Annotated in this window: 48 protein-coding genes and 1 pseudogene (2 of these 49 cut by a window edge); 23 read left to right on the forward strand and 26 right to left on the reverse strand. The window is 71.0% G+C overall.

Translation table 11 applies throughout. From position 1 onward, the window contains the following. Nucleotides 1–522 carry the beginning of a glycosyltransferase gene (locus ACIHFE_RS28730; protein ID WP_400111079.1) on the reverse strand. It extends 648 nt beyond the left edge of the window, so the window shows 522 of its 1,170 coding nt (coding positions 1–522); the start codon lies at nt 520–522; the stop codon falls past the left edge of the window. Between the two features lie 89 nt (nt 523–611). Between ACIHFE_RS28730 and ACIHFE_RS28735 the strand changes: the two genes are divergently transcribed. The 4 genes from ACIHFE_RS28735 to ACIHFE_RS28750 all read left to right on the forward strand — a co-directional run bounded on the left by ACIHFE_RS28735 (nt 612) and on the right by ACIHFE_RS28750 (nt 5,574). Then, nucleotides 612–1,403, forward strand: a complete 792-nt coding sequence (locus ACIHFE_RS28735; protein ID WP_400111081.1) for a glutamate racemase — start codon at nt 612–614, stop codon at nt 1,401–1,403. Between the two features lie 95 nt (nt 1,404–1,498). After that, complete coding sequence (locus tag ACIHFE_RS28740; protein ID WP_400111083.1) at nt 1,499–2,092, forward strand: hypothetical protein; 594 nt, start codon at nt 1,499–1,501, stop codon at nt 2,090–2,092. 517 nt (nt 2,093–2,609) lie between these two features. Further along, the gene (locus tag ACIHFE_RS28745) at nt 2,610–3,995 is read left to right on the forward strand and encodes an MFS transporter (RefSeq protein ID WP_400111085.1); all 1,386 of its coding nucleotides are present in this window, start codon (nt 2,610–2,612) and stop codon (nt 3,993–3,995) included. 178 nt (nt 3,996–4,173) lie between these two features. Further along, nucleotides 4,174–5,574, forward strand: coding sequence for an NADP-dependent succinic semialdehyde dehydrogenase (locus ACIHFE_RS28750; RefSeq protein WP_400111087.1), 1,401 nt, complete (start codon nt 4,174–4,176; stop codon nt 5,572–5,574). A gap of 20 nt (nt 5,575–5,594) precedes the next feature. Here ACIHFE_RS28750 and dhaK read toward each other — a convergent pair whose 3' ends face one another. Next, nucleotides 5,595–6,587, reverse strand: a complete 993-nt coding sequence (gene dhaK / locus ACIHFE_RS28755; RefSeq protein WP_400111089.1) for a dihydroxyacetone kinase subunit DhaK — start codon at nt 6,585–6,587, stop codon at nt 5,595–5,597. A 461-nt stretch (nt 6,588–7,048) separates the two neighbouring features. Between dhaK and ACIHFE_RS28760 the strand changes: the two genes are divergently transcribed. Both ACIHFE_RS28760 and ACIHFE_RS28765 read left to right on the forward strand, forming a co-directional pair. Then, complete coding sequence (locus tag ACIHFE_RS28760; RefSeq protein WP_400111090.1) at nt 7,049–8,137, forward strand: globin domain-containing protein; 1,089 nt, start codon at nt 7,049–7,051, stop codon at nt 8,135–8,137. An 8-nt stretch (nt 8,138–8,145) separates the two neighbouring features. Further along, nucleotides 8,146–8,406 carry a hypothetical protein gene (locus ACIHFE_RS28765; RefSeq protein ID WP_400111091.1) on the forward strand — a complete coding sequence of 87 codons (261 nt, stop codon included), beginning with the start codon at nt 8,146–8,148 and terminating at the stop codon, nt 8,404–8,406. Nucleotides 8,407–8,467: 61 nt separating this feature from the next. Here ACIHFE_RS28765 and ACIHFE_RS28770 read toward each other — a convergent pair whose 3' ends face one another. The 5 genes from ACIHFE_RS28770 to ACIHFE_RS28790 are packed head-to-tail and all read right to left on the reverse strand — an operon-like array spanning nt 8,468 to nt 14,242. Beyond that, nucleotides 8,468–10,120 (reverse strand): alpha/beta hydrolase, encoded by a 1,653-nt coding sequence (locus ACIHFE_RS28770; protein WP_400111093.1) that lies wholly within the window; start codon nt 10,118–10,120, stop codon nt 8,468–8,470. A gap of 27 nt (nt 10,121–10,147) precedes the next feature. Then, nucleotides 10,148–12,133, reverse strand: coding sequence for an ABC transporter ATP-binding protein (locus tag ACIHFE_RS28775; protein WP_400111095.1), 1,986 nt, complete (start codon nt 12,131–12,133; stop codon nt 10,148–10,150). Between the two features lie 5 nt (nt 12,134–12,138). After that, a complete protein-coding gene (locus tag ACIHFE_RS28780) occupies nt 12,139–12,930 on the reverse strand; it encodes a hypothetical protein (protein WP_400111097.1) in 792 nt (263 codons plus the stop codon). Continuing rightward, the gene (locus ACIHFE_RS28785) at nt 12,924–13,487 is read right to left on the reverse strand and encodes a hypothetical protein (protein ID WP_400111098.1); all 564 of its coding nucleotides are present in this window, start codon (nt 13,485–13,487) and stop codon (nt 12,924–12,926) included. Before ACIHFE_RS28785 ends, ACIHFE_RS28780 begins: the two co-directional genes overlap by 7 nt. An 11-nt stretch (nt 13,488–13,498) precedes the next feature. Then, nucleotides 13,499–14,242 carry a hypothetical protein gene (locus tag ACIHFE_RS28790; protein ID WP_400111100.1) on the reverse strand — a complete coding sequence of 248 codons (744 nt, stop codon included), beginning with the start codon at nt 14,240–14,242 and terminating at the stop codon, nt 13,499–13,501. 161 nt (nt 14,243–14,403) lie between these two features. Between ACIHFE_RS28790 and ACIHFE_RS28795 the strand changes: the two genes are divergently transcribed. Then, nucleotides 14,404–14,781, forward strand: coding sequence for a hypothetical protein (locus ACIHFE_RS28795; protein WP_400111101.1), 378 nt, complete (start codon nt 14,404–14,406; stop codon nt 14,779–14,781). Continuing rightward, a complete protein-coding gene (locus ACIHFE_RS28800) occupies nt 14,778–15,992 on the forward strand; it encodes a radical SAM protein (RefSeq protein ID WP_400111103.1) in 1,215 nt (404 codons plus the stop codon). Before ACIHFE_RS28795 ends, ACIHFE_RS28800 begins: the two co-directional genes overlap by 4 nt. Nucleotides 15,993–16,055: 63 nt before the next feature. Here the strand turns inward: ACIHFE_RS28800 and ACIHFE_RS28805 are convergent, their stop codons facing one another. Further along, nucleotides 16,056–17,105, reverse strand: a complete 1,050-nt coding sequence (locus tag ACIHFE_RS28805; protein ID WP_400111105.1) for a helix-turn-helix transcriptional regulator — start codon at nt 17,103–17,105, stop codon at nt 16,056–16,058. 116 nt (nt 17,106–17,221) lie between these two features. Then, complete coding sequence (locus tag ACIHFE_RS28810; protein WP_400111107.1) at nt 17,222–18,457, reverse strand: MFS transporter; 1,236 nt, start codon at nt 18,455–18,457, stop codon at nt 17,222–17,224. Nucleotides 18,458–18,629: 172 nt separating this feature from the next. Here ACIHFE_RS28810 and ACIHFE_RS28815 point away from each other — a divergent pair, with 172 nt between their 5' ends. From ACIHFE_RS28815 to ACIHFE_RS28825, 3 genes are read left to right on the forward strand one after another with little or no spacing between them, the layout of a single operon-like run. Continuing rightward, nucleotides 18,630–19,415, forward strand: a complete 786-nt coding sequence (locus tag ACIHFE_RS28815) for a thioesterase II family protein (RefSeq protein ID WP_400111109.1) — start codon at nt 18,630–18,632, stop codon at nt 19,413–19,415. Further along, a complete protein-coding gene (locus ACIHFE_RS28820; protein ID WP_400111111.1) occupies nt 19,412–22,468 on the forward strand; it encodes an amino acid adenylation domain-containing protein in 3,057 nt (1,018 codons plus the stop codon). The genes ACIHFE_RS28815 and ACIHFE_RS28820 overlap by 4 nt, the downstream gene beginning before the upstream one ends. A 1-nt stretch (nt 22,469) precedes the next feature. Beyond that, the gene (locus ACIHFE_RS28825) at nt 22,470–24,293 is read left to right on the forward strand and encodes a RiPP maturation radical SAM C-methyltransferase (protein WP_400111113.1); all 1,824 of its coding nucleotides are present in this window, start codon (nt 22,470–22,472) and stop codon (nt 24,291–24,293) included. 2 nt (nt 24,294–24,295) lie between these two features. Here ACIHFE_RS28825 and ACIHFE_RS28830 read toward each other — a convergent pair whose 3' ends face one another. The 7 genes from ACIHFE_RS28830 to ACIHFE_RS28860 are packed head-to-tail and all read right to left on the reverse strand — an operon-like array spanning nt 24,296 to nt 30,239. Beyond that, on the reverse strand, nt 24,296–25,105 hold the full coding sequence (locus ACIHFE_RS28830) for an LLM class flavin-dependent oxidoreductase (RefSeq protein WP_400111115.1): 810 nt from the start codon (nt 25,103–25,105) through the stop codon (nt 24,296–24,298). After that, complete coding sequence (lysW, locus tag ACIHFE_RS28835; protein ID WP_400111117.1) at nt 25,102–25,269, reverse strand: lysine biosynthesis protein LysW; 168 nt, start codon at nt 25,267–25,269, stop codon at nt 25,102–25,104. The genes ACIHFE_RS28830 and lysW overlap by 4 nt, the downstream gene beginning before the upstream one ends. A gap of 18 nt (nt 25,270–25,287) precedes the next feature. After that, nucleotides 25,288–26,262 (reverse strand): transketolase family protein, encoded by a 975-nt coding sequence (locus ACIHFE_RS28840; protein ID WP_400111119.1) that lies wholly within the window; start codon nt 26,260–26,262, stop codon nt 25,288–25,290. Beyond that, nucleotides 26,259–27,092 (reverse strand): transketolase, encoded by an 834-nt coding sequence (locus tag ACIHFE_RS28845; protein WP_400111121.1) that lies wholly within the window; start codon nt 27,090–27,092, stop codon nt 26,259–26,261. Before ACIHFE_RS28845 ends, ACIHFE_RS28840 begins: the two co-directional genes overlap by 4 nt. Further along, nucleotides 27,089–28,354, reverse strand: a complete 1,266-nt coding sequence (locus tag ACIHFE_RS28850) for a DegT/DnrJ/EryC1/StrS family aminotransferase (protein WP_400111123.1) — start codon at nt 28,352–28,354, stop codon at nt 27,089–27,091. The genes ACIHFE_RS28845 and ACIHFE_RS28850 overlap by 4 nt, the downstream gene beginning before the upstream one ends. Then, nucleotides 28,351–29,208 carry a RimK family alpha-L-glutamate ligase gene (locus ACIHFE_RS28855; protein WP_400111125.1) on the reverse strand — a complete coding sequence of 286 codons (858 nt, stop codon included), beginning with the start codon at nt 29,206–29,208 and terminating at the stop codon, nt 28,351–28,353. The genes ACIHFE_RS28850 and ACIHFE_RS28855 overlap by 4 nt, the downstream gene beginning before the upstream one ends. Continuing rightward, nucleotides 29,202–30,239 (reverse strand): M20/M25/M40 family metallo-hydrolase, encoded by a 1,038-nt coding sequence (locus ACIHFE_RS28860; protein ID WP_400111126.1) that lies wholly within the window; start codon nt 30,237–30,239, stop codon nt 29,202–29,204. The genes ACIHFE_RS28855 and ACIHFE_RS28860 overlap by 7 nt, the downstream gene beginning before the upstream one ends. Before the next feature lie 252 nt (nt 30,240–30,491). On the opposite strand from ACIHFE_RS28860, the gene ACIHFE_RS28865 reads away from it, so the two are divergent. Continuing rightward, a complete protein-coding gene (locus tag ACIHFE_RS28865; protein ID WP_400111128.1) occupies nt 30,492–32,393 on the forward strand; it encodes a cobalamin-dependent protein in 1,902 nt (633 codons plus the stop codon). A gap of 59 nt (nt 32,394–32,452) precedes the next feature. On the opposite strand, the gene ACIHFE_RS28870 is transcribed toward ACIHFE_RS28865, so the two are convergent. Beyond that, nucleotides 32,453–33,199 carry an SDR family NAD(P)-dependent oxidoreductase gene (locus ACIHFE_RS28870; RefSeq protein WP_400111183.1) on the reverse strand — a complete coding sequence of 249 codons (747 nt, stop codon included), beginning with the start codon at nt 33,197–33,199 and terminating at the stop codon, nt 32,453–32,455. 37 nt (nt 33,200–33,236) lie between these two features. Beyond that, entirely contained in the window at nt 33,237–33,992 is a 756-nt protein-coding gene (locus tag ACIHFE_RS28875) for an SDR family oxidoreductase (protein ID WP_400111130.1), read from the reverse strand. Nucleotides 33,993–34,068: 76 nt separating this feature from the next. Here ACIHFE_RS28875 and ACIHFE_RS28880 point away from each other — a divergent pair, with 76 nt between their 5' ends. Continuing rightward, nucleotides 34,069–35,277, forward strand: coding sequence for a cytochrome P450 (locus tag ACIHFE_RS28880; protein ID WP_400111131.1), 1,209 nt, complete (start codon nt 34,069–34,071; stop codon nt 35,275–35,277). 134 nt (nt 35,278–35,411) lie between these two features. Here the strand turns inward: ACIHFE_RS28880 and ACIHFE_RS28885 are convergent, their stop codons facing one another. After that, nucleotides 35,412–36,248, reverse strand: coding sequence for an NAD(P)H-binding protein (locus ACIHFE_RS28885; RefSeq protein WP_400111133.1), 837 nt, complete (start codon nt 36,246–36,248; stop codon nt 35,412–35,414). Between the two features lie 87 nt (nt 36,249–36,335). On the opposite strand from ACIHFE_RS28885, the gene ACIHFE_RS28890 reads away from it, so the two are divergent. The 3 genes from ACIHFE_RS28890 to ACIHFE_RS28900 all read left to right on the forward strand — a co-directional run bounded on the left by ACIHFE_RS28890 (nt 36,336) and on the right by ACIHFE_RS28900 (nt 37,992). Continuing rightward, complete coding sequence (locus ACIHFE_RS28890; RefSeq protein WP_400111134.1) at nt 36,336–36,755, forward strand: winged helix-turn-helix transcriptional regulator; 420 nt, start codon at nt 36,336–36,338, stop codon at nt 36,753–36,755. 257 nt (nt 36,756–37,012) lie between these two features. Beyond that, complete coding sequence (locus tag ACIHFE_RS28895) at nt 37,013–37,522, forward strand: hypothetical protein (protein ID WP_400111136.1); 510 nt, start codon at nt 37,013–37,015, stop codon at nt 37,520–37,522. Between the two features lie 113 nt (nt 37,523–37,635). Beyond that, nucleotides 37,636–37,992: a hypothetical protein gene (locus tag ACIHFE_RS28900; protein ID WP_400111137.1), complete on the forward strand. Its 357-nt coding sequence runs from the start codon at nt 37,636–37,638 to the stop codon at nt 37,990–37,992. 636 nt (nt 37,993–38,628) lie between these two features. On the opposite strand, the gene ACIHFE_RS28905 is transcribed toward ACIHFE_RS28900, so the two are convergent. Next, complete coding sequence (locus ACIHFE_RS28905) at nt 38,629–39,069, reverse strand: VOC family protein (protein WP_400111138.1); 441 nt, start codon at nt 39,067–39,069, stop codon at nt 38,629–38,631. A 263-nt stretch (nt 39,070–39,332) separates the two neighbouring features. Here ACIHFE_RS28905 and ACIHFE_RS28910 point away from each other — a divergent pair, with 263 nt between their 5' ends. After that, on the forward strand, nt 39,333–39,944 hold the full coding sequence (locus ACIHFE_RS28910) for a restriction endonuclease (protein ID WP_400111185.1): 612 nt from the start codon (nt 39,333–39,335) through the stop codon (nt 39,942–39,944). Between the two features lie 93 nt (nt 39,945–40,037). Here the strand turns inward: ACIHFE_RS28910 and ACIHFE_RS28915 are convergent, their stop codons facing one another. From ACIHFE_RS28915 to ACIHFE_RS28925, 3 genes are read right to left on the reverse strand one after another with little or no spacing between them, the layout of a single operon-like run. After that, nucleotides 40,038–40,790, reverse strand: a complete 753-nt coding sequence (locus tag ACIHFE_RS28915) for an SDR family NAD(P)-dependent oxidoreductase (RefSeq protein ID WP_400111140.1) — start codon at nt 40,788–40,790, stop codon at nt 40,038–40,040. Beyond that, a complete protein-coding gene (locus ACIHFE_RS28920) occupies nt 40,787–41,476 on the reverse strand; it encodes an acyl-CoA dehydrogenase family protein (protein WP_400111143.1) in 690 nt (229 codons plus the stop codon). The genes ACIHFE_RS28915 and ACIHFE_RS28920 overlap by 4 nt, the downstream gene beginning before the upstream one ends. Before the next feature lie 2 nt (nt 41,477–41,478). After that, nucleotides 41,479–42,525 carry an acyl-CoA dehydrogenase family protein gene (locus ACIHFE_RS28925; RefSeq protein ID WP_400111144.1) on the reverse strand — a complete coding sequence of 349 codons (1,047 nt, stop codon included), beginning with the start codon at nt 42,523–42,525 and terminating at the stop codon, nt 41,479–41,481. A 393-nt stretch (nt 42,526–42,918) separates the two neighbouring features. Here ACIHFE_RS28925 and ACIHFE_RS28930 point away from each other — a divergent pair, with 393 nt between their 5' ends. The 3 genes from ACIHFE_RS28930 to ACIHFE_RS28940 are packed head-to-tail and all read left to right on the forward strand — an operon-like array spanning nt 42,919 to nt 51,298. After that, nucleotides 42,919–49,779 (forward strand): amino acid adenylation domain-containing protein, encoded by a 6,861-nt coding sequence (locus ACIHFE_RS28930; RefSeq protein ID WP_400111146.1) that lies wholly within the window; start codon nt 42,919–42,921, stop codon nt 49,777–49,779. Beyond that, nucleotides 49,776–50,021 carry a phosphopantetheine-binding protein gene (locus ACIHFE_RS28935; protein ID WP_400111148.1) on the forward strand — a complete coding sequence of 82 codons (246 nt, stop codon included), beginning with the start codon at nt 49,776–49,778 and terminating at the stop codon, nt 50,019–50,021. The genes ACIHFE_RS28930 and ACIHFE_RS28935 overlap by 4 nt, the downstream gene beginning before the upstream one ends. Further along, complete coding sequence (locus tag ACIHFE_RS28940; RefSeq protein WP_400111149.1) at nt 50,018–51,298, forward strand: aspartate aminotransferase family protein; 1,281 nt, start codon at nt 50,018–50,020, stop codon at nt 51,296–51,298. Before ACIHFE_RS28935 ends, ACIHFE_RS28940 begins: the two co-directional genes overlap by 4 nt. Nucleotides 51,299–51,373: 75 nt before the next feature. Here the strand turns inward: ACIHFE_RS28940 and ACIHFE_RS28945 are convergent, their stop codons facing one another. From ACIHFE_RS28945 to ACIHFE_RS28955, 3 genes and pseudogenes are all read right to left on the reverse strand, one after another. Beyond that, nucleotides 51,374–51,880, reverse strand: a complete 507-nt coding sequence (locus ACIHFE_RS28945) for a hypothetical protein (RefSeq protein WP_400111187.1) — start codon at nt 51,878–51,880, stop codon at nt 51,374–51,376. A 150-nt stretch (nt 51,881–52,030) separates the two neighbouring features. After that, nucleotides 52,031–52,345: pseudogene (locus tag ACIHFE_RS28950) on the reverse strand (AAA family ATPase); the annotation flags it as partial. Between the two features lie 30 nt (nt 52,346–52,375). After that, on the reverse strand, nt 52,376–53,299 hold the full coding sequence (locus ACIHFE_RS28955; protein WP_400111151.1) for an EamA family transporter: 924 nt from the start codon (nt 53,297–53,299) through the stop codon (nt 52,376–52,378). Nucleotides 53,300–53,403: 104 nt separating this feature from the next. Between ACIHFE_RS28955 and ACIHFE_RS28960 the strand changes: the two genes are divergently transcribed. From ACIHFE_RS28960 to ACIHFE_RS28970, 3 genes are all read left to right on the forward strand, one after another. Further along, nucleotides 53,404–54,312 (forward strand): LysR family transcriptional regulator, encoded by a 909-nt coding sequence (locus ACIHFE_RS28960; RefSeq protein ID WP_400111153.1) that lies wholly within the window; start codon nt 53,404–53,406, stop codon nt 54,310–54,312. A 258-nt stretch (nt 54,313–54,570) separates the two neighbouring features. Further along, a complete protein-coding gene (locus ACIHFE_RS28965) occupies nt 54,571–56,073 on the forward strand; it encodes a PqqD family protein (RefSeq protein WP_400111154.1) in 1,503 nt (500 codons plus the stop codon). Nucleotides 56,074–56,077: 4 nt separating this feature from the next. Continuing rightward, nucleotides 56,078–56,490 carry the 5' portion of an acetyl-CoA carboxylase biotin carboxylase subunit family protein gene (locus ACIHFE_RS28970; RefSeq protein WP_400111156.1) on the forward strand. The gene runs 850 nt beyond the window's last position, so only the first 413 of its 1,263 coding nucleotides appear in the window; its start codon is at nt 56,078–56,080; its stop codon lies beyond the right edge, outside the window.

Genomic DNA, 56,490 nt, shown 5'->3' on the forward strand with positions numbered 1-56,490 from the left:
CACCCGCAGCCGGGCCATCTGCGAGACCAGGTCCAGTCCGCCCGTACGGGCCGCGGCCACCAACTCCCGCAGGCTGCCGGGCCGGTGGGCGATGTCCGCGTCGGTCAGCAGCAGATACTCGGTGTCGGTGCGGGCGCGGGCCAGCGCCATGCCGTGCCGGACCGCCCAGAGCTTGCCCGTCCAGCCCGGGCCCGGCTCTCCGGGCGTGTCCACGGTCAGCGGCAGCCCGCCGTGCCGCTCGGCGAGGGCCCGGGCCAGCTCGCCGGTGCCGTCGGTGCTCCCGTCGTCGATCAGGAAGACCTCCGCCCGGCCCGGATAGTCCTGGGCCAGCAGGGAGGGCAGGCTGCCGGGCAGCACCCGGGCCTCGTCCCGGGCCGGGACGACCACCGCCACCGACGGCCAGCCGTCCGGCGCGGCGCGCGGTGGCAGGCGCACATCGGTGCGCCAGAACAGGCCCTGCCCGAGCAACAGCCAGGCCCACGCGGTCAGGGAACCCAGCGAGATCCATGTCAGCGCGTTCACCCGCCGAAGTCTGCCGCAGTGGCGGCTCTCACGCCGGTCCTTCCGGGCCGCCCGGGCCGGGTCAAGGGGTCATCCATTAAAGTGACCGGGTGAAGATCGCGCTTATGGACTCCGGCATCGGCCTTCTGGCGGCGGCCGCCGCTGTGCACCGCCTGCGGCCGGACGCCGATCTCGTCATCTCCTCCGACCCCGGCAGCATGCCCTGGGGCCCCAGGACTTCCGAGGACGTCACCGAGCTTGCCCTGGGCTGCGCCCGAGCCGCCGCCGCCCAGCGGCCGGATGCGCTGATCATCGCCTGCAACACCGCCTCGGTGCGCGCGCTGGCCGCGATCCGGGCCGAGCTGGAGCCCGGGCTGCCGGTGATCGGCACCGTGCCGGCCGTCAAGCCCGCGGCGGCCGGCGGCGGGCCGATCGCCATCTGGGCCACCCCGCTCACCACCGGCAGCCCCTATCAGCGGGCCCTGATCCGTGACTTCGCCGCCGGGGTGGAGGTCACCGAGGTCCCCTGCCCGGGACTGGCCGACGCCGTGGAGCGGGCGGACGACCGGGCGATCGACGCCGCGGTGGCCGCGGCCGCCGCCCGTACGCCCCGGGACATCCGGGCCGTCGTGCTGGGCTGCACCCACTATGAGCTGGTCGCCGAGCGCATCCGGGCCGCCGTCCAGCCGCCGTCCGCCCCGCCGCTGGTGCTGCATGGCTCCGCCGGGGCGGTCGCCGCGCAGGCGCTGCGCCGGATCGGCGCGGCACCGCGGCCGGACGCCGAACCCCGTGGCCGGCTGACCGTGCTGCTGGGCGGCCAGGAGGCCGCGGAGCCGATGCCGGCCGCGCTGGGCTACTCCGAGGGCCGCTTGCTGGCCGCGCTGGCGCCCGCCCGCGCCTGACCGCTTCCGCCGGGCGCCGCACCGGGCGTCCGGCCGCCGGCCCGGCGTTTCCGCCCCCCTGCCGCGGCCGGCGAAGGTGGGTAGGCTTGCGGGGTATGAGCGAGAAGCCCGGAGCACCCAGGGGTGATGAGGGCGCGCGGAGCCCCGGCGATGATTCCGGCGGGCCGGATCCGGAGCCCGCGGTGTGGACCGGCCGTGCCACCAACCGAGCGCAGTGGCTGCTCGCCGCGGCGGGTGCCGCCTGTATGGCGCTGGGCATCGAGCTGGCCGTGGACAGCCCCTGGACCTCGGGGCTGGCGCCCCTGGTGATGTCGGTGGTGGGCTGTGTGGCGGCGGGGCTGCTGATGCTCTTCGGCACCCTGGCCTTCGTCCATGTGGCGGTACGGGTCGACAAGGACACCCTGGAGATCCGCTGTGGCCATATCGGGCTGCCGCGCACCCGGATCCCGCTGGCCCAGGTGATCGGCGCGGACTTCGCTCCCCGCCTCACTCCCCGGCACTGGGGCGGCTGGGGCTACCGCTGGCGGCCGGAGCAGGGCACCGCGGTGATCGTGCGACGCGGTGAGGGATTTGTGGTGCGGCTCGGTGACGGCCGTACCTACACGGTCACCGTGGACGACGCCGAGGCGGCGGTGCGGGTGATCCGTGACCGGCTTCGGCTGGTGGGCGGGCGCGCCGCGTCCGCCTGAGGTCCGCTCGCGCGATCCACTTCTCCCGGATGCGCCCGGCCGTTGTTGCCGGGCGCATTCCGCTGTGCCGGTCGTTCCCGGGCCTCGGAGGCCAGTTCCCTGCACGCGAGTTCCCCGGCTCGAAGAAAAGAGCGGGCAAAATTCCGCGACGCCTCGGCGATCTGGCTTGAAGCGCTCGACATCCCGCTCTATCCGAAATCCCTTAGCTTTGCTAAAGTGTCTGCTGCGTATTCTTCCGAGCGCAGTCGGGAGTCGGTGAGGATGCACCGCAAAAGCATATGATCGACCGCTCGCTCAACGTCATCGAGTGCGGCTGTTCCCTTTTTGGGAAGAGCGATCCGGCGAGCCGGGCGATGACCCGCCCCGCCCCCTGATCTTGGGGTGATCGCGGGAAACATACGAGGTCAAACCGGCCAACGTTCCCATCGCTTTGCGCACTTTTCACCCCCTCCGGGCCTTTAGCGCCTGCTCGACACTGGGCGTTCTCTGCCTGTTCGAGATGAATTCAGGGATGCGCATGAAAGCTTTTCGGGTGACTCGTGAGTTCCCTCTCGCATTGCGACTGCTATTGATCAACCAGTTTGGGATCGATATCGGGTTCTATATCCTGGTCCCGCTTCTCGCCGCATATCTGGGACGAGATCTCGGAATGTCCGCAGCGCTGGTCGGACTGGTGCTGGGCATCCGGAACCTGGGCCAGCAGGGCCTGTTTCTGCTGGGCGGCTCGGCGGCCGACCGGCTGGGACCCCGAACGGTGATCATCGCCGGGTGCGCCCTGCGCACCCTGGGCTTCTCGCTCTTCGCCTTCGGCAGCACCCTGCCGGTGGTCTGTGGGGCGTCGTTGCTCAACGGGCTGGCGGCGGGGCTGTTCTATCCATCCACCCGCGCCTATGTCGCCCTGTCCCCGGGAGTACGCAAGGCGGAGGCGTTCGCACTGCTCAATGTGTACGCCACCATTGGCTCGCTGATCGGGCTGGTGCTGGGCAGCGTCCTGTATATGACCGACTTCCGCATCTGGGCGGTGGCCGGCGCCGGGGTCTTCGCACTGCTGACCGTCGCCCAGGCGCTGGTGCTTCCGGACAGCCCGCCGGTCGGCGGCAGCCGGGGCAGTGTGCTGGGCGACTGGCTGGAGGTCTTCGGCAACCGCAGGTTCCTGCTGTTCTCCTTCGCCACCACCGGCATGTTCACCGTGGAGAACCAGCTGTGCCTGCTGCTCCCGGACGGCGCCCGGCAGGCGTCCGGCTGGGACGGGGCGGCCGGGGTGCTGCTGGGCATGGGCGCGGTGGCCAACCTCTTCCAGCTGCCGATCACCCGGGCGCTGGAACGGCATGGCGGCGGTCCCCGCTGGGTGGGGCCCGGACTGGTGGTGATGGGACTGTCCTTCCTGCCACCGCTGCTGATCTGCGCGATGGACCCGCCCAACGGGGCGCGGGAGATCGCCCCCCGGATGGTGATCATGGTCCTTGGGTCGCTGCTGCTGTTCTTCGGGACGATGGTGGCGCACCCCGCGGTGCTGGAGATGATCCCCCGGTTCGGCCGGGAGGCACTGGCCGGGACGTACTTCGGCCTCTTCTATGTCTTCGCCGGGCTGACCGCGGCCGGTGGCAACGCGGTGGTCGGCTGGTCCATGGACATGGCCAAACGGGCGGGCCTGCCCTGGCTGCCCTGGGTGTGCTGCACCTGCTTCGGGCTGTCCTCGGCGATGGCCGTGGCGGTGATGTACCGGATGCGGGCCCTGCCGGACCGGGCCGGCCCCCCGGTGGTGGAGGGCACGGTGATCTCGCCCGGGCTGCCGGCCACCGCCGGCGCGGAATCCGGGCCGGAGGCGATGGGCGGCTGGGATACCGCACGGCTGCCCGGGCCGGCCCGGGCAGCGGACGACGCGGACCGGCCCCCGCGGTAGCGCTCCGCCGGTAACGGGGTCAGCTGGCTGCGGGTTGTCCGTGGCTGGTCGCGCCCACGCGGCGGAGCCGCATGACGCAACAGCCTCGCGCCCCTGGGGGCCCGGCCCGTCTTGCGCCGCACCTCGGTGCGGCGCAAGGTCGAGGGGTCGGAGCAGCGCGCTGCGAGGAAGGACGGCCATGGCCATCGCGACGGTGAACCCCACGACCGGCGAGACCCTCAAGACCTTCGAGGAGTTCGGCTCCCAGGAGATCGAGCGGCGGGTGGAAGCGGCCGCCGAGGCGTCCCTGCGGCACCGCACCACCTCCTTCGCCGAGCGGGCCCGGCTGCTGGGCGGCGCGGCGGACCTGCTGGAGGAGGACCAGGACGACATCGCCCGCACCATGACCCTGGAGATGGGCAAGCCACTGGCCGCCGCCCGGGCCGAGGCGGCCAAGTGCGCCAAGGCCATGCGCTGGTACGCCCAACACGCCGAGGGCCTGCTGGCCGACGAGCACCCGGCCGAGGCCGACATCAAGGACTCCGGTGCGGTCCGCGCCCGGGTCCACTACCGTCCGCTGGGCGTGATCCTGGCCGTGATGCCCTGGAACTTCCCGCTCTGGCAGGTCATCAGGTTCGCCGCGCCCGCTCTGATGGCCGGCAACGTCGGACTGCTGAAACACGCCTCCAATGTGCCGCAGACCGCGCTCTACCTGGAAGACCTCTTCCGGCGGGCGGGATACCCCCCGGGCTGCTTCCAGTCCCTGCTGGTGAGCTCCCGCGCCGTGGAATCCCTGCTGCGTGACCACCGGGTGGCCGCCGCCACCCTCACCGGAAGCGAACCGGCCGGCCGCTCGGTCGCTGCCATCGCCGGTGACGAGGTGAAGAAGACGGTCCTGGAGCTGGGCGGCAGCGACCCCTTCCTGGTGCTGCCCTCGGCCGATGTGGACCGCGCGGTACGCGTGGCGGTCACCGCCCGGGTGCAGAACAACGGGCAGTCCTGCATCGCGGCCAAGCGGTTCATTGTGCACACCGACATCCATGATGTGTTCACCGAGCGCTTCACCGCTCTGATGGACGCCCTCACCGTGGGCGACCCGATGCAGGAGTCCACCGATATCGGCCCGCTCGCCACCGAGCAGGGACGGGACGACCTGGCGGCGCTGGTGGACGACGCCCTGGGCCGGGGCGCCACCGCACTGTGCGGCGGGCGGTGCCCCACCGAGCCCGAGTCACTGACCAGGGGCTGGTTCTACCAGCCCACGGTGCTCACCGGAGTGACCCCCGGGATGCGCATCCACCATGAGGAGGCATTCGGCCCGGTGGCCACCGTCTACCGGGCGCGCAACCTCGATGACGCGCTGCGGATCGCCAATGACTCCCCGTTCGGCCTGAGTTCCAATGTCTGGACCCGGGACGAGGCCGAACAGGAGCGCTGTGTCCGCGACTTGGAGGCAGGCGGCGTCTACTTCAACGGCATGACCGCCTCCCATCCCGCCTTCCCCTTCGGTGGCGTCAAGCGCTCCGGCTACGGCCGTGAACTGTCCGGCCATGGCATCCGGGAGTTCTGCAACACCACCACCGTCTGGCACGGGGCCTGACGGCACGATCTGAGGACGGGTCAACAACCCCAGCGCAGCCCGGCGGTGCGTACCGGGGCGTCCCAGAGCCGCAGCAGTTCGTCATCGACCTGGCACAGCGTCACCGAGGCACCGGCCATGTCCAGGGAGGTGACATAGTTGCCCACCAGCGTCCTGGCCACCGCCACCCCGCGCTCGCGCAGCACCCGGTGCACCTCGGCGGTGAAGCCATAGAGTTCCAGCAGGGGAGTGCCGCCCGCCCCGTTGACCAGCACCAGCACCGGGGCGCTGGGCCTGAGGTCCTCCAGCACGGCGTCCACCGCGAAGTCGGCAATCTCCCCGGCGGTCATCATCGCCCGCCGCTCGCGTCCCGGCTCGCCATGAATTCCCACCCCCAACTCCAGCTCGCCCGGCGGGAGTTCAAAGGTGGGTCCGCCCTTGGCCGGGGTGCTGCAGGCGGTCAGGGCGACCCCGAAGCTCCGCGAGGCTTCATTGACCCGGCGGGCGATGGACTCCACCCGCTCCAGCGGGGCGCCCTGCTCGGCCGCCGCTCCCGCGATCTTCTCCACGAACAGGGTGCCGCCGGTGCCCCGGCGCCCGGCGGTGTAGGTGCTGTCGGTCACCGCGACATCGTCGTTGACCAGCACGCAGGCCACCTGGATGCCCTCGTCCTCGGCCAGTTCGGCGGCCATATTGAAGTTGAGTACATCGCCCGTGTAGTTCTTCACGATGAACAGCACGCCCCGCCCGCTGTCCACGGCGGCCGCGGCCCGCACCATCTGATCGGGTACGGGCGAGGTGAACACCTCCCCGGGACAGGCCGCGTCCAGCATCCCCGGACCGACGAACCCACCGTGCAGCGGCTCATGCCCCGACCCGCCGCCCGAGACCAGCGCCACCTTCCCCGCCACCGGGGCGTCCCGGCGCAGGATCACCCGGTGCTCCACATCCACGGCCAGCTCGGGATGTGCGGCGGCCATTCCGCGCAGGGCGTCGGAGACCACGGTCTCGGGGACGTTGATCAACATTTTCATCCATGGCTCCTCGGCTGATCGACGAATAACGGGCCTGCCTTGCCGACCTTACTTCGGTGACCGAGGGTGAGTATCGCGGTAACCGCGTCACATGGAGCGATTCAACAAGTTCCGGTCCCGAGTTCTAGTGGGTACCTCCCTTCCCCGTCCGGTGGCCCTCATTGAGGATCGTGTGACATCCGGAAGCATTTATTCCGTTTCTTTGGCTCCGCACTCCGATGAGGATTTATGTTGGCCCCTTGCGACTCCCGCGCGGTTCTCCTCAGACGGGGAGCCCATAGCGGTCACGCCCTCGGTGCACCTCAACAAGGGGGCGGCTTGCGGGATTTCGGCCTGTGGTGCGGGCTCGCGGAGGTCATGCCGAATGGCGGATGGGGAGCGCTGACCCCATGAGAGAGCCGGAGACCGCCGAAGCGCCTTTGTCGGACCATGAGACAGGCCTCATCAGGAGCTCACTGGCAGTGGTTGAGCCCCTGGCAGGGGAGATAACGGTCTATTTCTATGCAATCCTCTTCGCCCGCTACCCCGATGTGCGACGCCTGTTCCCGCAGGGGATGGACATCCAGCGCGACCGCCTGCTGCGTGCGCTGTTGCGTGTGGTGGAGCTGGTCGACGACCCCGAGAGCCTCGTCCGCTTCTGCGGACAACTCGGCCGTGAGCACCGCAAGTTCGGCACCCTCCCGGCGCACTTCCCGGCGGTGGGCGAGTGCCTCCTCGACACTCTGGCCCGCCATGCCGGCCCGGCCTGGACCCCGGAGACCGCCGCGGCCTGGACAAAGGCGTACGGCATAGTCGCCCAGGTCATGATCAATGCGGCCGAGCAGGACGCGGCGGTACGGCCCGCCGTGTGGCCCGCCACGGTGGTGCACCGGGTCCCGCGCGGCCATGGCATCGCCGAAATCACGGTGCGCCCCCATGGCAGCTACCCGTACGCCGCGGGCCAGTATGTGAGCATCGAGACCCCTTGGTGGCCGAGGCGGTGGCGTTACTACTCCGTCGCGAACGCGCCTCGTGAGGACGGCACACTCACCTTTCATGTGCGTGCGGTGGCCGGCGGTTCGGTCAGCGGTGCGCTGGTGCACCGTGCATCGGTGGGCGATGTGGTCCGGCTGGGGCCCCCGATGGGCGACATGGTCCTGGACGCGGCCGAGCACAGCCAACTGCTCTTTGTGGCCGGCGGCACCGGTCTCGCTCCGATCCGGGCACTGATCGAAGAGGTCGCCCGCCGAGGGGGGCACCATCAGGTGGAACTGTTCCTCGGCGCCCGGACCGCGGCCGAGTTGTACGGGGTCGACGAAATGCTCCGGATGGCCCAGCGGCACCACTGGCTGACCATCAGGGGCGCGGTCTCCCATGAGCGCATTCCCGGGATCCGGGGAGCCTTGCCGGAGGTGCTGGTCGAGTACGGGCCGTGGTACGAGCACGACGCCTTTCTCAGTGGCCCGGCTCAGATGATCGCCTCGGCCAGGGAGACGCTCACCTTCCATGGCACCTCTCCCCGCCACATCCATCACGACCCCTTCGAGACTCCGGTCCTTTCCGTTCCCTGAACCCTCTCGTGACCTTGCCTCCGCCGTCTTTCGGATCAGCGGGTGAACACCGGCTGCAGCAGCACCTGGGCACCGCCGGCCGCGCGGCCCGGTTCTACGACCGGCAGGTGCGCTCCCATCTCACCCCCGAAATGCAGGAGTTCATCGGCCGTCAGGCCATGGTCTTCCTGGCCACGGTGATCGACGACCGCACGCTCGCCTACCCCGAATTCCGCTGGTGGCGCCACAGCCCGGCCCAGGGACTCGGACTATTTCACCGAGTCCCGTAACCGAGTCCCGTAACCGAGTCCCGTAACCGAGTCCCGTAATGGGGGCGTCCGTGGCACTCCGCTACCGGACGCCGTGCACGGCCTCGGAATCGGTGGGCGGGAGAGCGGACTTGGCCTTCGCCGTTAGGGAAGCGGCGGGCGGGTTCACATAGACCGGTGCGGGATCGGGTTCGGGGGCGCAGGTCTTGGCGATAAAGCCCTTGCCGGAGGGGAGGCTGCCGTCCCGCAGATAGGCGGTGAAGGTGTCGTCCAGGCAGGCATTGCCATGGAAGAGGATCTCGTGGAAGCTGCCGCCGTTCTGGACGACCAGCTTGGATCCGGGCAGTGCCTTGTGCATGGCGACGCCGCCCTGGTACGGGGTGGCGGCGTCCTCGGTGGCCTGGAAGAGCAGGACGGGCGGCAGCCCCTTGCCGGTGATCTTCAGCCGGCCGGCCTGGTGGCCCTGGTAGGGCCAGAACATGCAGGCGGCGTTGTACCACATGTTGTTGTAGGTGTAGAAGGGCGCGACGGCGTCCACCGTGGCCTGGTCCTTCTTCCAGAACTCCCAGTCGCGCGGCCAGTTGTTCTCGGTGCACTGGACCGCGTTGTACGCCGGGAAGGTGCCGTCATCGGCGCCCGGGGCCGCATAGCTGTTGTAGGCGATGGTCAGCGGGCGGGTGTCGTGCTTGGTGAGATAGGCCGACAGCACGGTGGCCATCCGGGGCCAGCGCAGGAAGTTGTAGCCGCCGCCGTAGAAGGTGTCCTCGAACTCGGCGGGGCCGATCTTGCCGGGGGCAGGGGCGGCGTTCACGGCGTTGGCCCGCAGCCCGTCCTCGACCTGGTAGTACTTCCGCTTCACGGTGGCGGCGTCGGTGCCCAGGTGGTAGACCGAGTCGGCCTTGGCGGTCCAGGCGGCGAAGGCGTCGAACCGGCGCTGGTGTTCCTTGTCCTGCAGGATGTTGTGGTCGTACCAGCTGATGGTGGGGCCCACGATGCTGTCCAGCACCATCCGGCGCACATGCGAGGGGAAGAGCTGGCCATAGGTCGAGCCCAGCGAGGTGCCCCAGGAACCGCCATAGAAGTTGATCTTCTGGGCGCCGAGTGCCCGCCGGATGCTGTCCATGTCGCGCGCGTTGTCGACGGTGGTCATATGCGGAAGGAACCAGCTCCAGTTGGCGGCACAGTCGGCGGCGTACTTGGCCGACTTCTCCAGCCATGCCGTTGAAGTGCCCTTGCTGACCTGGTAGTCCGGCCGTTCGCCGTCGAAGTAGTGCGCATCACAGGTGACATGCGGTTCGCTGGCGTTGGTGCCCCGGGGGTCGAAGCCGATCCAGTCGTAGGCCGAGGCGACGTCCTGGGGGAGCTTGCCGGAGATATAGGCGGGCATCCACAGACCGGAGTCGCCGGGGCCGCCGGGGTTCAGCAGGATGGGGCCCTGCCGCTTGCTCTTGGGCGCGGTGGCCGGGAGCCGGTTCACCTTGATCTTGATCTTGGTGCCATTGGGGTGCGCGTAGTCCAGCGGTACATCGAGCATCGCGCACTGCAGGGCGGGAGTGGTGGTGTCGTGACAGGAGCTCCAAGTGAGCTTTCCCTGGCCGGTGTTCTCGGATGCGGATGCGGATGCGGATGCGGCGGTGAAGGCGGAGGCGGAAGCGGGGGTGATGCCCGCGAGGACTCCGCCGAGGGCGACGGCGGTCGATATCAGGGTTCTGGCTCTTGCTCTCGCTCTTCTCATGCGAGGAATCATGTGACATGTACAATGTCACACACCCGGTTGGTGGGCGGGTGTTATCCAACTGTGACCATTGTCCGGTGCGTACTGGCCGGCCTGAAGGCGGTAGAGCTCGGCATAGAGTCCGTCCGCCGCCAGCAGCTCGGACGGGGTGCCGGATTCCACCAGCCGTCCTCCGTCGAGGACATGGACCAGATCCGCATGGCGGACCGAGGCGAGGCGATGGGTGATCAGGAGGACGGTGCAGCCGTCCCCGGCCAGGGAACGGATCTTGTCGAAGAGCATCAGTTCGGCGCGGGCGTCCAGGGCCGCGGTGGGTTCGTCGACGATCAGGATCCGTCCCCGGCGGTAGGCGGCGCGGCTGAAGCCCAGACGCTGCCACTGGCCCCCGGACAGCTGGTGGCCGCCGCGGAACCCCCGGGCCAGCAGGGTGTCCAGACCGTGCGGCAGCCCGGCGACCAGGTCCTCCGCCCCGGCATGGCGCAGGGCCTCGGTCAGGCGGGCCGCACCGTCCGGCGCGTCCGGGCGCCCGATCAGGACATTGGCCCGAGCGGTGAAGGCCCACCGGGTGAAGTCCTGGGCCACCATGGCCACTCGGTCCGCCAGCCGCCGGCGGTCGGCGAGGGCCGCGTCCGTGCCGTCCCAGAGGATGCGGCCCCGCTGCGGGGTGTAGAGGCCGGCCAGGAGCTTGGCGAGGGTGGTCTTCCCGGAGCCATTGCTGCCGACGAGCGCGACGATCCCACCGGTGGGAATGGAGAGCGTCACATCGTCCAGGGCCGGCCCGGCCGCGCCCGGATAGGTGAAGGTGATGTGCTCAAAGCGGATGCGCCGCGGCCGCTCGGGCAGCGGCAGGCCCCCCGTGGGCGGGGTGCGCCGCTCGGCCTCCGCGCAGAGCCGCTCCAAGTCCCCTACGAACAGGGCCTGTTCATGCAGGGCATTGACCTCCAGGGCCAGCGTGGTGAGATCCGCCGAGGCGGTACGGATCGCGATCACGGCGGTGCCGGCGACGGACAGCGCCATCGCCCCGCCCAGCAGCAGCGCGCCCAGCGTGAGGTAGGTGGCGGCCGTGGCGGCGCCGATCCAGATCGCGGCGATCAGTCCGGTCCGGGCCTCCAGCCGGGCCAGCCGGGCCTGTTCCGCCTCGGCGGACTCGGACAGGGCACGGAAGTGCCGCAGCAGGAACGGGCCGATGTCATGCACCCGGATCTCGGGCGCGGCGCCGGTGTCGGTCAGCATATGCCCGATCAGCGCGCCGGCCCGGGTGTGCTGGGTCCAGGCGTGGAAGGACAGATAGCGGCGACGGGCCGTGGTCAGCGCGCTCCAGGAACCCGGCACCGTCAGCAGGGCCAGCAGCGGCAGCAGCACGGGGTGCAGCACGGTGAGGACCCCGGCGGCGGTGAGGAACGAGATCGCCGCGTTGATGACGCGGTTGCCGATGCCCATCATGCGGCGGGCCGAAGAGGCCCCGTACCGGGCCGAATCGAGCAGCTTATGGAACTGGTCGTCCTCGATCGCGGCCAGTTCCACCTGCGAAGCCCGTTCGAGGTACACCTCGGTCGCCACCCGCTCCACCCGCGGCTCCAGCCGCCCCGTCGCATAGGTGGAGACGGCCCGCAGCAGCGCCCCGGCCGACATGGTGACGCTCACCGCGATCAGGGCGGGCAGCGCGCCGCGCAGCCGGTCCCCGATGGCGCCGGCCGTCAGCAGCCCGGCCAGAACACGGTTGACCGCCAGGAGACTTGCCGCCTGGGCGAGCCCACGCCCGGTGTTGGCGGCGACCAGGAGCCGGGCCGCGCGGGGGTCGGCACGCCAGGCCAGGCGGAAGCCGGAGGCCAGCAGCCGGGGCAGCCGGCGGAGCACCGCGCGCAGGGTGAGTTCGAGGTATGCCTCCTCATGCTGGGACCAGCCCATGTCGTAGCGCAACGGGCCGCCGAACAGCAGCTGTTCGGACTCCGAGGGCGACGCCCCGTCCGGGCCGTCCGTCCCCCCGGTACGGGCGCGGTGCCCACGGCGCATGCCGCTCACCCCGCGAGGGACGCGGCCGTGAACACCAGCGCCGGGTACGCCCCGATAAAGGCAAAGACAAAGGTACTGAGGCCCATGGTGACCGCGATACCGATGTGCAGGGCCGCTCCGGCCGCGAGGAACCCCCAGCGCGGGACGCCCGGCAGGAAGAAGGCGAGCCAGAAGGTCACCTCCAGCACCATGACGCCCCAGGCGAGGAGGCGCCCCAGCAGCGGCCGGGCCCGCAGGGCCGCGGCCAGCCGGGGCGAACCATAGGAGTGGGTGGAGAGGATCAGCGCCAGACAGGAGCCGTCGCGCCACATCGGCGAGACCAGCTTGGCCACCCCCGCGATCAGATAGCTCAGCACCAACTGGCAGGTGAGGAAGGCCAGGAAGAGCCGGCCTACGGTGCCGCCGACGACCAGTGTCGCGGCGGCGGTGAGCAGAGCGAGGGCGGCCATCTGGTCCGCCCCGTCGGTGCCGTAGTCACCGCGGTGCAGGCCCAGCAGCAGGGTGGACAGCAGCACACAGGCCAGCACGGCCGAGCCGCCGGTGGACCGCGCGGCCACCACGGGGGCGGCCAGGCCCGCCGTGAACTGGACGGCCAGCACCGCCCGGTACCGTTCCCAGACAAAGAGCCGGCGCACCGCGGCCGGGCAGCGGTGCGGGTACGCCCCGATCACGGACCACGCCAGCGTGCCGTCCTCGGTGAACTCGCGGGCCTGGCGCAGATCGCGCGCCGCCGACACGGCCAGCCCGGTACCGCAGACGGCCAGGATCGTCCGGGCCGTCTCGGTCTCGTTCAGCATGGGGTCCCCTCCCGGGCGCCGGCCTTCGGTACGCCGGCCTCCCCAACTCCCGTCTCCAGCCGGTGCACGGCGGAGACAAAGACCACCTGGGGGTCCTCGTCCCGCAGACTGGCGTTCGCGAGGACGAACTCGAAGCCGATGGCGGCGGCGTCATGCGGCGCCGCGGCGGCCCGGTTGAGCAGCAGCAGATAGGGCGTGCTGATCATCAGCCGGGCGTCCCGGGTCGGTGCGTCCGGCTCCTCCTCCCAGCCCTTCGCGGCCTGCCGCATCAGATGCGCGGCGGCATCGAACAGCGCCTTGCCCGCCCGGCCCCGCGCCCCGCCCTCCGGCAGGACCAGCCGCAACGGTCCGGCCGAGCCATTGGCGAGGACATCGCGGTACATCAGCACCTTGTCCTTGGTCGCCGGATTGGGCGCGAAGAACGTCCAGGCCGGCAGCAGCGGAGCGAACCAGGTGGGGACCCGCTTGCGGACCGCGTCGCCGATCCGGGGCAGCGCGGCCACCACGGTCACCAGCAACCACACCGCCAGCGCGACGGCCACGAGTACGGATCCCATGGGGCGGCCCGCTAGAGGGAGTAGTGGCGTTGGCGCGTGGCGAGCAGCCGGGCCACCGAGGCGGCGAACCCGTCCGCCCCTCCCGTGATCTCCTCGATCTCCGCATCCGACAGTTCCGTGGTGCTCTCGCCCTGGAGGCAGCCGCCGCGGTGTTTGCACTGGACGGCCCGGTGCGCCTCACATGCCAGATTGTCGGTGATCATGTCCAAGGTCGTGAGCGTCTGGCACGGCTCGGGCCGCCCCATGTGGATATGCCGGTCCACCGGGCTGACGTTCTCCAGCAACCGGCGTTCCAGCGCGGTGAGTTCGGGAGCCCGGCGGACCAGCAGATAAGCGGCCGTGACCGAGGGGACGCTCCGCTCGGTGTGCTCGACGATGCTGAAGTCCGAGCCCTGGAGCGGGCCGCCGGTGTAGGGGAAGGCCAGCGTCCTGAACGGAAACCCCTGCGGGAGCGCCAGGTCGCGCACCAGTGGATGTGCCGCGCAGAGCAGGTCGAAGAGCCGCGACGCGGCCACCAGCCGGACGCCGGGAGCGGGCCGCTGGGGAATGGGCGTGTCCCGTACGGCCTGCCAGTCGCCGCGCAGCGCGGCCTCGCGGAGCCGTTGCCACGAGGGTGCGGCGGCGTCTCCCACATAGAGCACCACGGAGCCCGCGGGCGGCAGTAACCCGCCGCCGGGCACGCCCGCCGCATCGGGCGGGACGGTCACCATCTCCACGCTCTTCACCGAGGGCGCGGCTGTCGGGGCAGGTGTCATCGATGTCTCCTGGCCGGTCGCTGGGCTGGGCCACCAGTCTTATGCGCAGCCCTGACCGCCAACACCCCCTCAATATTGGGGGGTTGGTGGAGGCTCTCCCGCCGCATTACCTGGTGACGGACAAAAGCGCCATCGAACGACGGAGAGCGAGGGCGATCGGCATGGCCGGAAGCAATCCCACCCAGCCCGAAGCGCACCAGCCGCAAGCGGCCTCCCGCAGCGCCTATTTGCGGCTGCTGGCGCTGCAGCGCACCAGCGGGTCGGCCGAGCCCCTGGCCGACGGGGCCGGGCAGCGGCAGGAGCGGCTGGAGATCGTGGACGGGCTGCGGCCCGCCGAGCGGATGTGGCCCGACTACCCCGACTTCTGGGTCGAAGGCCCCCGCGGCAGCTGGCATGAGCGGTTCCTGGACAAGGGACCGCGCCGGACCGGATTGGTCACCCGCCGGGCGGACGAGGGCCCGGCTCCGCGGCGGCCGCGCGTCACCGAGGCGTACCTGCGGCTGAAGTCGGCCCTGGGAGCCGGAACCGGGCCGGCATGAGCATCGGCACGGCCGAGGACCGGCCGCGGGCGGACCGCCCGGCCGCGCGCGGGCCGATGCCGCCGTATCTGCAACTCGTGGTCAAGGTCTCGAAGTTCTGCAACCTTCGCTGCCGCTATTGCTATGAGTTCCCCTCGCTCGGCGACCGGGCCGCGATGACGGTGCCACAGGCCCGGAGCATGATCAAGCATGTGGGGGAGTGGCTGGCGGATCAGCCGGGCCGGACGGCGGACTTTGTGTGGCACGGCGGGGAACCCCTGCTGATGCCCCATGAGTTCTACCGGGAGGTCAAGCTGGCCCAGCGGGAATTCCTGGAGCCCGCCGGGATCCCCTATGGCAACTCCGTCCAGACCAATCTCTACCGGCTCACCGACGAGGACCTGGCCCTGATACGGGAGGTCTTCGACGATGTGGGCGTCTCGGTGGACCTGGCCGGCGGCCAGCGGGTGAATGTCGCCGGCCGCCAGGCCCAGCCACGGGTCCTGGCCCATATGCAGCGCCTGATGGACGAGGGCCTGAACTTCGGCTGTATCACCGTGCTCTCCCGCTCAACCGCACCCCATGTGGCGGAGATCCACCGCTTTTTCGAGGACATGGACCTGGGCTTCCGGCTGCTGCCCATCTACCGGACGGGCTATCCGGGGCAGCAGGCGGAACACGAGCTCGCGGCGGAGGAGATCGTCGCCGCGCTGAAGACACTCACCGACCGCTGGCTGGTCTCGGACAGCTTTATCAATGTCGAGCCGATCGAGGGCTATGCGGCCAATGTCGTACACGCCCTGTACGGAGAGGGCGAACGGCGCCGCTATGACAAGGAACATGGGGAGACCATCCTGGTCATCGACACCGACGGGTCCGTGTACTCCAATGGCGATGCCTATGACCCGGCCCTGCGGCACGGCGATATCTTCACGGAATCCCTGGCCGGCATGCGCCGGTCCGCGGGCTTCGGCGAGGCCCTGCGCCAGTCCCGGGAGCGGGTCCGGCAGACCTGTGCCAACTGCCGCTACTTCGGCTCCTGTTCCGGATTCTTCGCGGCGGAATCCACGCCCGAACAACGCTGGCGCGACCCCGTGTCCGGACTGCCCCGCTGCGGGGTGGTGCTGCCCGTGCAGCGGTATATCGAGGAACGGCTCACGGAGCTGGGGCTGGTCGACTCGGTGACCCGCCGGCTGGACCGTGCCCTGCTGGAGCGGCGGGCGCTCGACTGACCCGCTCCGGACGGGGCGTGTGGGGCGGGGCTTCCCGAGGGAGCCCCGCCCTCCCGGGGCGCCCTACTGCCGGAGCCCGGCGATGAGCTCTTCGCGGCCCGCGGTACCGGTCTTGCGGTAGAGGGACCGCAGATGGCCGGCGACGGTGTGCGGGGACATGCCCAGCAGACGGGCGATGTGCTTGGTCGGCAGCCCGCCCAACAGGTGCTCGACGATGGCCCGTTCGCGCGGGGTGAGCCCGTACCAGGCGCAGATGGCCGGCAGCAGCAGTGAGGCCGGGGCGGACTGGAAGGTGATGGTGATGTCGCCATCCGCGCCGTCGAGGAACTGCGCGTGCGCCGCCACCCACCCCTCACCGGTCGGAATCCGGCTGAGCGCCGTGCTGTTGGTGCGCCGGGTGTGGTAGGTCATGCCCCATAACAGATTGGTGAGCTCCTCGTCCTTGGCCCGCGCGGACTCGGGGACGAACTCGCGCAGCCAGGTGCGGGCCGTGGAGGTCATGCCCTTGATGCTGTCGTCGGGGCCGATGACCACCACCCCCGGGGACAGCCCACGACGGCCCGGACGCAGCGGCTTGCCGGCCACATACCGCCGCAGGGCGATCGCCATGGGTTCCGCCAGTCTTTCGGCGCACTGGGCCTCCGCCTCCGAGAACCCTTCGCTGCCGTGCTCCCGGAGCAGGATCAGCCCGCCCCATGGCACTCCCCGGTGCGTCAGCGCGATACGCATCTCGCTGCCGAAGCCCTCCGCGGGCATCAGGTCATGCGACCGCACGCTCCGGGGGTACCGGGACGAACCGGCGCTGAGCACGCCCACCGGGCCGGGGCCGTACATCAGGTCGGCGAAGAGGTGGGGTTCGGTGCCGAGGGACTCATCGGCCTCCAGGCGATGGGCCGAGGCCACGCTGTAACCGTGTTCCTTGTGGTGGAAGCAGCCCACCCCGGTGAGCGGGTCCAGCCCGGCCAGCATATAACCGTTGTGCGGGACAAAACGGTTCAGCCGGCCGGAGAGCTCGGTGCCCAGCTCGGGTATCGACGGGGCCGCCGCGGCGGCGGCCAGCAGAGCGTGCTGGAATCTCGTCGCCTCATCGGCGCTTACCCAGCGGTCGGCCATGTCATGTTCCCCCGTTCTCCCAAGAATCCGCCAACCAGGCGTATACGGGGCGTCGTTGCCCGGCCGACGACCGGTGCAACCGGAGGAAACACCAAGGGGAAACGCGGATGGAGAGCCTAGGCGGAGCCTTCCGCGGCCTCGGCCTGGGCCTCACCTGCCGTGGCCGGCGCCGCCGTGGCCGCGAACCGCTCCGGGCGGACCAGCAGGGAGACGCCGGAAGCGAGGGCCGCCGCCACGGCGGCGCCCAGGAAAACCCGCTCCGCCGAGCCGCCGTCCCCGCCGGCCAGCTGCCCGGCGAGGGCCGAACCAACCCCGTAGCCCGCCCACATAAAGGTGCTCATCCAGGCGAAGGCCTCGGTGCGGTGCTCCTCGGGGGCCGCCTTGCCCAGGACCACCTGGTGCAGGGTGTCCCGGGGTCCGCCGACCAGGCCGACCAGCAGCAGGAGCACACCGGCCAGTGCCAGCGCGGACACCTGGCCGACCGCCACCAGCAGCACCGCGGAAGCGGCGTGGTACAAGGCCAGTTGGCGCTGGGGACGCCCCTTGCGTTCCCGCGCACCGTAGATCAGGGCACTGATCACCGCGCCGGCGGACAGCACACTGAGCAGCACCCCGGACGCACCGCTGGAGCCCCGGTCGGAGGCCAGGGCCGCGATGGCCACCACCATTCCGCCATAGGCCAGGGTGTCGCAGACGATGATGCCCAGCAGGACCCGCACCTGGCCATGGGCCAGCGGGCCCAGCGGCCGGCGGCCGGCCGGGGCGGGCTTCCGGGCGGGCAGCGGTACCGACAGCAGCAGCAGAACGCCGGCCAGGGTGCCGCAACCCGCCATCGCCACCGCCGCGTTGGGCGAGGTGAAGGCCAGCAGCCCGGTCACCACCAGCGGCCCGGTGACAAACATGGCCTCATTGACCACGGCATCCAGCGCGAACGCGGTCTCCAGCCGCTCCTTGGGTACCAGCCCGGGCCAGCTGGAGCGCACCACGGGCCCGGCCGGGGGAGTGGTGAGCCCCAGCGCGGCCGCACAGCCGATGAGCACCCCCAGTGGTGCCGACCGGGCCAGGGCCAGCAAAAGAGCGGCATAGGCGAACAGATGGGCCGTCAGATAGCCGATCAGCACCCGGCGCGGCTGGAGCCGGTCGACCAGCCGGCCCGCCACCGGCACCGCAACCGCCAGGGTGGTGGCATAACCGGAGAGCACGCCGCCGCCGGCGCTGTAGGAGTCCCGGGAGGAGTTCACCGCGAGCAGTAGCCCCAGACTGAGCACCGGCGCCGCGATCCGGGTGAGGGCCGCCGAGATGACCAGCCGTACCACCTCACGCTGGGCGAACAGGGCCAGATAAGCGCGCATCCGCACTCTCCCCACGGGTCGTTGCCGTGCCCACCGCGCCAAGTAGCCCACTGCGAAGGTGTGTTCATGGAACGGCAGTCTGGTTATTGCTGCCTCGCGTGCTCGGCCGTCATACTCGCACAGGCGTCACCGCTTTTTGCAGCGTGCGGCCAACCTGACGGAAGGGGCAGGCGTGGCGAAGGGCAGCGGTTGGCTGCTGGGCGACCCTGCCCGCCGCCGGCACCCGGTACAGCTGCTGTGCCTGCCGCACGCGGGTGGCTCGGCGTCCCACTACCGCCGATGGCTCAGCGCCTTCACCGCCCATGTCGATGTACTGCCGGTGCAGTTGCCCGGCCGGGAGAACCGCATCCAGGAACCACCGGTGACCGACCTGCCGCACCTGGTCGGCCAGCTCGCCGAGGCGGTACGGCGGGCCGGGCTGGAGCGGATCGCCCTGTTCGGGCACAGCATGGGCGCCATCCTGGCCGTGAAGCTCTGCCAGGCGCTGGAACGTTCCGGCACCGAGATACACCATGTGTTCGTCTCCGGCCACGCGGGCCCGGAACTGACCGTCGGGGCCGGTTCGCCGCTGGCCGTGGGATACCGCGACAGCGATGAGGCCCTGATCAACTCCGTGGTGCTGCTGGACGATTCGGCCCGCGCGGCGCTGGACAACCGTGAGCTGCGCGCCATGTTCCTCAACGTCCTGCGGTCCGACCTGCGCCTGATGGCACACGCACCGCTGGGCACCGAACGCCTGCGGGCCCCGGTCACCGTGCTGGGCGGCCGGGACGACCCCTTGCTGGCCGGCCGGGACCTCAGCCAGTGGTCCCGGCTGACCTGCGGCGAGGTGACGGTCCACCGGTTTCCCGGCGGCCACTTCTATCTGACCACCCAGGCCGAGGCCGTGCTGCCGGTGCTCCGCGGACGGCTGGGCCTGAGCCTTGAGCCGATCCCCGACGAGGTGAGCGTGGAATGACCGAAGACGCCCGGCGGGCGCGGCTGTCCGCCGCGCAGCTGCGTCTGTTCACCGAGGAACACCTCTACCGGACCGAGGCCGCCTACGCGGTCGCCAGCGGACTGCGGCTGGCCGGACCGGTCGACGCCACCGCGCTGCGCACCGCGCTGACCGCGGTCACCGACCGCCACGAACCACTGCGCACCTCCTTCGAACTGGTCCGGGGCACACCGTGCCGGCTCATCCGGGAACAGGCGGAACCCGAACTGGTCCACCTGGACCTGTCCGGCCACCCCGCCGCCAAGCGGACCCGGATCGCCCGCGACCACCTCGCCCAGGCCCAGGCCACCCCCTTCGACCTGACCCAAGCCCCGCTGTTCCGGGCGCTGTTGCTCACCCTCGGCCCGGATGAACACTGGCTCCTGCTGACGCTGCATCATCTGGTGACCGACGGCTGGGGAATGTCGGTCCTCTGGCGCGACCTGGGCCTGGCCTATGCGGCCGCCCTGGCCGGCCAGGCCCCGCCGTTCACCCCACTGGAACACTCCTACAGCGATCATGTCCACCGCCATGGCGAGGAGTTGACCGGAGCCCGGCTGGAACGCCTGCTGACCCACTGGCGCCACCGGCTGGCCCCGCCACTGCCCCGCTCCGCGCTCCCGCCGGACCGGCCCCGTCCCGCCGAACGCACCTTCGCCGGCGCCTGCCACTCCTTCACCCTGCCCCCGCACCTGGTGCACGCCGTACGCGAACTGTCCGCCCGCAACCGGACCACCCCGTTCGCGGTGCTGCTGGCCGCCTTCGCCTGCCTGCTCCAGCGCTACAGCGGAGAGGACGAGGTGATCGTGGGCGTACCCCTGGCCGGCCGGACCCGCCCGGAGACCCTGGACCTCGTCGGCCACCTGGTGAACCCGCTGCCCCTGAGGCTGCGGCCCGACCCGGGAATGACGGTGGACCAGCTCACCACCCAGGCCCACCACCGGACCCTGGAGGCCGTCGACCACCAGGACCTGCCCTTCGACCGGCTGGTCCACGCCGTGGAACCGCACCGTGACCGCAGTGTGCACCCGCTGTTCCAGACCCTGTTCAGCGTCCAGGACATCCCGGAGGCCGGGGTCGACTTCCCCGGGGTGCCCAGCAGCGCCCTGCCGCTGCCGCCCGGCCGCACCACCGTGCTCGACCTCAGCGTGCTCTTCCACGATCTGGGCACCGGCATCGAGGGCTTTATCGAGTACCGCCGCGATCTGTTCGAGGCGGCCACCATCGAGCGCCTCGCCGGAAACCTGTGCACCCTGCTGGCCGGGGCCGCCCGCCCGGCAGCCACCGTGGACGGCCTGACCATCGAATCCGACCAACCACCGCCACCCGCAGCGCAGTTGGACGGCAATCCTGCCGTCGTCCCGGTGCACACCCTGGTCGAACGCCACGCGGACCGCACCCCCGAGGCAATCGCCCTATGCCCCGCCGACGGAGAGCGGCTGACCTACGCGGAGCTGGACCGGCGGGCCAACCGGCTGGCCCGGGTGCTGGCCGCGTCGGGCGTCGGCCCGGAACGGCTGGTGGGCATCCGGCTGCCCCGGGGCACCGACCTGGCGGTGGCCGCGCTGGCGGTACTCAAGGCTGGCGGCGCCTATCTGCCGCTGGACCCCGACCACCCACCGCACCGGCTCCGGCGCATCGTGGCCGACGCCCGCCCCTGCCTCGTCCTGGACAGCCTGCCGCCCAGCCAGGACCAGCCGGACGAACGGCTCGCCCGGCCCGTCCACCCGGCCCAACTGGCCTATGTCTGCTACACCTCGGGCTCCACCGGCCGCCCCAAGGGCGTCATGGTCACCCATGCCGCCCTGGCCAACTTCGTCACCGGACAGCCCATGTCACCCCGCCCCGACGATGTGGTGGGCGCGCATTTCTCCCCCGCCTTCGACGCCTCGGCCCATGAACTGTGGAGCACCCTGTGCGCCGGAGCCCAACTGCTGACGGCCCCCGGCGGCCGGCTGGAACCCCAGGACTACCGGGAACTCACCCGCCAGGCCACCGCACTGCTGCTCACCCCGGGCCTGTTCGCGGTGCTGGCCGAACACGACCAGCAGGCCCTGGCCCGGCTGCGCCACCTCAACCTCGGCGCCGACCAGCTGGACCCGGACCCGGTGGCCCGGCTGCGCCGCGGCCCCGGGCTCACCACGCTCAACTGCTATGGCCCCACCGAGTGCACGGTGGCCGCCACCACCGGCGACGCGCTGCGCCGCACCCCCTTCGGCCGGGTGCCCATCGGACACCCGCTGGCCGGAGTGACCGTCCATGTCCTGGACCGCCGGCTGCGGCCGGTGCCCCCCGGAGTGCCCGGCGAGCTCTACCTCGGCGGCGCGGGGCTGGCCCGGGGCTACGCCGGCGCGCCCGCGCTCACCGCCGAACGCTTTGTGGCCAGCCCCCGGGAGCCGGGCGCCCGGCTCTACCGCACCGGGGACATGGTGCGCCAACTCCCCGACGGCGCCCTGGAGATGCTGGGCCGGGACGACGACCAAGTGAAGATCCGCGGCTTCCGGGTGGAGCCGGCGGAGGTCGAGGAGGCGCTGCGCGCCCACCCCCTGGTGCGCTCCGCCGTGGTGGTGGCCCGCGGCGAGGCCGACCGCCGGGAGCTCATCGGCTATCTCATTCCCGTCCGCCGCACCCCGGACCCGGCCGCCACCGTCCTGGACGAGCTGAGAAAACGACTGCCCGGCTATCTGGTGCCCTCGGCACTGGTGGTGCTGGACGCGTTCCCGCTGACCGCCAATGGCAAGACCGACCGGGCCCGGCTGCCCGACCCGCCCGCCGCCGCACGCCCCGCGCCCGAACAGGCCCTGACCCCCACCGAGCGGCTGCTGGCCGAGGTGTGGGCAGAGGTCCTGGAGACCCCGGACATCGGGCCGGAGGACGACTTCTTCGAAATCGGCGGGGACTCGCTCAGCGCCCTGCGCGTGGTGGCCGAACTCGCCGAGCATGGACTCTCGCTGGCCCTGGGCGACCTCTACCGGCTGGCCACGGTCCGGGAGTGCGCGCGAGAGCTGGATGCCCGGCCCCCGGAAGGAGCGTGACATGCTCAAGGTCGCCCTGGTCAATATGCCGTTCGGGGACTGGAACCGGCCGTCCTTCGCCCTCAGCCAGCTGAAGTCCCTGCTCGACCGGGAGTTCCCCGGCGAGATCCGCACCGAGGTGCACTACCCCAACCTGGACTTCGTACGGTACTTCGGCCCCGACCTCTACGACTCCCTCGCCGGCGGCCTGGACCACCTGCTGTCCGGCCTGGGGGAGTGGCTGTTCCGGCAGGTGGCCTTCCCCGAACTGCCCGACAACACCGAGGACTACTTCCAGCGCTACTACCGCGGGCGCCGCTGGCGGGAGTTCCGCGACCGGATCGTCGAACTGCGCACGACCCTGCCGGAGCACTGCGCTCAACTGGCCGGCCGCTATGACCTGGCCGGCGCCGATGTGGTCGGCTTCACCTCGATGTTCGCCCAGAACCTGCCCAGCATGGCCATGGCCCGGCTGGTCAAGGAACGTTCGCCCGGCACCCTCACCGTCATGGGCGGCGCCAACTGCGAGGCACCCATGGGCACGGTGATCGCCGCCGAAGTCCCCGCGGTGGACTATGTCTTCTCCGGCCCGGCGCTGCACACCTTCCCGGACTTCCTGCGCTGCCTGCTGGACGGCGAACCGGACCGGGCCCACACCCTGCCGGGCGTCATCACCCGCCGCAACCACACCCAGGCCCGCTACGGCCTGGCGGTGGGCCGGGACCGTGACATCGACGACTTCTTCCCGCCGGACTTCCACTCGTTCGTCACCGCGTTCTCCGCCGAACGCGCCCTGCTGGACGGCCCCGCCGCCGCCACCGAGCCCGTGCTCCCCTTCGAGACCTCCCGGGGCTGCTGGTGGGGCCAGCGCTCCCACTGCACCTTCTGCGGCCTCAACGGCCTGGGCATGGGCTACCGATCGATGAGCCCCAAGACGGCCCTGCGCCAGTTCGAGGCGCTCTTCGCGCACGCCCCCTGGTGCACCTCCTTCGCCTGCACCGACAACATCATGCCCAAGTCGTTCCCCAAGGAGGTATTCGCCGAACTCCGGCCCCCCGCTGGGGCATCCCTCTTCTACGAAATCAAACTACCCATCGCCGAACAAGATTTGAGGACCATGGCGGCCGCCGGGGTCAGCCGGGTGCAGCCGGGTGTCGAGGCACTGTCCACCACCACCCTGTCCCTGATGCGCAAGGGCACCACGGCCTTCCTCAACCTCCAGTTCCTGCGCAACTGCCTGCGCCATGCCCTCACCCCCGAGTGGAACCTCCTGATGGGCTTCCCCGGCGAACCCGCCGAGGTCTACGAGAAATACGCCGACGACCTGCCCCTGCTGGCCCATCTGCCGCCACCCACCGGCGCGCACCTGGTCCGCTTCGACCGGTTCAGCCCGTACCACACCCAGCCCGAGGAGTACGGCCTGGATCTGCGACCGCTGCCGTTCTACGGAATGCTCTACCCCTTCGACGAACCGGCACTGGAGCGGGTGGCCTACTTCTTCGCCGACCACAACCGCTCACCCGCCGCCCTCAACGCCGTCCGCTGGCTCGGTCCGTTGAACCAGACCATCGCCGACTGGCGCCAACGCTGGCGCGAGGAACGCCCGGTGCTGACGCTGCGCGGAGACCGGGTGTATGACACCCGCTGGGGCGAGGACCGCCCCTTCACGGTGGACGCCGTAGGCGAGCGGCTGCTGCGCAGACTCCTCTCGCCTGCCAGACCGGACCGCCTGGCCCGCGAACTCGGCCTCACAGCAGGCGACGTGGACGGGCGGCTGGCCGAGTTCGACGGACGGCGGGTGCTGTTCCGGGAGGGCGGGCAGGTGCTGAGTCTGGTGAGCGTCTGAGGTCAGAGCCGCGGCGGCCCCGCCGCGATGCGATCGCGCACCTCGGGCAGTGAGATGTCCCACGGCGGCGGGGTGTCCACCCACCAGGTGGCGCCGGCCGCCGCGTAGTCCGCCGGGTTGCCGTCCCGGTCGCTGATCACCAGGTCGAAGCCCGGCCGGTCCGCCAGACCCACCCGGTGCGCGATATCCGCCACCTCCGACTTGGAGAACGGTACCGGGGTGCCCTTCAACGGCACATAGCCGTCCCAGCGCAGCGCCCGCTCCAGTGGACCGCGCAACGGCCACTGCCCGCCCACCCACACCGGAATCCGCGGCCGCTGCACCGGAGCCGGCAGGAACCGGGCCTGGTGGACGCGGTGGTGCGCACCGGAGAAGCTGAAGGTTTCACCGGACCACAGTCCGGCCAGTACGGCCAGCGACTCGTCCAGCACCGCCGCCCGGGTGCGGGCATCGGTGGCCGGCTCGCCGAGGTCGTCGAACTCCTGGGGGAAGGCGCCCGATCCGGCGCCGAGGGTCAGCCTGCCGCCGCTGAGCCGGTCCAGGCTCACTGTCTCCCGGGCCACCTTCTGGGGGCGGCGCCGGGGGAGCGGGGTGACCAGCGGGCCGATCCGGATGTGCTGGGTGTGCAGGGCCACGGCCGTCAGCGCGATCCAGGGGTCGGCGGCCTCCTCGGCCCACGGCCAGACCACATGGTCCCAGAGGAAGAAGCCGTCCCAGCCCGACTCCTCGGCGGAGGCGGCCAGTTGGGCGAGCAGGCGGATGTCGGCGAACTCCCCGAACGTCGGTACATTCACCCCACAGCGCAGGCTCATTCGCCCCAGTCCTCCTCGATCTCGGGGGCCAGCGCCAGAACCACCGGGTCCAGCCCGACCACCTCCAGTTCCGACCGGCACTCGGTACAGGCCACGATTTCGTGACGCCGCAGCGGGCCGGTCGCCCGCACCTCGCTCTCGCACTCCGGGCAGCTCAATGCCATGGTCTGCTCTCCTTTTCGTCAACTCCGTTGGTCCGCACGCCGGTTCTCGGGGGAGACGAGCCGGACGGCCGCCTGGACGATCCGTTCCTCGGTGATTCCGGCCAGCGCCAACAACTCGCTCTCATCGCCTACTTGGTCCATATGGGCGGTGGCCGCACCCATCCGGGCCACCGGGCATGGTGCGGCGGCGCACACCGCCTCGCACACCGCGCCGCCCAGCCCGCCGGCCACCAGATGGTCCTCCACGGTGACGATGCCGGCCGTCTCCCGGGCGGCGCGCAGCACGGCCGCCTCGTCCAGCGGACTTATGGTGTGCATATTCAGCACGCGGGCCGAAATCCCCTGGCGGGACAGCGAGGTGCGGGCGGCCAGCGCCAGGCCGACCGGCAGCGGGCCGGTGGCGATCAGTGTCACCTCGTTCCCGGCCGCCAGCTCCACGGCGCGGCCCACCGTGAAGGGATAGGGCTCGCGGTACACCAGCGGGGTGGGCGACCGGCCCAGCCGGATGAACACCGGTCCCGGCAGCTGGACGGAGGCGCGCACGGCGTATGCGGTTTCCACGGTGTCCGCCGGGACCAGCACCGTCAGGTTCGGCATGGTCCGCAGCACGGCCAGATCCGCCGGCGCATGGTGGGTCGGGCCGTAGTGGCCGGCCGACAGGCCGCCATGGCTGCCCACGATCCGTACCGACAGGCCGGCCGCGGCCACATCGTTTCTGAGCTGCTCGGCGGCGCGTGCGGTGGCGAAGGCGCTCATGGTGTTGGCGAACGGAATCAGGCCCGTGGAGGCGAGTCCGGCGGACAGGCTCAGTAGATGGGCCTCGGCGATGCCGACATTGATGTACCGCAGGGGCAGTTCGGCCCCGAAGGTGTCCGCCAGCCCGCCGGTGTCCGAGTCGACACAGACGATCCGTTCATCGGCGCGGGCCAGTTCCAGCAGGACCCGGCGGTAGGTCTCCCGGGTGCTTCCCGCATGCAGTTCCGCCCAGTTCACGGTGCGCGTCCTGGTCCGCCGCGCAGCGAGGCCAGCGCCCGCTCGTACAACCGGGGGGTGAGCTTCACATAGTGGCTCTTGCCGCGGTCCTCGAAGAAGGACACCCCACGGCCCTTGACGGTCCGGGCGATGACCACGCTGGGCCGGTCCGGCGCCAGGGGCAGCGAGGCGAAGACCTGGCACAGGGCCGGCAGGTCGTGCCCGTCGACCTCCGCACACTCCCAGCCGAAGGCGCGCCACCGCCCGGCCAGCGGCTCCAGCGGCACACACTCCTCGGTCCGGCCGGAGATCTGCCAGCCGTTGCGGTCCACCACGGCGATCAGGTTGTCCAGGCCGAACCGGGGCGAGGACATCACCGCCTCCCAGTTGGAGCCCTCCTGCAACTCCCCGTCGCCCAGCACCGCGAAGGCCCGGCTGGGCCGCCCGGTGCGGCGCGCGCCCAGTGCCACCCCCGCCGCCAGGGACAGCCCATGCCCCAGGGAACCGGTGGCGAAGTCCACCCCGGGCAGCCGGGCCAGCGGATGCCCGGCCAGCCGGCCACCGGACTGTCCGTAGCTCAGGCACTCCTCCGGTGGGAAGAAGCCATGCTGGGACAGGACCGCGTACAGCGCCGCGCTGGCATGCCCCTTGCTGAGCACCAGCCGGTCCCGGTCGGGCCAGTGCGGCTCGGCGGGACGGACGCGCAGCACCCGGGCGTAGAGCACGGTGAGGATGTCCACCACGGACAGGCTGCCGCCGACATGGGTGCCGTGCTCGGTGGCGCCGATCCGCAGAATCGTCTCCCTGGCCCGGTGGGCGCGGGCTGCCAGGTCGCCGTCGCCGTCGCTCATGCCACCTCCTGCCGGGCCAGCGAGGCCAGCAGGTCCAGCTGGCCCCACACCTTGTGGAACGCCTCGGCACAGCGCAACAGCACCTGCCCGCCCGCCGGGTTGAGGTGCCAGCCCTGCAGGGTCAGGGAGTCCTCCAGCACCGCCTCGGTGACCGGATACCGGCCCGTGCGGTAGCCCTCGCGGCCGGCCAGGGCCGGCTGGGCGGGCAGCGGCAGGCACTGGTAGCGGCGCACCGGTACGCCCTCGGCCCGCAGCGCGCGCTCCAGCACCGCCCGCATGGCCCCCGGGGCGACCTCGGGGTGGCCCATGGCACCGACGTCGAAGCGGAACCGCAGCATATGCCAGGCGTGCCGGCGGTCCTCGCCTGTCTGTGGCGACAACAGCCCGGGCAATTCGCTGAGTTGGGACAGCAGCGCCCGTATGTTGCGGTCCCGCCCAGCCGCCCGTTCCGGCAGCGCGGCCAGCTGCCCCAGGGTGAAGGCGGCCTGGAGGGCGCCGAGCTTGGCGTTGCCCGCGACCACCTCCGAGACATAGCCGCGCGGCCCCCGGTCCGGAATGCGCTCACCGAACTGCCGGTGCAGCACCACCCGGTCGTGGAGGGCCGCGTCATCCGTGGTGACCAGCCCGCCCTCACCGGCGGTGGGCAGGTTCTTGGAGACATTGAGGCTGAACGCGGCGATATCGCCCAGGGCGCCGGCCTGCCGCCCCCGGTAGCCGGCGGCATGCGCCTGGGCGGCGTCCTCCACCAGCAACAGCTCATGCCGGGCGGCCAGTTCCCGCAGCTCGTCCATCTCGCAAGGCAGTCCGTGCAGATGGACGGCCATCAGGGCCCGGGTGCGCGGAGTGATCGCGGCCGCGGCCGCGGCCGGGTCCAGGGTGAAGGTCCGCGGGCCGATGTCGGCGAAGACCGGTTCGACCCGCTGCCGCAAGGGTGCGAAGGCACTGGCGACGAATGACAGCGCCGGCACCACGATCTGCGCCCCGGGCTCCAAGTCAGCGGCAGCCAGCGCGAGTTCCAGCGCGGCGGTGCCGCTGGCGACGGCGGCGCAGTGCCGGGTTCCGGTGAACTCGGCCCAGCCGGACTCCAGCCGGCGCACCACCGCGCCGCCGGAGCCCACCGAGGTGAAACCTCCCCGGTCCAGCACCGCCAGCACCGCCGACCGTTCGGCCTCGGTGACCACCGGCCAGGCCAGCCGGGCGCGGTCGCCGTCATCGAGGACCACCGCACGGCTGCCGCCGAACATGGCCAGTCTGCCGCTCACTTCGCCAGCCTTTCGAGTACATAGTCGACATAGCCGGCGACCAGCTTCAGGCCGAGGACCTCGGCGGCGCCATGGAACTCGGGCGTGTGGTTGGCCTCGATGACATACAGCCCGCCGTCGGCATCCTCCACCACATCGATGCCGTACACCCCGGGCCCCAGCGCGGCGGCCGCGTCCCGCAGCACACCGGCCAGCCGGTCGTCGACCGGACAGGGTGAAGTCACCGCGTCCCGGGCGGTGTTGGTGCGCCAGTGCCCGGCGGACCGGTACACCGCGCCCAGGATCTCCTGTCCGGCGACCAGCCCCCTGATGTCCCGGCCGGGCTTGTCCACATACTCCTGGACATAGGTGATCCGCTGCTGGGCGCCGGGCAGCGCCGCCCGGTGCTCCAGCACCGCCTCGGCGGTGTCCGCATCGGTCAGCCGGGCCGCCAGCCGCCCCCAGGAACCGACCAGTGGCTTGACCACCACCGGCAGGCCGAAGCGCGGCAGTTCGCTCAGCACCGCCTGCGGGGTCAGCCCCACCAGGATGCGCGGGGTGGGCACGCCGGCCGCCCGCAGCGCCAGGGTGGTCAGCAGTTTGTCCCCGCAGAGGGCGATCGTCCCCGCGCTGTTGACCACCGGCACCCCGGAGTGCTCCAGCAGCCGCGCGGCATAGTGGGCCCGATGGTGGGACACCTCCCTGGCCAGCGCTCCCCGGTAGGGTGCGGCGGGCCCGTCCGGGCGGAAGACCGTGCTGCGGGTGTCCAGTACCGCACAGCGGATATGCCGGCGCTCCAGCTCCGCCAGCAGCAGCTTCTCCTCGGTGCGCAGCCGCGACAGCAGGACGGCCAGCGGCCGGTCCGAGCTCAGCACGCGTACACCGCCGACCGGGCCGCGTCCCGCCCCAGGGCCTGGGCGAGCAGGTGCAGGGCGTGGGACAGGACATCGATGGACTTCAGGAAGTCGGCCAGGACCAGATGCTCCTCATCGGTGTGATCCAGCCGGGAGTCCCCCGGACCGTAGGCGGCGATGGGCACCGACCACACCGGCCCGACCACATTCATATCGGAGGTGCCCAGCTTGACCTTGGCCCGGGGCGGCCGCACCTGGCGGCGGATGGATTCCGACAGCGCGGCCACCACCGGGTCGGTACGCGGCGAGCGCACGGCCGGCACGTCCTCGGTCACGGTGAGGGTGTCGTCCCCGGCCCGCTCGGCGAGCCAGGCCCGCAGCGCGGCACCGTCGAAGCCCACCGGTGTGCGGCAGGCGAGTTCCACCCGGGCCCGGGTGGCATCGCCCGCCAGGGAGGTGACGGTGGCGATGGGCCGCTCAAAGGCACGGCCGCCCGAGGCCCGGGAAGCCAGGTGGGCCAGCACATCATGGGCGAACTCCACCGCGACCTCAACGGCCTTGGGCTCGGGCCGGCTGGAGTGGGCGGCGGGCCGGGACACCTCCAGCAGGCACCGCAGCACCCCCTTGTAGCCCAGCACCACGCTGTCCAGGCCGCTGGGTTCGCCGATCACCACCGCGTCCGGCCGCTCCCCGCGCAGCAGATGACGGGCGCCGGGCGAGGTGCCCTCCTCACCGACCGCACCCACCACCCTGATCCGGGCGTGCGGGCACGGGGTGCGGGCGGCGGCCCACAGCAGGGCGGCCAGCGGCCCCTTGGCGTCCACCGCGCCCCGGCCGTACAGCACACCGTCGGCCAGGCGCACCGGCAATTGGCCCGGCACCGTGTCCAGATGCCCGAGCAACAGGATGAGCGGGGCATCCGGGGGGCCGGTCTCGGCCACCAGATTGCCGGCCGCGTCCAGCCGTGCGGTCAGGCCCAGTTGGCCGGCCACCGAAACCAGGAACTCGGCCAACTCCCTTTCCGAACCGCTCGGTGAGGGGATCCGGACCATGCGATGGAGCGTTGACGCCGGGCAGGGTCCTCCGCTCACTCTTGGCCTCGCTTTCCGTCTGTGACGAACCGACAGCCGGGGGCCACCATGCCATGGCCAAGGCTCAATGCGCCACCCAAGTACCGTTGCCCGCAAGGCCCTTCACAACGGGGTGCGCGGCGGTGCATCCTTTGGCGAACGTCTGCCCGTTCGCCGGTGTCGGCCCCTTGCCCGGGGGTGCGGTGCCATCAGCCGCTGGGGGAGTCGCAGGGGATGAAGACCGTCACCTTGGTCGAACTCACCGCATTCAGCCGGATAATACCGCTCGCCACCGCCTACCTGAAGAGTTACGCCACCAAGGACCCGGAGATATCCGCCGGTTTCCAGCTGGACATCTATGACGCGCCGGTGACCGAGGACCGGCATGCCGTACTCGCCGAACTGACCAACAGGCAAAGCGATGTCTACGCCCTGAGCTGCTACGTCTGGAACATGGAACTGGTCCGCTGGGTGGTCGACCGGCTGCACGGCAGGTTCCCGGACGCCCGGTTCATCCTGGGCGGCCCGCAGGTCATGCACCAGGCACGCGGCTATGTGCGGCCGGACCAGGAGAACATCCTGGTCTGCGACGGGGAGGGCGAGCGCACCTTCCACCACTACCTCAGAGAACTTCTCACCGATGAACCGGACTTCACCAAGGTGCCCGGCGTCAGCTTCTGGCGTGACGGCGAACTGATCAGCACCCCGAAGCCGGAGCGCATCAAGGACCTCACCGAGATTCCCTCCCCCTTCACCGCCGGCTATTTCGAGAAGGGGAAGTACACCTTCGCCATCCTGGAGTCCAACCGGGGCTGCCCCTACAACTGCGGATTCTGCTTCTGGGGCGCGGCCACCAACTCCAAGGTGAACCGGTTCGAAACCCAGCGCGTACTGGACGACATCACCTGGATGAGCGAGAACGAGTTCACCACGATCTTCCTGGCCGATGCCAACTGGGGAATGGCGCCCCGGGATGTGGAGTTCACCCGGCACATGGTGGACTGCGGCAAACGCACCGGCTATCCCATGATGGTCTCCATGAACGCGGCCAAGAACAAACCCGACCGCGTCGCCGAGATCACCAGAATCCTGGTGAACGGCGGACTGCTCACCAGCCAGCCCATCTCCCTGCAGTCCATGGACACCGAGGTGCTGCGGCTGATCGACCGGAGCAATATCCGCGCGGAAACCTATACGGCACTCCAGCGCACTCTGCGCGAAGAAAAGATCAGCTCCTATATCGAGATGATCTGGCCGCTGCCCGGCGAGTCCACCACCACCTTCAAGGACGGGATGACCGAGCTGTGCCGGTCCAGGGCCGACACCATCCTGGTCTATCCGCAGCTGCTGCTGCACAACACCCCGATCTGTGAGAACCGCGAGGCGCTGGGCATCCAGGTGCGCCGGGTGCCGGACGAGGTGGCGGAGGCGGAGGTGGTGGTCGGTACCAACTGGGTCACCGAGGAGGAGTACCACCAGGGTGTATGGCTGTACTACGCGGTGCAGGCCCTCTACAACCTCAGGGGTCTGTACTTCCTCGCCAACCACCTTGACCGCACAGGTCAGTTGGCATTTGGCGACCTGTTCACCGCCGCCGTGGAGTTCTTCAAGTCCCGTACCCAGGACTCGGAGATCTGCTCCTTCCTAGCCGAATCGGTGGCCGGACTGGGCAACTACTACCTGCTCAACGCAGGCCGGCTGGCCCATGAGATCCTGCACTTCCGGCGGGCCGAATTCGACCGGCTGCTGGCCGAGTTCGTCCGCAGCCAGGACTTCTGGCGCGACGACCGCGCCCGCGCCACTTTTGAACTCGACCTGCTGGCCCGGCCGTACATCTACCGCGAGGACCCGGTACTGCCCGACTACCCCTTTGAGCAGATCACCGTGGCACCCCAGGGCCGGGCAAGCTTCCGGGTGACCGCCCCCGAGGCCGCCACCGCCCTGCTGGCCGAACTCGACCTCTCCGGGCAGCCGGTGGACGGGCCGGTCGTGCTGCGCCACCCGCCCCACCGCAAGCTCGCATATCTGCGCCACCGCCCCCTGGAGGACAACCTCTCCTACTGCCAGGGGATGACCCTGCACTTGCGCCAGATGCTCCCCGAGTGGACGCCGCTGAGGCCCGCGGCGGTCGGCTGACCATGGCCCCGGGACCGGCGTCCCCCGGCCCGGCGGCCCTTGTCCCGGTGGCCCCGGGCTCAGCGGACGGTGCCGCCGGTCACCTGAAGCACGGTGCCGGTGATAAACCCCGCCCCCTCACCGGCCAGGAACGCGATGGCATGGGCGACATCCTCCGGGGTCCCCACCCGGCGCACCGGGGTCTGCTCGGCCACCAGCCGCTGGAAATCCTGGAAGTCCACGCCCAGCCGGGCCGCCGTGGCCGCCGTCATCTCGCTGACGATGTACCCCGGGGCGACGGCGTTCACGGTGATCCCGTCCGGGCCCAGCTCAATGGCCAGGGTCCGGGTCAGGCCCCGTACCCCCGCCTTGGCCGAGGAGTAGTTGGCCTGGTCCCGGCTGCCGTCGGCCGAGGTGCTGGAGACATTGACGATCCGGCCCCAGCCCAGGTCCGTCATATACGGGCGGACGGCCTGGCACAGCAGAAAGGCGCCCCGCAGATTGACGTCCAGCACAACATCCCAGTCATCCCGGGTGAGTTCACCGAGCGGCCGGTCACGGACGACCCCCGCATTGTTGACCAGGACCGCCGGGGCGCCCAGCCGCTCGGCCACCTCCGCCACCGCCCGCCGCACCTCCTCCTCCCGGCTGACATCGGCCCGTACCGTCAGCGCGGTGCCGCCGGCCCGGGCGATCCGCTCCACCACGGACTCCGCCGGGGCCATATCCAGCACCGCCACCGAGGCACCCAGGGCGGCCAGCCGGGCCGCGGTGGCCGCCCCGATGCCACGGGCCGCGCCGGTGACGATGGCCACCCGCCCGTCCAGCCGGCGGCCCGTATCGCGCGGTACGGTCACGGTCACCTCACCCCAGTCCGCCGGTGGCACGCAGATTCTGGCCGTTCACCCAGCGCGCGTCCGGCCCGGCCAGAAAGGCGATCACATCGGCGATGTCCTCGGGACGGCCGATGCGGCGCAGCGGCGTCATCGCCGCCGCCCTGTCGAGCGCCTCCGCCGACTGGGCGGCGCGCAGCATATCGGTGTCCACCGGCCCCGGGGAGACGGTGTTGACCGTGATCCCCCGGACCCCGAGTTCACGGGCCGCCACCAGGGTGAACTGCTCCACCGCCGCCTTGGCCGCCGCATAGACGGCGATCCCGGGGGCGTGCAGCACGGTGTTGACCGAGGAGACATTGATGATCCTGCCGTCCCGGCGCAGTCGCCGCGCCGCCTCCTGGATGAGGAAGAACGCGGCCTTGGCATTGACTGCCATGACCCGGTCGAAATCCTCCTCCGAGGTGTCGGCGATGGCCGCGACCAGGCTCTCGCCCGCGTTGTTCACCAGGATGTCCACACCGCCGAGCCGCTGCTCCGCCTCGTCGAAAACCCGTCTGACGCCCGCGAGTTGGGTGAGATCAGCGGCAATGGCATGGGCCTGACCGCCCTCGGCGGCCACCTCCTCGGCCAGCAGCCGGGCGGCATCCTCGCTGCGTACATAGCCGAAGGCCACGGCGGCACCGTCGGCCGTCAGCCGCCGCACCACCGAGCGCCCGATGCCCCGGGAACCGCCGGTGACCAGCGCGGTACGGCCCTGAAGAACGAGCGTACGTTTCTCCGGCATTGTGCGACCGTAGCAGAGCGCCCGGAGCGGGGGAACGGTGTCACAAACGGTAAATACCCTGTCTGGAGGGAGAGTTGTGGAGACCGCCGAAGAGGTGCACTTCGACCCCTACGACCCACGGGTGACGGAGGACCCCTATCCCTTCTATGCCCTACTCCGGGCGCACGCCCCGGTATACCGCAATGAGGAACGGGACTTCTGGGCCCTCTCCCGGCATGCCGATGTGGTCCGGGCCTGGGTGGACGAGGCACGGTACTCCAGCGCCAACGGCAACAGCATCGAACCGGTGAGCTGGGGCCCCAATGCCCATAAGTACGCCTCCCTGCTGGCCATGGACCCGCCCATGCACACCAGGGTCCGCCGGGCCGTCACCGGCTTCTTCGGCAGCCGCGGCATCGCCCGGCTGCAACCCGCCGTGCACACCCTGGTGCACTCCCTGCTCCAGGAGCTGCGCGGCCGCGACTCCGCCGGCTCCCTCAACTCCTTCGACTTCATACGGGACTTCGCCGACCGTCTTCCGATGCGGGTGCTGTGCCTGCTGATGGGAGTCGAGGAGCGGGACCACGCCCGTCTGCAGGCCCTCGCGGACGCCCAGGTACGCCGGGACCCCGGCGCCCATGACGCCCCGGTACGGGCCATCGAGGCCACCCTGGAACTGATCGCCTACTTCGACGAGTTGGTGCGGCGCCGCCGCCACCGGCCCTGCGAGGACCTGGTCTCCCATCTGCTGGCGCCGGCGCCCGGGGAGCAGCGGGTCACCGGTGAGGAGATCGTCGCCTTCCTCAACACCCTGGCCGCGGCCGGCAATGACACGGTGATCCAGCTGCTGGGCAACGCCTGGTACTGGGCCTCGCGCCACCCCGCCCAGCGGCGGCGGGCCCTGGACGGGGACATCGAGGGCTGGGTGGAGGAAACCCTGCGGTTCGACCCGCCCAACCGCTTCGCCGCCCGCACGCTGGTCGAGGACACCGTGCTGCATGGGGTGGCCGTGCCGGCGGGCGCCCGCATCCTGCTGCTCCCCGGCTCCGCCAACCGGGACCCGGCGGCCTTCCCCGACCCGCACCGCTATGACCTGTCCCGCAAGTCACCGGACAAGGTCTCCTTCGGCGCCGGCCGGCACCGCTGCCTGGGCGCCCGGCTGGCCCGCCTGGAGGCAAGGGTGGCATTGGGCGCGATGGCCGGACTGGTCGCGGACTACGAGGTGGACGAGTCCGCCGCGGAGCGGGTGACGGCGGCGGAGGCGCGAGGGTTCCTGTCGTTGCCCACGGTGGTGCGGTGGCGCTGAGGGGTGGCCTCCATGCGTCAACGGTGAATAACGTCGGTCGTATCTTCCGCTGGTCCGAGTAGTTAGGGATGCGAAGACGGGAGAGGCTCCCGCTCCGCGCCGATCCGGCGCTCCCGCCCTCACCGCTCAGCGCGTCACCGCTGCTGAACGCCCGCTTCCGGTCGGGTGGCGGAGGCGGCCGCGGCAGCCGTGGCCAGCGGGTCGCGGGCCGGGCGGCCGAGCAGGCCGGTGAGGTCGGGGGCGGTGCCGTCCAGGAAACCGTGCCGGATGCCCGTGGCGATCGAGGCGAGCATGGGCGGTTGGAACGGCAGGAGTCCCGGCGTCCGGTGGAGGAGCCTGTGCCGGTACTCGCCCAGGCCGATGGTGCGGTGCGGGACCCCGAGCCGGCCGGCCACCTGACCCGCCGTGATCGGGGTGCCGACGAGGTCGTAAACCCGGCCGCGATGCCCTGCCGGATTCGCCGCCACGATCGCCGCGGCATCGGCGAGATCCTCCCGCGCGACCGCCGCCAGGGCGCCCTCCCCGAACGCGGACTCCACACCGTCTCCGTCTCCGGACCACATCAGCAGGCCGCCGAAGAGTTCGGCGTACAGGCCGTTGCGCAGGATGGTCCAGGGCAACCCGCCGGCCCGCACCAGGCGTTCGGTGGCACGGTGCGCGAGCGCGAAACCGAGATGGTCGCCGGCAGTGGTCAGGCTCGTATAGACGAGGTGACGGACGCCATTACGGACGGCGGCGTCCAGGATCGCTGCATGCCGTCCGACCACCCGGTCGTCCTCGGCATAACCGGCGGAGATCAGCACCAGGGTCGACACCCCGGCGAGATCGAGGCTCAGCCGGTCGTCGAAGTCGAGCCGCCGCATTCCCTCCCCCGGCGTGCGGCTGCCGCCCATCGCGTCGACGCCCCGGGCGCGCAGCGTCGCAAGGGTGGCCGAGCCGAGGTTTCCATTCGCTCCGGTTACCAAGATCATGTCAGTCGCAGTCTTCCGTCGTGGTTCTCATCGGTAACTACGCTTGATCCTTGATCTCACGCCCACCGGCCACAAGAAGGCAGTTTGATGTCACTCACGCACACCGGAGTAACCACCCCCGCCGAACTCGATCCCTGCGGACGCGCGGACCACCCCGACTGCGGTATACGCGATGTCCTGGACCGCATCGGCGACAAATGGTCGGTCCTCGTGATAGTCGAACTCGCCAACGGGCCACGCCGGTTCCGCGAACTGCAACGCGCCATCGACGGCATCTCCCAGCGCATGCTCACCCTCACCGTGCGCAGACTCGAACGCGACGGCCTGGTACTGCGCACCGTGTACCCGACCGTCCCGGCCCAGGTCGACTACCGCCTGACCGAGACCGGGGCCGGCCTGACCCACCTGGTCAAGGCGCTCGCCGACTGGTCGCTGGCCCACCGTGACGTCATCACCGAAGCGCGAGACGCCTACGACCAGGCCCATCCCGACCATGCCATCCGCTGACGCGAGCGCACCAGCAGAGCTCGCCCAGGGGCCTCGCGGACCGTTTGCGCGCTCGCTGAGCAGCGGTGCTGTGGCTCGCTGTGCACTGTGACACCGGGACCCCGCCGTCACTGTGCAGTACGACACCGGTTGCGGTGAAAGCGGTGCGCTACGTTTTGGCCCAGCGCACCCGGGGGGGCATCTCAAGAGGGTGATGTTTCTGTGTGTGCGATCGAAATTTGGTCGAGAAATCTTCGTCTTCAATGGAGCGTTCTGGAATGAAGTTCGCACGTACGGCAATGACCGCCGCGGCGGCCCTCTGCCTGTCGCTGGGCGTCGCAAGTAGCGCCTATGCGCAGGACGATGATGTCTACTGGGCGATGAGGGGCAGCAACGATTGTCTCGGCCATGATGCCTTGGAGAGGGTGGTTGCCATACAGGCCCCCTGCCACTATGACCACTCACTCAGCCGGCCAGGACAAGCCGGCTGGTACGTCACATGGCATGAGGACAACAGCAACCTGGACTCGCCTGACGGCGCCTGGGCGATGAAGACAATCGGCGACGACGGTAAGTGCCTGACCGCCTTTAAGCAGGGCCAGGTCTACCTTGAGCCCTGCTCCGGCCCTGTCAATTGGTACGAGCAGTGGTATGAGGACTGGAAGGACGGTAACTTCCACCTCAGGAACCGCGCGACCGGCCAGTGCATAACCCGCCCCGATACCCGGACGCAGGACATCACAACAGCGGGATGCGACTGGAATAACCTCGACGAGGCCATGTTTTAATGCGCCGGCCCCGAGCCGGAGGCATCACACCTGGGTGCCTGCCGCCGGGGGCCGTCCCGGACTCCAACATAAAGACCGAGAGCGGCTTTGTGTCGCTGACCCAAGGGGTTTCCTTGCTTCGTTTCAAGCGCATCACTGTGGCCGCCGCGGGCCTGGGCCTGGCCGCTGCCGGCATTCTGACCGGCGCCGGAACGGCCACCGCCGGCGAGAGAGGCCAGCAGGTGAGCGTGTCGACCCGCTGGTCCGACCAGATAAGGATCTGCGGTCGCAACCAGGCCGACGAAGAGGCCTGCACCGGCTGGATCGCCACCCCCAACGACAATACTCCGGTGCCCGGTTGGTGGTGGAAGGGGGAGCTGACCATCCAGGGCCTCCAGGTGGACAACCAGGAATACCGCGTCGGCTACTGCGACGTACCGCCCTCGCAGCCCTCGGACTGGACGCAGTGCAACCTCTACGGCACGCTCTGACGGCTTCGCCCACCGTTGGCGGGACAGCCCGGACCTGCCGGTGCCTGGCAACTGCGGACATCGCTGTCCGGCAGCGGCCAAAGGCGTTGGCATAGCGGCTGGACAGTCCCGCTCGGCTTCAGAAGCTGGTTATGGGCAGCGTGCAGGAGTGTGGCTCTGCCTGCCACCGCGTCGGGCCCGGTGCGCGGCCGCCCCAACGGCCGCGCACCTTGACGTTCCGCAGGATGGGGATGAACTGCGGGCTGTCCCCGGCCTGTTCGGGCATGAGCACAAACGACAGCGGCTGGCAGCGCTGTTCGGCCGCGCGCGGCGCCGCCTGCGGACCCGGCGCCGCTCACCCCGGCCGGAGTCCGGCCCGTCGTCGCCTTGCGAGGCCGTGGTCGCGCCGCCCGGCCTGCAAGCCGGACGCCGCAACCGCGCCGCCCGTTCCAGCCAGGACTGCAACACTGTCGGGCACAAGGGCGGCGTCATTACCAACGATGTGATCCGCCAGTGTCCCGATGCCCAGTGCAACGCGGGCCAGGCGTTCGTCGGCAACGACATCGCCTCTATCTGCTATGTCACAAGTTTGGGTGGCACAGGGCTCTCGGTCGGCAAAAGCGGCGGAGGAGGGTGCACCGGCCCCCTCGCCGGCCTTCAGCTGAGCTGCTCGGCCAGTCCGACGATGATGCCCTCGGGACCACGGACGTAGCAGAGCCGGTAGCTATCCTCGTACTGTGCCAGCTCGCCGACGAGTTCGGCGCCGTGAGGGCGCAGGCGGGCGACGGTGTCCTCGATGTCGTCGACGGCGAACATGACGCGGTGCGTTCCCAGGATGTTGTGCGGCCGGTTGCGCGGCCCGGCGCTCATCGCCGCGGGGCTGTGATACTTCGACAGTTCGAGTCGGCTGTGGCCATCCGGGGTCCGGAGCATCGCGATGTCGCAGCGGACGCCGTTGAGTCCGGTGCACTGGTCGGCGAAGAGGCCCTCGACCTCGGCCCTGCCCTCCAGCTCCATGCCGAGTTCTACGAAGAACGCGATGGCGGCATCCATGTCCTCGACGACGATGCCGACGTTGTCCATCCGCTGAATCGCCATACTGGTTTCCTTAAGAATGTTGGGCGGTCCGGGAGGACCGGGTGCGGAGAATGGCCGCCCGGTCCGGGACACTCCGACTGCTGATTGAGAGCGCGGACAGGCGGTGGTCTTCCCCGCCACCCGTCGGCTGGTCACACTACCCAGCGGGTTCAACGAGGGGAGTCGGCATGGCAAATCGACGACGAAGGCGGCGTTCCGCGGCACAGCGCAGGCGTGAGGCCATAACCAAGGCCGGCTTAGCCGGCGGGGGGCTGTTGCTGATCGTGCTCGTGGTGTTCTGGTCCGTTCTGTGGCCGTACGTCGTAGGCGTGGGCGGTGTGGGCGGCGTAGGCGTACTGGGGTGGCGGCTGTGGCGGACCGACCGGCTGCTGCGGAGCCGGGACCGGAACTGGCGTCGGCAGGAGGCCGTGGCAGCGGGGCACCGGACGCTGGCCGAGGTGGACAGGATGTCCGGTACCGAGTTCGAGGAGCTGGTGGCGGAGCTCTGCCGACGGGACGGCTGCTCGGAGGTCCGCAGGGTGGGCGGAACCGGGGACCAGGGGGCGGATGTTGTCGGGCGGCTTCCGGATGGCCGGACGATGGTCGTCCAGTGCAAGCGCTACGCACCGCGAAGCGCGATCGCCAGCCGTGAGATGCGTGATTTGCTGGGCTCCCAGGTCCATTTCGGGGCCGATGTCGCCGTGTTTGTCACCACCACGCGCTTGAGCGGCCCTTCCCAGGACGTTGTCCGTAAGAACGGAATCATCGCAATACACCGGGATCTGCTGGGGCTTTGGAACAGTGGCACGTCGCTGGAGAGCGTGGCCGGCGTGAACGGCGCGGGCCAGGGTGACCGGAGCCATCGGAAGCGCTGGAAGGAGACGTACGGCGCGTAGGCCCGCGTGCTTCGCCGGTGAGATGCGAGATCGACTGGCCTTTCGCCGGGTCGTTCGGCGACCTGGTGCGATGGCTCGTCGGATGGCGGGGCCTCACACAGTGAGGCCCCCGGTAACCGGCAGCACCTGCCCCGTGATGAAGCCGGACTCCTCGCTCGCCAGGAAGGCGATCGCCTCGGCCACATCCTCGGGCCGGCCCACCCGTCGTAGTGGTGTCCGGGCGGCGGCCACCCGTTGCAGGGAGGCGAGTTGGGCGCCATGGCGGGCGGCGCTGGTCCGGGACATGCCGGTGACGATATATCCGGGGGCGACCGCGTTCACGGTGATGCCTTCCGGCCCGAGTTCCACCGCCAGTGCCCGGGTCAGGCCCTGGACGCCGGCCTTGGCGGCGGCGTAGTTGGCCTGGTGGGTGGTGCCCTGGGCGGCCAGGCTGGAGACATTGACGATACGGCCCCAGCGCTGTTGCCGCAGATATGGCAGTACGGCCTGGGACATCAGGAAGGGGGCGTGCAGGTTGAGCTCCAGCACCAGGTCCCAGTCCATGGCGGTCATCTCGGCGAAGGGGCGGTCGCTGGTGAGGCCGGCGTTGTTGATCAGCACGGTGGGCGGCCCGAGTTGGGCGGTCACCTGGTCGACCGCCGCCCGGATCTGGGCGGGGTCGGTGACATCGGCCGGTACGGCCACTGCGGGGCAGCCGCTTTCGGTGATCTCTTGAGCGGTGCGTTCGCCCGCTTCCCGGTCCTTGTCGACGACCGCGACGGCCAGGCCGTCCCAGGACAGCCGGACGGCCGTCGCGGCACCTATGCCATTGCCCGCCCCGGTGATAATGGCGACCCGCTGGATCATGATGACGCCTCTTTCGACTCTCGCCACAGCATGGACGGGCTGCCCAGGCGCACCGCCTCCACCGCCGCCAGTTCGCGGTGCCGGTGCACCGGTGCGTGCCGGGTGAGAGCAAAGGCGCCGTGGACGTGCACCGCCCAGGCGGTTGCCTCCAGGGCCTGCTCGGCCGCGTAGGCGAGGGCCCGGGCCGCGGCCGGTCCGGCGGGTTCGTTCCGGTCGTCCAGCCAGGCCGCGCGGTGGACCAGCAGACATAGCGCCTCCTGGTGGGCGTACTGGGCGGCCAATGGGAAGGCGATGGCCTGGCGTTGGGCGAGTGCGGTGCCGAACTGGTGGCGCTGGGCGGCCCGTTGGACGGCGAGGCGGTGCGCGCCGGTGGCCAGGCCCAGGAGGTACGCGGCCTGGCGGATGCGCTCGCGGGTCTTCACCCGGCCGGCCGGGACGGTCGCCCGGTCCCGTTCCGCGGCCCGGTGTCGGTAGTCGTCGCGTGCGGCATACCGCCCCAGTTCCTCGGCCACGATGACGCCCATGCCCAGGCCCAGCCCCAGTCCGTCCTGTGCCACGGGGCATTCCAGGGCGTAGAGGTCGAGGTCCTTGAGGCGGGAGCCGACGTCATCGGGATCGGCCCCGGCCAGGGCGGCGCGCAGGGCCATGGCCAGATCGCGCTGGTGCCGGTCGAGTTGGAGATCCATGGTCAGTCCACCAGGTCCGGCAGGTGTTCGGCCAGGGTCTGGAGCATCATCTCCGAGGTGCCGCCGGACAGCCGGAGCCCGGGCGCCTCCCGCCAGGCCCGGTCGATCTCGGCGGGGGCCTCGGGGCCGTACCGGGTGAGGGCCCATAGGGCGAGCTCGGCGGCGAGTTCACCGCCGTACCACTTCGCCGTGCTGGTGTGCACCGCGTCCAGTGTCGCCGAGGCCCGCCAGGACAGCAGCCGGGCCGCCTCCACCCTGGCCGCATACCGGGCGGACTCCACGGCCGAGCAGGGGTCCTCGGGAGCGGAGCGCCCCAGGGCGTACCAGCGCTCGGCGCGCAGCGCGAAGTCGAAACCCATCCGTTCCAGCGGCAGCGCCTCCGCCAGCACCGACCAGCCGTTGCCCAGGCCGCCGACCACATCGGCCCCGGTCACCGCGACCCGGTCGAGGGTCACCACATGGAACGGTTCATCGGGCACGCTGTCCAGTTCGGTGATGTGCACCCCGGGGGCGTGCATATCGACCAGGAAGAGGGTGAGGCCGCCATAGCGGTCATGCTCCGTGGTACGTGCCGCGCACAAACCCACATCGGTGAGCGGGGACTTGAGGCCGAACACCTTGGTTCCGCTGATCTCGAACCCTCCGGCCACAGCGGTCGCGGAGGTGGTCAGCCCGGCCAGGTCGGAGCCGGCGTCCGCCTCGGTGTACAGGACTCCGGCGAATGACTCGCCCCGGGCGATGCCGGGAAGCAGCCGCGTCTTCTGTTCCTCGGTGCCGATACGGAGCAGCAGCCGGCCGACGGTCAGCACACTGTTGATGAACAGGGTGTCGGGCACCCCCGCGCGGACAAGTTCCTCACTGACGATGGAGGTGTACGAGGAGGGCGCGTCCCGGCCGCCGTACGCCGTCGGCCAGTCCGCGCCGAGAAGCCCTGCCGTGCCCAACTTCCGGTACAGCAGGGGTTCATCGGACCGGTCGGGGCAATCGGAGAGCACCGTCCGGACCCGATCCCGGAATTCCAGCTCTGCTTCCGTATGGGCGAAGTCCACACAACCCCCCGGTGCCGGCTCGGCGCTGCGGCAGCGTACCAACGCTCCTGGAGCATGTCACTCATCAGTCACAGGGTGGAGCACATGTACGAGTGGGCGGTAGAGTCCCTCCTCGAACTGCTGAGCCGGGGCAGCATGGCGGGGGGCAGGGGGTCGGTAGTGCGCGCGCCCGAGTTCGTCCATGACAGTGATCGCCGCACACGGTTTTTCGAGCGAATCAGCGCCGCGGGCAGGGAAGTTGACGATCACGGCAAGGTCGAGGGGCCCGAGTCGCCCACCCGGTTTCCCCGGGCCACGGCCGTCGGCGAACCGCCTCCGCCCAGCCGTATACGCCTCGCCGAACCTTTGGACAGTGCGCCAGGAGCTCACCGACTGGCGGCTGTCCTGGCGGCGTTGAGCATATACGTCGGACAACGACAGCTGAAAGTCGGGGTGTTGGGGCGGGGCTCGGCCGAGGGTGCGGTGGAGTGCGAGATCGCCTCGGGGGAGGGACTGGGTGCGCTGGCGGCGCGGATCGCCGCGACGCCGACGCGCCCTACCCGCCGGACCCCGCCCATCACGGTGCGCCTCCGCCGGCCCTCGGACGTCCTCCTGGAACCGCACCCCTGGCAGGGCGCCGAGCTGCTGCTCGATCTGGAGGAGGTGCCCGGCCGGCTGGTCGCGGAGTTCGACCCCGACCGCCATGAGACCGGCACCGTGCGCGGTCTGTTGCGGCAGGCGGCCGTGCTGCTGCGCCAGGGCGTCTCGGACCCCGGGCGCCCGCTGTGGTCCTGGCCGTACGCCGAACCCGGGCCGGCGGGGGAGCGGGGCGGGGATGCGCCAACCGGGAGCACCACCCTCACCGCTCTCTTCGACGAGGTGGTACGCCGCCACCCGGACCGGCGGGCGGTCGCCGCCACGTCCGGGGAACTGACCTACCGCCAGTTGGCGAGGGAGACCAGCCACTTGGCCGGTCGGCTGATCGCGGCGGGCGTTGGGCCGGAGGACCGGGTCGGGATCATGCTCTCCCGGGGCGACCCCGGCTGGGTGACGGCAGCCCTGGGTGTCCTGCGCACCGGAGCCGCCTGGGTTCCCCTCGATCCGGACACTCCCGCCCTGCGCGCCGCCCGGCTGTTCCGGCAGGCATCGGTGGCGGCGGTGGTCACCGACGGGCGGTTCGCCGAGGACGGGCCCTGGCATCTGCTCCGCCTCGGCGGGGACGACGGCGCGGGTCACGGCGGGGACGACGGCCGGGCCACCGGGCACCCCGTACCGGACGCCGCCCACCCGCGCGGGGCCGCCTATGCCATCTTCACTTCCGGCAGTACCGGGGAGCCGCGCCCCGTCGTGGTCGAGCACGCCCAGGTGGTGCACTTCGTCCATTCCCTCCAGGACCTCTTCCAACTCACGCCAGAGGACCGGGTGTTGCAGTATGCCTCGCCCGGATTCGACGTCTGGGTGCAGGAGGTCTTCACCGCCCTGCTGACCGGGGCATCCCTGTGGTGCGCGGGCGACGCGGAACGCTGGTCGGTCCAGGCGCTGTCCGAGACCCTGCGGCGGGAACGGATCACGGTCGCCGAACTGCCGCCGGTGCTGATGGACACCATGGAACCGGGGGAGTTCCCCGAGCTGAGGATCGCCTCGGTCGGCGGCGAGCCCTTTCCCGGCTCCCTGGTCACCCGCTGGTCCCCGGGCCGCCGGGTGATCAATGGCTATGGGCCCACCGAGGCCACCATTGGCGTCATCTACCGGGACTGCGCCGGGCGGATGCGGGTCCCCCCGCCGATCGGGCGGCCCGTCGGCCACCACCGGGCGCATGTGCTGGACGAGCGGCTGCGCCCGGTGCCGCCCGGCGCGGTGGGGGAGCTCTACCTCGGCGGGCCGGGCGTCGCCCGGGGCTACCACGGGGACCCGGCACGCACCGCCGCCCGCTTTGTCGCCGACCCCTTCCGCCCCGGCCAACGGCTCTACCGCACCGGCGACCTGGTCCGCTATGACCAGGCCGGCGACCTGGTGTTCATCGGGCGCGCCGACCGGCAGGTCAAGGTGCGTGGGCAGCGGGTGGAACTGGGCGAGATCGAGGCCGCGTTGCTGGAACACCCCGAGGTACGCAGCGCCGTGGCGGACGTCGTCGAGGCCGGGGGCGGCGAGCGGCGGACGGTTGTCTATGCCGTGGCCCGGCCGGGCAGTTCCCCGGATACCGGGGCGCTGAGCGATCACCTCGCCGAGCGCCTGCCCGGCTATATGCTCCCCGGGCGCCTGCTGCTGGTGGACGCCATCCCGGTCACCGCCAATGGCAAGGCCGACCTGGCGGCGCTGGCCCGTCGGGCCGGTCCCGCATCCATGGACCCGGGCCCGGCCTCCGCCGATCCAACCGTCCGGCGGCTCCAACGGCGTTGTGTCGCCAAGGTCATGCCCGAGCTGAACCCGGCCGCCGACATCAACCTGTTACGCGCCGGGGGCACCAGCCTTCAGCTGATCCGGCTGATCGCCCTGGTTCGCCGGGAGTTCGGCGTGGAGGTGCCGGTGCTGGACTTTCTGTCCCGGCCGACCCTGGCCCACCTGGCCGCCCTGGTGGACCAAGCCGCCTCGGCGGACCGGTCGGCCCGGCACCCCGAGCCGCTGCCCCGCGCCCCACACGACCGGGACCTGCCGCTCGCCCCGGGACAGCAGGCCCTGTGGCTGATGGACTCCCTGCTGCCCGAGCGCTCGGCCTACCACGTACTGGAGGCGCACCGGCTGCGCGGACCGCTGGACGCCGGCGCCCTGCGCCGGGCCCTGGACCAACTGGTCTGCCGCCATGAGTCATTGCGCACCGCGATCCGGGTACGCGACGGGGTGCCGCACCAGGTGATCCGCCCCCACACCACGGTCGACTGGGACGAGGCCGACCTGACGCGGCACCCGGGAGAGGAAGCACTGCGCGAGGTGCTGGCCGCACGGTACGCCGCGCCGTTCGACCTGGCCGCCGGGCGGCTGCTGCGGGCCACCCTGGTGCGGCTCGGTGCCGAGGAGCATGTGCTGTGTCTGGTGATGCACCATCTGATCTCCGACGGCCGGTCGACGGAGGTGCTTTTCGAGGAACTGGGACAGTTGTATGCCCGGTCCGACGCGAGGCTTCCCGAACTTCCTGTCCGGTACGTGGACTTCGCCTGGTGGCAGAGCAGGCTGAGCCATGAGGAGCAGCTGGCCGAGTGGCGGGAACGGCTGGCCGGGGCGCCCGCCGAGGCCGAACTGCCCTACGACCGGCCGAGACCGGCGGTGCTCAGCCACCGGGGGGCCGTGGAGCGGTTCACCCTCGGCAAGGATGTCGCCGACGCCGCCCGCCAGGCCGGCCGGGAGGCCGGGACCACGTTGTTCACCACCCTGCTGGCCGCCCTGACCGCCCTGCTGGCCCGGTATGCGCGCAGCAAGGACATCGTGGTCGGCACCCCGCTGGCCAACCGCACCCGCGAAGAACTCGACCGGCTGGTCGGCTATGTGACAAGCATGACCGCCCTACGGGTGGACTGCGCCGGGGACCCCGCCTTCCGGGAACTGCTGGCGGCGACGAGTGCCGCGGTGAATGGCGCCTTCGCCGGTCAGGGCGCCCCCTTCGAGCGGCTGGTGGACCGGCTGGCCCCGGACCGGGACCTCAGCCGCAATCCGGTCTTCCAGGTCACCTTCCAGCTGTACCGGGCTCCGGAGGACTGGCTGCGGCTGCCGGGCATCGCGTCGGAACCGGTGGAATTCGACAGCGGTACCTGCCAGTTCGACCTCTCCTTTGTGGTGAAAGAGCGGGCCGACGGGCGGCTGGACGGCTCGATCGTCTACAGCACGGATCTGTTCGAGGCCGCCACCGTGCGGCGTCTTGTGGAGAGTTACCGGACCTTGCTCGCCGATGCCGTGTCCCGGCCCGGCCGGCGCCTGTCCCGGCTGGCTCTGCCCGAGGGAAGTGTCCCCACCGGGCTCCAGGGACCGTCGCTGGATTCGGCGGACAACCTGGTCTCGCTGATCTCCCGTCAGGTCGGGAGTGCCCCCGATGCGGTCGCGCTCTCGGCGGAGGGCGGCGGTCGGCTGACCTATGCCCAACTGGACGCTGCCGCCAATCGGTTGGCGCACCGGCTGATCGCCTCAGGCGCGGGGCCGGAGCGCGTGGTGGGCGTCTGTCTGGAGCGCGGCCCCGACCTGGTGACCGCCCAGCTGGCCGTCCTGAAGACGGGTGCCGCCTGCCTGCCGCTGGATCCCGCGCACCCGGCCGCCCGTAACCGGCTGCTGCTGTCCGACAGCGGCGCCCACATGGTGGTCACCAGCCGTGCCGGCACGGGGGAGTCCGCCTGTGCCGTGGCAGTCGACGAGCCCTTGGAGACCTGGCCGGCCCAGGCGCCCCGGGCCGTGATCCACCCCGATCAGCTCGCCTGGGTGATGTACACCTCCGGGTCCACCGGGCGGCCCAAGGGGGTCGCGGTCACACACCGGGCCGTTGTCCGGCTGGTGCGTGGCCTGGCCCATCTGGGCCTCGGGCCCGGGGACACCTTTCTGGCCCTGGCGCCGGCGGTGTTCGACGCCAGCACCTTTGAGGTATGGACCGCCCTGGCGCATGGCGCCCGGGTCGCGCTGTATCCGCCAGGGCCGGTCGGGCCCCGGGAACTCGGCACGGTGCTGGAGCGCGAGCGGGTCACCGTCCTCTGGCTGACCTCCCAACTGACCAACCTGGTCACCGACACCGCCCCGGAGGCACTGGCCCCGCTGCGGCTGCTGGTCACCGGCGGCGAGGCGCTCTCCGCGCCGCACCTGCGCCGGCTGCGCGCGGCACTGCCGGGGCTGGCCGTGGTCAACGGCTATGGACCCACCGAGGCCACCACCTTCGCCACCACCGAGATGGTCGGCACCCTGGACGGGGCGCGATCGGTGCCCATCGGGCGCCCCATCGGCGGCACTCTGGCCCGGGTGCTGGACCGGTGGCTGCGGCCCGTACCGCCGGGTGCGGTGGGGGAGTTGTACCTGGGTGGTTGTGGCGTGGCCCGGGGCTATATGGGCAACCCCGAGAGCACGGCGGAACGCTTTGTGGCCGACCCCTTCGGCGAACCCGGCACCCGCCTCTACCGCACCGGCGACCTGGTCCGGCTCCGGCCGGACGGGCGGCTGGAGTTCGAGGGCCGGGCCGACGACCAGCTGAAGCTGCGCGGCTTCCGCATCGAACCGGGCGAGGTCGCCGCGGTGCTCGGCGCCCATCCCGGCGTCCGCGATGCCTTTGTGACGTCCTCCGGGGAGGGCCTGGCGGCACGGCTGTTGGCCTATGCCGTCACCGACGGCACCGGGGAGGCGGAGCTGCGCCGGTACCTGGCGGAGCGCCTGCCGTCCCATCTGGTGCCGGGTGCCGTCGTACCGCTGGACGCCCTGCCGCTGACCGCCAATGGCAAGGTGGACCGGGCCGCCCTGCCCCGGCCCCGGGACGAGACGTCCGAGCGGACCGTGCCTGCCACCCGCTGGGAGCGGGCCGTGGCGGAGGTCTGGCGCGAGGTCCTGGAGGCCGAGAACGTCGCCGCCCGGGACAACTTCTTCCATATCGGCGGTAATTCACTGACCGCCGCCCGGGTCGCCGCCCGCCTCACCGACCGGCTGGGCCTGCCGGTAGCTCTGCCGCTGTTGTTCACTTACCCGGTGCTGGCGGATCTGGCCGGTGAACTGGCCGCCCTGGATCCGGTGGTTCCGGCGGTTCAGCCGGGTTCGGGGCCCGGGCCGGTGTCAGTTCCGTCCGGATCTGGGGCCGCGTCGCTGCCCGTGGATGGTTCGCCTGGTTTGGGAGTGGGGCCGGTGGGACCGGAGGTTCGGCAGGGCGCGGGCTCCGGGTCGGGGTCGGTCTCGTCCGAGCCCGGGTCCGCGGCGCTACCGAGAGGAGCCCCGCCCGGCCCAGGGTCGGTGCCACGGCCGGTGGCGGCCTCGCCCGGCTCGGGGGCCGGACCGTTGTCGGGGGCAGCCGCGCCCGTCCCAGGGGCCGCACCGCTGTCCGCGGCCCAGCGCCGCCTGTGGTTCCTGGCCGAGCTGCTGCCCGGCCATGCCACCTACAACGTGGCCCTGGCCCTGCGGCTGCGCGGGGCGCTGGACCCGGAGCGGCTGCGGCGGGCGCTCACCGCGATCGTGGCCCGCCATGAGGTGCTGCGGTCCCGGGTGGTGCGGGGCGAGGACGGCATGCCCCGTCAACTCGCCGAGCCGGCCGGACTGTTCGGCATGGTGCAGGAGGAGGCCGGCTCGGCCGGAGCGGCGCTGCGCCGGGCCGAGGAGGAGGCCGCGCGGCCCTTCGACCTGGCCCGCGCACCGCTGATCCGGGCCCGGCTGATCCGGGTGCGGCCCGAGGACCACCTGCTGGCCCTGACCGTGCACCACGCGGCCTTCGACGGCTGGTCGACCGGGATCCTGCTGCGCGAACTCCAGGAGCTCTACCGCGACGGCCCCTCGGCGCTTGCGCCGCTGCCCGCCCAGTACCGGGACTTCGCACAGGAGGAAGAACAGCGGCGGCCCGACCCGGGCGACCTGGCCTACTGGCGCGGGCGGCTGGCCGGACTGCGGTCGCTCACCCTGCCCGGCGCCCGGCCCCGTCCGGCCCGGCCCTCCGGGGCCGGCGGACTGCACCGCTTCCGGCTGCTCGGCCCCCAGGACACCGGCCGGCTGACCGCCCTGTGCACCGAGCGGGACGCCACCGTGTTCATGGCGCTGCTCGCCGGGTTCAACGCCACCCTCGCCCGGCACAGCGAGCACGGCGACATCGCGGTGGGCACCCCGGTGTCCGGCCGCGACGAGCCCCGGCTGGAACCGCTGATCGGGTTCTTCGTCAACACCCTGGTGCTGCGCACCGACTGTTCCGGCGACCCCGCCTTCACCGAGCTCCTCGCCCGGACCAGGGACACCGCCCTGAGCGCCTACCGGCACCAGGACCTGCCCTTCGACGAACTGGTCAGCGCGCTCAACCCGCGCCGGGCACCCGGCCGGTCCCCGCTGATCCAGGTGATGTTCTCCCTCCAGGATGCGCGGGGTAACGGCCCGCGACTGCCCGGTCTGACCACCGAGGTGCTGGAAGTCTTCAATGGCACCGCCAAGTTCGACCTGGACCTGGTGCTCACCCGGCGTGCGGACGGGATCCACGCCACGGCCGAGTACGACCTCGATGTCTTCGGCCCACCGGTGGCTGAACGCCTCTGCGCCGAGTACGCGGAGCTGCTGAGGGCGGCTCTGCGCGCACCGCACACCCCCCTGTCCCGGCTGAGCCGGACACCCACGAAGGGAATCGCTCCATGACCTTTGGAACCGATACCGAGAAGGCCGTGGCCGACGCATGGGCCGTGGTGCTGAAGAAGGACGGCTTCGGCCCGGACGAGGACTTCTTCGCCATCGGCGGCAACTCCATGCTGGCCACCGTGGTCACCTACCGGCTGCGCGAGCGGTTCGGCGCCGAGCTGCCGCTGATGCTGATATTCGAGCACCCGACCGTCACCGAACTGGCCGTGGCCATCGACCAGTTCGCCGCCGGTGACGAATGATCAGCCCCGCCGACTACCCGTTGTGGAACAGCCCGGCCATGAACGCCTACCTCAAAGCCGCCTCCCCGGAGACCATGCTGGCCGAGGGGCGGGGCGTCCGGGTGCGCGACAACGGCGGCCGCTGGTTCCTGGACGCCCGCTCGGGACTGTGGAACGTCACCCTCGGCTATGACCACCCGGGCGTCAAGGACGCGGTGAAACGGCAGTTGGACACCCTGCCCTATGCCAACCTGATCGGCTACGGCCGGCCGAGCGCACTGTCCATGACCGCGGCCGAAGCCCTGCTGCCGCATCTGCCCGGCCATCTGAACAAGATCCGCTACTGCGGGAACGGTTCGCAGGCCGTGGAGACGGCCGTGCTGCTCTCCCGCTTTCTGCACCGGGCGGAGGGAGCCGCCGAGCGGGAGGCGGTCTTCGGGATGTGGCGCGGCTTCCACGGTCTGGGGGCGGGAGCGGGCGCGCTCACCGGCATCCCCCAGGTCCACCACCAGGCCGGGCCCCTGCTGCCGGGCGTGGCACACGCCCCCGGCCCCTTTGAGTCGCACGGCGACGCCGGTACCGACGACCTGCGGCTGGCGATGACCGACTATGGGCCGGAACGGATCAGCGCCGTGGTGGTGGAGCCGGTGGTCGGCGAGGGCGTGCATGTGCTCACCGGGGAATACCTGGGTGCCCTGGCCGAGTTCTGCCGCTCCTCCGGCATCCACCTGATCATCGACGAGGTCACCACCGGCATGGGCCGCACCGGGGCCTTCACCCGCTCCGGGCAACTGGGCGTACGGCCCGACATCCTCACCCTCGGCAAGGGGCTCACCTCGGGCTACGCACCCCTGTCGGCCGTGGTCCTGTCCGATGAGATCTATGAGCGGCTGTACCAACTGCCTTACGAGCGGCAGCTGTTCGTGGGGTCCACCCATGACGGGCATCCGCTGGGGCTGGCCGCCTCGCTGGCCGTGGTGGAGGCCCTTACCACGGAGGGAGTGCTGGAGAACGTCCGCAGGCGCGGCGCCGGCCTGGAGCGCCGGCTCAACGATGTGGTGAAACGGCACCGTTCGGTGACCGCGGTACGCGGCACCGGGCTGATGTATGCCATCGAGGTGGACCAGCCCGACCTGCTCCGGCTGGCCATGGAGGCGCGCGGGGTGCTGGTGTCCACGCTCGCCCGATGGCCCGCCATCGTGATCATTCCGCCGCTGGTGATCTCCGCGGACGAGGTGGAGGAGATCGCGGTTGTCCTGGACCAGGCGCTCGGCGAGCTCCCCGGACTCGCCCCATGAGCTCCATGAGCTCCATGAGCTCCATGAGCCCCGTGAGCCCCATGAGCCCTATGAACTCCAGGAGCCCGGCCGGGATCAGGTGCGGCCCTCCCGCTCCTGGACCTGCTCCAGCACCGGCTGCGGCTCCATCCACGTGGCGTGCAACACCCGGAAGCCGGCCGCCTCATAGGCCGAGCAGACCTGCTGGTCATCGTCGACCACGGCGGTGACCGTCCGCTCCCGGGCCAGGGCGCGCAGCAGTTCCGGTTTGACCGTGCGGGCCGGTCTGCGGTCGCCTTCAGGGCGCATCAGCAGCCGGCCCGCGGGCAGTCCGTGCCGGGTGAGCCAGTCCACCGTGTCCGCACGGCAGCGCTCCGGACGGCCGGTGAGATAGGCGAGTTCGCAGTGGCGGGCACAGGCCAGGGCCAGCCCGACGCCCTCGGCCAGCGGCGGATCGGCGGGGGCGGCGGCGAAGAAGGCGTCCCAGTCCCGGGGGCGGCCGCGCACCAGATGGAGCCGGTGCCGCAGATCGGCCAGCGTTCCGTCCAGGTCGAAGAGGGCCAGCGGCGGTGGGCCGGCGGGCCGCGGCTCCCGCAGGTCCATGGTCTCCCCGGCCGGGCGCACCAGGAAGCCGCCATGGCCATCGAGCCGTACCTCGTACACCGCGTCAAAGCCGTCGGCCGGTGCCGGGCGGCGCAGCCGCTTGAGGGTGGCCTGCAGGCCGGTCTCCGGCACCCGCTCCGGGCCCCGGCGCGCGGCATTGCGCAGCAGCGAGCCCAGGACGTCCGGCGGGAACCAGTAGGCCAGGACCGGGACCCCGTGCGAGCGGGCGGCCTCGATCAGCGGCTCCCACTCCTCGGGCGAGGGGTTGGTGTTGTCGACCACCACCGGGACGTCCTCCGCCAGCGCCTCGTCGACCAGCCGCATCTGCCGGCGCTGCCGGTGCTTGGCGCGGCGGAACAGGTCCTTGCTGACCAGGGCGTGGGTGCCGGCGAAGGTACGGGCGTAGAAGGTGGACTTGCCCGAGGCCTGCAGCCCGACCAGGACCACGAGTTCTGTCTGTGGCATGGGTCCATTGTGCTTCCGGCGGACCCGGGGTCAGGGCGTGTGCTCCTCCTGGCGGGCGGCTCCGGCCCCGGCGAGCGCCGGAACCAGGGGCCGGGTGGATCGCGCCGGACGCCGCAGGGTGCCGATGGCGATGCCGGCCAGGACCAGCAGGGCGGCGCCGAAGGTCAGGGCGCTCATCCGCTCGCCCTGCCACACCCAGGCCGCCGCCAGGCCGAAGACCGGGACCAGCAGCGAGAACGGGGCCACCGTCGGGGCGTCATAGGTGCGCAGCAGATAGCCCCAGGCGGCGAAGCCGAACAGGGTGGCGCCCCAGGCCACATACAGCGCCGCCCCCAGGCCGGACAGCGACAGATGCCGCAGGGCCGATACATCATGGTGCCAGCCCTCGAAGGGAATCGAGATCAGGGCCAGCGGCACGGGCGGGACCACGCTCACCCAGACCATGAAGCGGAAGGTGTCGGGGGGAGCGGCCTTGCGCATGGCGATATTGGACAGACCCCAGCAGGCGCCCGCGCCGATCACCAGCAGCAGCCCGGCGACGGTCGCCGTGTCCGACTCCACACCGGCCAGCACGATGCCCGCCGACGCGATGACCATGCCCACCAGCTGGGCCCGGCGCGGCCGTTCCCGCAGCAGCAGCACCGCGAACAGCATGGTGAAAACGGCCTGCCCCTGGAGCACCAGGGAGGCCAGCCCGGGCGGCATTCCCACATGCATACCGATGAACAGCATGCCGAACTTCATGATGCCCAGGGCGATTCCGACGGCCAGTACCCAGCGCCAGGCCACCCTGGGCGGTCCGACAAAGAAGACCGCGGGCAGCGCCGCCAGCAGAAAGCGCAGTGCGGAAAAGAGCAGCGGCGGAAAGTCACTGAGGCCGACGTCGATGACGACGAAATTCACACCCCATACCGCGGCGACCAATACGGCGAGGGCGATGTGAACGGGCTTCATGTAAAAGTCTCCTGAGCGCGTGCCACTGCCAAGGGGCCATCACAGCAGCAGAGGTGGCCGGAGGCCAGCGCCGATTTGTGAAGGTGGGGCTTTAGCATCGCTTCATGATCGATCTCAGCCGACTGCGTTCTCTGCGTGCCGTGGCCACCCATGGCTCCATCACGGGTGCGGCCGCCTCCCTGGGCTACACCCCCTCGGCCGTCTCCCAGCAGATAGCCAAGCTGGAGCGCGAGGTGGGGGCACAACTGCTGGACCGGCAGGCCGGGCGGGTGGAACTCACCTCCGCCGCCTGGCTGTTGGCCGAGGCGGCCGAGGAGGTGCTGGCGGTGCTGGAGCGGACCCGCTCCCGGCTGGAGGAACAGCGCGAGCAGCCGACCGGCCGGCTGGTGCTGGCCGCCTTCCCGACCGCCTGCCGGGGCTTTGTCGCCACCGCGCTGGCCGGACTCGCCGACCGCCACCCGGCCCTGGACTGCCGCCTGCTGGAGACCGACCCCAACCGGGCGATGAGCCAGGTGGTACGGGGCGAGGCCGACATGGCGATCGTGCACGACTGGCACAACACCCCGCTGACCGTGCCCGGTTCGCTGCTCAAGGCGGATCTCGGCGAGGACATCGCCGATGTGCTGCTGCCCCAGGGTCATCCACTGGCCGGCCGGAACCGGCTGTCCCCGGCCGACCTGCGAGGACAGCGGTGGATCAGCCAGGGGCCGGGAGCCATGTGTCATGAGTGGCTGATGCGGTCGTTCGCGGAGTTCACCGGGCAGGACGGCGAACCGGACATCGCCTACCAAGTCGAGGAATACGAGTCCCAAGTCGCCCTGCTGGCCGCCGGGCTGGGGGTGGCCATGCTGCCGCGCCTGGGCCGGGGCGCGCTCCCGCCCTCCGTCCGGGTGCTGCCGATGCGGCCCGCCCCCACCCGCCGGGTCTCGGCCGTCTGGCGCTCCCAGGCCGACCGGAGGCCCGCCGTCCGCGCCGCGCTCGGCGCCCTGCGGCAGTGCTGGCCCGGTCAGTGAGACAGGCCATTGACAGCGGCAATAACCATGGCCAAGAGTAAGTGTTGATCACCGGGTACGTTTAACGATCGGGGGAATTCAGGCGGGGGATATCCCGGCTTCGGCCGGAGGGAATCGGGTGCCCGGTTCCTCATTCGATGCGAGTGCCTCCAGCCCGCCGACCCCCTTCTTGATTTCACCCTCCACCTGGTCTGCCCACCGTTTTCCAGTCCATGAGGTGTTTCTTCAGCCATGGTTTTAACCGCGCAGAATTCTGCCGTGTCCGCGCAACGACCGGACCACGCCGCCGCCCTGCGGGAGATCAGGACGGTGCTCTCCACCGAGAACTACCTGGGCGCCGTCCGCTGCGCCATGCGGTTGTACGACGCCCTGCCGGACAAGGACCAGCTGGACCGCAATGTGGTCCTGGTCGCCTACGGCGGCGGCAAGGACAGCTCGTACACCCTGGCGTTCGTCCGCACCATGCAACTGGTCCTGTCCCAGATCCACGGCGCCACCTTCCGTATGCGGGTGGCCACCAACCGGCACGCCGGCATGCCGCGGGCCGTGATGGACAACATCGACCGTGCCTATGGGGCGCTGCGCCTGTACGACGACCCCGACTGTGAACTGCTGCTCATCGACGGTCAGTTGGTGCGCTCGTTCGCGGCGGGGGAGCCGCACGCCCGCGAGGTGGTGGAGCGCAACCGGGTCGACATCCTGATGACCGGTCACCGCACCGCCGCGGACGCCCGTCCCACCTTCTGCAACGCCTGCAACCTCAGCATGGTCAACTCCTTTGGCCTGGCCGCCGGTTACCAGGGCGGCGTGGACCTGATCATCACCGGTGACTCCCAGCGGGAACAGCGGGACTACTATCTGTGGGTCACCCGGCTGGCCCGCAGGTTCGGCCTGCAGCCGCCGCGCGATATGCGTGCCGGGTTCCAGGGCTTCCTCGCCGCGCTCAACAACATCTCCCAGGCGTACTTCGCCGATATCCACGGCGCCGACGCCGCCGAGGTCATCGCCGAGCACGCCATCACCACCGAGGTCCGTACCGGGCTGCAGTTCTTCTCCATCTACGACGACACGGCCTATGCCTCGGGCGACCACTGGGAGCTGCTGACGGAGCACCTGGGCTTTGTCTTCGACGACATCGCCTTCAGCTTCACCGAGTCCGACTGCGGCAACCCGGCGCTGATGGCCCACCTGCGGGCGCTGAAGACCGAGCGCCGGCACGGTCTGAGCTATGCCGAAGGACTGGACGAGTACGCCGAGTTCGCCATCTCCCTGATGCACCAGAAGGAGTTCCCGCCCCAGCTGGTGGAGATGATGCGCGAGCGGTACACCGGCCGGGCCGAGGAGATGCGGGCGGCCATGGACGCCTATGCGCTGGAGGCATATGGCGTCACCGAGGAACAGCTGGTCGCCATGGTCCACGCGCCGTTCACCGAGAAGGGCGCCGCCCTGGACGCCTATCTGGCCGCCGAGCAGCCGGACCTGGTGGGCAGCGTCCCGCTGATCCGCAGTCTGCTGGAAGGCCCGGCGGCCGAGGAAGACCCGGGCGCCGCCGAGCTGATGGCCCGTCTGGAGAAGCTGAGCGGGCTGACCCTGGCCCAGCTGCGGGTGCTGTACGGCAGTTCGCTGCGGCTGCCGACCGTCACCCCGGAGGGCGGCCAGCTGATCGACGCCATCCTGGAGGGCGACCCGCACAAGAAGGTCATCCGGACCCGGCACACCCCCGGCGGCCCGCTGGTGCCCGAGCTGCTCTCCGGCCGGTGAGGGAATGACTTCCCCAGGCCACTTCGTACAAGTGGGCGCCACCCGCGACGGGTTGGACCCCTACCTTGACAGCGCCCGCCGCCGGGAGATGCCGGCGGTGCTGGTGGAGACCCCCGCCTATCTGCGCTGGCGCCGGGCGCTGGGGCGGCGGCCTTTCGACATCGAGCTGGGGGTCGATCAGCCCCAGGATCCGGAAGCGGTGCGCGCCGCGCTGGACGCGGCCGGGGTGACTCCGGCCCTGGTGCTGACCGGCTTCGAGCGCTATGTCCAGGCCGGGTTCGCCCTCGCCCGGATGCTGCGGGTGGCGCCCTGGCCCGCCGTGGGCGAGGATTTCCGGCCCCTGGACAAGCGGCAACAGCGGGACGCCCTGCTAAGGGCCTCGGCCCCGGTGGGCCAGCCACGGTTCGCCGTCCTCGG

This window comes from Streptomyces sp. NPDC052396 (assembly GCF_044593195.1).
Lineage (GTDB): Bacteria > Actinomycetota > Actinomycetes > Streptomycetales > Streptomycetaceae > Streptomyces.

Excerpts from the sequence above, each read along its gene's own strand:
- ACIHFE_RS28905 (WP_400111138.1), bottom strand. The coding sequence starts at position 39,069 with ATGGCGATTCAGCGGATGGACAACGTCGGCATCGTCGTCGAGGACATG.
- ACIHFE_RS28785 (WP_400111098.1), bottom strand. The coding sequence starts at position 13,487 with ATGGGATCCGTACTCGTGGCCGTCGCGCTGGCGGTGTGGTTGCTGGTG.
- ACIHFE_RS28915 (WP_400111140.1), bottom strand. The coding sequence starts at position 40,790 with ATGATCCAGCGGGTCGCCATTATCACCGGGGCGGGCAATGGCATAGGT.
- lysW (WP_400111117.1), bottom strand. The coding sequence starts at position 25,269 with ATGGCATTGAGCTGCCCGGAGTGCGAGAGCGAGGTGCGGGCGACCGGC.
- ACIHFE_RS28960 (WP_400111153.1), top strand. The coding sequence starts at position 53,404 with ATGATCGATCTCAGCCGACTGCGTTCTCTGCGTGCCGTGGCCACCCAT.
- ACIHFE_RS28935 (WP_400111148.1), top strand. The coding sequence starts at position 49,776 with ATGACCTTTGGAACCGATACCGAGAAGGCCGTGGCCGACGCATGGGCC.
- ACIHFE_RS28805 (WP_400111105.1), bottom strand. The coding sequence starts at position 17,105 with ATGGCCGACCGCTGGGTAAGCGCCGATGAGGCGACGAGATTCCAGCAC.
- ACIHFE_RS28920 (WP_400111143.1), bottom strand. The coding sequence starts at position 41,476 with ATGGATCTCCAACTCGACCGGCACCAGCGCGATCTGGCCATGGCCCTG.
- ACIHFE_RS28795 (WP_400111101.1), top strand. The coding sequence starts at position 14,404 with ATGGCCGGAAGCAATCCCACCCAGCCCGAAGCGCACCAGCCGCAAGCG.
- ACIHFE_RS28945 (WP_400111187.1), bottom strand. The coding sequence starts at position 51,880 with ATGGACCTGCGGGAGCCGCGGCCCGCCGGCCCACCGCCGCTGGCCCTC.
- ACIHFE_RS28860 (WP_400111126.1), bottom strand. The coding sequence starts at position 30,239 with ATGGTCCGGATCCCCTCACCGAGCGGTTCGGAAAGGGAGTTGGCCGAG.
- ACIHFE_RS28745 (WP_400111085.1), top strand. The coding sequence starts at position 2,610 with ATGAAAGCTTTTCGGGTGACTCGTGAGTTCCCTCTCGCATTGCGACTG.
- dhaK (WP_400111089.1), bottom strand. The coding sequence starts at position 6,587 with ATGAAAATGTTGATCAACGTCCCCGAGACCGTGGTCTCCGACGCCCTG.
- ACIHFE_RS28770 (WP_400111093.1), bottom strand. The coding sequence starts at position 10,120 with ATGAGAAGAGCGAGAGCAAGAGCCAGAACCCTGATATCGACCGCCGTC.
- ACIHFE_RS28875 (WP_400111130.1), bottom strand. The coding sequence starts at position 33,992 with ATGCCGGAGAAACGTACGCTCGTTCTTCAGGGCCGTACCGCGCTGGTC.
- ACIHFE_RS28890 (WP_400111134.1), top strand. The coding sequence starts at position 36,336 with ATGTCACTCACGCACACCGGAGTAACCACCCCCGCCGAACTCGATCCC.
- ACIHFE_RS28750 (WP_400111087.1), top strand. The coding sequence starts at position 4,174 with ATGGCCATCGCGACGGTGAACCCCACGACCGGCGAGACCCTCAAGACC.
- ACIHFE_RS28940 (WP_400111149.1), top strand. The coding sequence starts at position 50,018 with ATGATCAGCCCCGCCGACTACCCGTTGTGGAACAGCCCGGCCATGAAC.
- ACIHFE_RS28830 (WP_400111115.1), bottom strand. The coding sequence starts at position 25,105 with ATGAGCCTGCGCTGTGGGGTGAATGTACCGACGTTCGGGGAGTTCGCC.
- ACIHFE_RS28865 (WP_400111128.1), top strand. The coding sequence starts at position 30,492 with ATGAAGACCGTCACCTTGGTCGAACTCACCGCATTCAGCCGGATAATA.
- ACIHFE_RS28955 (WP_400111151.1), bottom strand. The coding sequence starts at position 53,299 with ATGAAGCCCGTTCACATCGCCCTCGCCGTATTGGTCGCCGCGGTATGG.
- ACIHFE_RS28740 (WP_400111083.1), top strand. The coding sequence starts at position 1,499 with ATGAGCGAGAAGCCCGGAGCACCCAGGGGTGATGAGGGCGCGCGGAGC.
- ACIHFE_RS28780 (WP_400111097.1), bottom strand. The coding sequence starts at position 12,930 with ATGCTGAACGAGACCGAGACGGCCCGGACGATCCTGGCCGTCTGCGGT.
- ACIHFE_RS28885 (WP_400111133.1), bottom strand. The coding sequence starts at position 36,248 with ATGATCTTGGTAACCGGAGCGAATGGAAACCTCGGCTCGGCCACCCTT.
- ACIHFE_RS28775 (WP_400111095.1), bottom strand. The coding sequence starts at position 12,133 with ATGCGCCGTGGGCACCGCGCCCGTACCGGGGGGACGGACGGCCCGGAC.
- ACIHFE_RS28825 (WP_400111113.1), top strand. The coding sequence starts at position 22,470 with ATGCTCAAGGTCGCCCTGGTCAATATGCCGTTCGGGGACTGGAACCGG.
- ACIHFE_RS28790 (WP_400111100.1), bottom strand. The coding sequence starts at position 14,242 with ATGACACCTGCCCCGACAGCCGCGCCCTCGGTGAAGAGCGTGGAGATG.
- ACIHFE_RS28895 (WP_400111136.1), top strand. The coding sequence starts at position 37,013 with ATGAAGTTCGCACGTACGGCAATGACCGCCGCGGCGGCCCTCTGCCTG.
- ACIHFE_RS28820 (WP_400111111.1), top strand. The coding sequence starts at position 19,412 with ATGACCGAAGACGCCCGGCGGGCGCGGCTGTCCGCCGCGCAGCTGCGT.
- ACIHFE_RS28845 (WP_400111121.1), bottom strand. The coding sequence starts at position 27,092 with ATGAGCGACGGCGACGGCGACCTGGCAGCCCGCGCCCACCGGGCCAGG.
- ACIHFE_RS28800 (WP_400111103.1), top strand. The coding sequence starts at position 14,778 with ATGAGCATCGGCACGGCCGAGGACCGGCCGCGGGCGGACCGCCCGGCC.
- ACIHFE_RS28810 (WP_400111107.1), bottom strand. The coding sequence starts at position 18,457 with ATGCGCGCTTATCTGGCCCTGTTCGCCCAGCGTGAGGTGGTACGGCTG.